Origin of the sequence: Flavobacterium buctense (assembly GCF_014486695.1) — a bacterium.
Classification (GTDB): domain Bacteria; phylum Bacteroidota; class Bacteroidia; order Flavobacteriales; family Flavobacteriaceae; genus Flavobacterium; species Flavobacterium buctense.
The window spans coordinates 1-57,671 of record NZ_JACTAB010000003.1 but is presented as its reverse complement, the minus strand read 5'-3'; the positions used below and the strand labels follow the sequence as shown (position 1 = coordinate 57,671).

Sequence of the window (57,671 nt, the reverse complement as noted above, 5' to 3'; positions counted from 1 at the left end):
CACCTATTAATTTTAATGGTATGCGTCTCAGAAACAATAAAATCGCGGTAGTTACCAGTAGTCCAAACCCAAATGTTGCTCCTGTTTTTGTTTGGGATACCTCAGGTACCTTGCTGTGGACGGCTAATGCTGTTGGGCTGATTGCCGCTGACGTAGAAATGGATGAAAATGAAAATGTATACGTATTGTGCAGCATTTATTATCAAGTAAACCCAATCACTTGGGATTATGATGCCAGATTGGTAAAGTATAGCCCAACCGGGAGTTTGTTATGGAGTTACAACTACGACTTCGGAGGGTATAATTTTGTAACGCGGATGACTTATGCAAACAATCGAATTAGTGCTATAGGTTATGGCAATTCAGCCGGACTAAAATGGCAGACATTTCAAACCGACACTAACGGAACATTGCTTTGGTCTTCCCCCTATATAGAGTCGGCTCCGGTAACCGTAAGCGATTCCTATCCGAAGTATGTTATAGCAAAACCTACAGGAGAAGTAATCGTTACCGGTGTAGGCGGACCAACGCCTAATCCGAGCTTTCCTTCTACGAATCAAATGCCGATTGTGCAATACAGTAATACCGGTGTTCAAAATTGGGTAAGCACCCCTAATATATATGCAGGAACCGGTTTGGCAACCGCTTTTGCCAGTGATGGAAGTTTGTATGCTATTGGTTCCAGAAACATGTACGTTTTTCATTATGATTCAACCCAACTTTCTACTAATGACACTAGTGTTTTTACTAAAACAATAGTGTCGCCAAACCCCTTTAACGACAAAATAACCATAACCGCCAACGAGATGAATTTGCCATCAAAGGCAACAATATTTGATATGACCGGAAAAGAATTGCTTTCGGTTACCTTGCTCACTTCAAGCAATGAAGTTGAATTGTCCTCGTTAAAAAGCGGTATTTATTTTTGCCAACTTATTTCAAACAAAGGGATTGAAACGGTAAAAATGGTAAAGCGATAATGTTTTGATTATAGTTTTATTGAGGTAAAATCCAATTATTTGCAGAGTTGTCACCCTGATTTTTCCTGCCCTGAGCCTGCCTAAGGGTCGAAGGGCTTCTTTACAATACAATTTGTCCTAAAACCCAAAAGTATCCTACATTTCGTGCTACATTTTTTTCACTACTGAAAAGTATGCTACATTTTTGTGATCATGTTTTTCAAAACCGAAAAGTATGCACAATGGTTAAAAATAGGTGCTAAGGCGCTAAGGGACTAAGGTTCTAAGGTTTGAAACTCTTTGGTTATGAAGACTTAACAGCAAAGAACACAAAGTATTTCGGTTTAAACGAAACCAACTGAACACTGACCACTGAACACTGATCACTGCCAACTGTCCACTGCAAACAAATTTGCCTCGCTTAAAAAAAAACGCTACTTTTACCACCCAAACAACACTACCATGAGTCAAAAAGTATTGCTCACTTCCAAAGAAGTCAATATCATACTCCATCGTTTGGCTTGTCAGTTAATCGAAAACCACCTCGATTTTTCCCATACCGTTTTAATAGGCATACAACCGCGAGGCACTTATTTGGCCAATCGTGTTAAGGCTATTTTGGAAAACGATTACCAAATCAAAGACGTGCAGTTAGGGTTTTTAGACATTACGTTTTTCCGCGATGATTTCCGTCGGGGCGAAAAGCAATTGGAAGCCAACAAGACGCAGATTGATTTTTTAGTCGAAGACAAAAAAGTGGTTTTTATTGACGATGTGCTATTCACCGGAAGAAGTATCAACGCGGCTTTAACCGCTGTGCAGTCCTTTGGAAGACCGTCAGAAGTAGAACTTTTGGTCTTAATCGACCGAAGATTCAGCCGCCATTTACCGATACAACCCGATTACCGCGGGCGTCAGGTGGATGCGATTAATGATGAGAAAGTAATCGTGTCGTGGAAGGAGAAGGATGGGGAAGATGCGGTTTACTTGGTTTAGCCTAAAGGGATAAGGGATAAGGGAAAAGGGATAAGGGATAAGAAAAACAAACAACATACAACATACAAATTAAAATGTCCGAACTGTCAGTCAACCATTTACTAGGGATTAAATACCTGCAAAAGCAAGACATCGACTTGATTTTTGAGACGGCCGATCATTTCAAAGAAGTGATTAACCGCCCGATTAAGAAAGTGCCTTCGCTGCGCGACATTACTATTGCCAACATCTTTTTTGAGAACAGTACGCGTACGAAACTCTCTTTTGAATTGGCGCAAAAGCGATTGTCTGCCGATGTGATTAGTTTCTCGGCAGCACAATCTTCGGTTAAAAAAGGCGAAACGCTGATTGATACCGTCAACAATATCTTATCAATGAAAGTGGATATGGTGGTGATGCGTCACGCCAATCCGGGTGCGGCTTACTTCTTATCGCAAAATGTTAAAGCCAGCATCATCAACGCCGGAGACGGTGCCCACGAACACCCAACGCAAGGGTTACTGGATAGTTATTCTATCAGAGAAAGACTGGGTGAAGTAGGAGGCAAGAAGGTGGTCATTGTAGGCGATATTTTGCACTCAAGAGTAGCCTTGTCTAACATCTACGCTTTGCAAATGCAAGGGGCTGAAGTGAAAGTTTGCGGCCCAAAAACACTGATTCCGAAATACATTGAAAGTCTTGGGGTAACGGTTGAGCCTAACTTGCGTAAAGCGTTGGAATGGTGTGATGTAGCCAATATGCTTCGCGTGCAAAACGAACGCATGGATGTGAATTATTTTCCATCGACCAGAGAATATGCCCAACAATATGGAGTAGACAAAGCCTTACTGGATTCGCTCCACAAAGAAATCATCATCATGCATCCCGGACCAATTAATCGCGGGGTCGAAATCACTTCAGATGTCGCCGATTCACAGCAGTCGGTTATCTTAGACCAAGTCGAGAACGGAGTAGCCATCCGAATGGCGGTGATTTATCTCTTAGCTTCTAAAATACAGCAATAAAAAAAGCCTCGATAAATTCGAGGCTTTTTTGTTATTCCGTTTTCAAATTTCGAAGTTGTTTCAGCTTGTCTTTCAGCGTGGCCAACTCTTCTTTTTTGAAGTCGATGTTTTTCATTACTTCTTTCACCATTGGGTTATCGGCTTTCGCATTGGCAAAGAACTGGATGTTGTTTTCCAATTGGAAAATTTCCCCTTGTACTTCGTCAATTTTACGCATGATGAATACTTTTTCATTGTCCAACTTACGAGTATCTGAGCTGGCCAAATGGTCTAACTTATTGGCATAACGCGCCATTTCGTTGTCTTTTTTGCTCAAGCTCAATTTCTCGAATAAGGCATCCAGGATTTTATTGAATTTCCCTTCAATGTGACGGCGCGGGAAGGGTACTTTCCCAAAGCCTTTCCAGGTTTCGATGTGCGCTTTGATAGCGTCTAAGTCGGTTTTGTGATCGCCCACCAGTTCAAAAGCTCTTAAGGTTTCTAAGTAGGCTTTCTTCTTTTCAAAAGCTTCTACTTCTTCTTCATTCACCTCAGATTTTTGCTCTTTCAATTTCTCGAAATACTCGTTACAAGCCGCTCTGAATTCGGCCCAAAGTTTGTCCGAGAATTTTCTTGGCACATGACCAATGGTTTTCCACTCTTCCTGAATTTGCTTCATTAATGGCGTCGTGGCAGCATAATCGGTACTTTCTTTTAACTCATTGGCTTTAACCACCAACGCTTGTTTTTTAGAAAGGTTATCGTTTTGGTCTTTTTTAATGTCTTTGTAGAAAGCGTTTTTCAACACGTTAAAGTTTCTCACGGCATTTTTAAAGGCAGTCCAAGTATCTTCATTCACTTCAGAAGGTACTTTTCCGGCGGCGAAGAATTGATTTCTCAAGGCTTCTACTTTTTCAATTTGGCCTAACCAAGCCGCATGAGAGTTTACTTTTTCTTGTGCCAACACTTCAATCTGTGCGATGATGTCTTTCTTCTTTTCTAAATTGGCAGTTTCCACTTCGCGCAATTGTTCGTATAGACTTTCGCGTTTGTCGTGCATTTGTTTGGTCAATTCGCTGAAGCGGTTCCAAATTTCCTCACGTTGGTCGCGTGAAACCGGTCCGATATCTTCTTTCCAAAGACGGTGCAAGTCTTGCAATTCACGGAAAGCTTTGTTGATGTCTTCTTCGTGAACCAATTCTTCTACACGCGCTATGATTTTTTGTTTTTGCTCTAAATTGTGTTTGAAATCCAAATCACGCGCTTCACGGTCTAAGTGAAGAATGTCATAGAAATTCTCTAAATGGAAGTGGTAATTGTTCCAAACGTGGTTGTATTTGTCTTTCGGAATAGGTCCGGCTACTTTCCAACGATCGCGGATGTCATTAAATTTCTTCAAGGTCACCGGAATACTTTCCTGACTGTGGATTAAGTTTTTAAGTTCCTCTACAATCGCCATTCTGTTTTCTAAATTGGCTTGTAGGTTGCTTTGTAAACTTTTAAAATGCGTATTTTTCTTGTCGCGGTATTGCGAGTATAATTGGTCAAATTTTACCTTAAGTGGAAAATGATAATGGAAATCTTCTGTAGTATCCGGGTTTTCGGCGTGGAATTCGTCTTTTTTCTCTTCGATAAAATGATGGTATTTCGACAAGAAAGCTTTTTTCAATTCTTCCACATGGTCTTTTACCGACATCACTTTTTCGACTACGACTAAAGTACCTAACTCATCCACCAATTGCTCCATAGACAAGGTTTCGTAATCCAGCATAGGAATATCGTGACGCTCTTTTAACGATTCGTCTTCGCCTTCTTCAGCATTCACTTCTTGGATAGCGTCTATTACTGAATCACTGGCAGCTTCAACAACAGGTGTGTCGTCGGCTACTTCTTCGGGCGTTAATTCTATAACTGTTTCGCTAGCTTCTTCAACCGTTTCCGGAGTTTCTTCTACTGCTTCAGGTGTCGCTACTTCTTCTACAACTTCTTCTACTAAAGCTTCTTTTTCAGCGGCTACTTCAATTTCGTCTTCTGAAAGCGCTTCGGTTAAAACAGCTACTTCAACCACCGGTTCTTCGGCTACGGCTTCAGTAGTTTCATCGGCTACTTCAACCACTTCTTCAGTAGTTTCGGTGGCGATAGTAGTTTCCACTTCCAAGGCAGGACTTGCTTCCTCGGTTGTAGTTTCCTGATTTTCAGTAGCGGTCGTTTCTAAAGATTCGTTTACTACATTTCCATCTGCATCTTGCAGGTTATCATTCTTTTCTTCTAACATTTGAATAAATGTTTAAGGGTTACACATTAAGAGGGCGAAAGATAGTAAAGATGCGCTAAAGTTCAAAGAAAATCAGTGTTTTCTGTGATGCGTTACATCGATTATTTGTGCTTTCTGAAGTGAAAAACAAAAAAACGCCGTTGAATTTCAACAGCGTTTCTCGTTATAAAGGGTGCTAAGTTTAGTTGATTAACACTTTTTTAGTCACCGAATCGATATTGCTCGACAATTTTATAAAGTAAAAACCTTTAGGCAAATTATGGAAAGTATACGTGTTATTTTCTAAAGCCGGACTTTTGATTTGTTGTAAAACCTGACCGTTGATGGTGATGATTTCGATACCGTCAAGTGCAATTTCAGTTGAAATCGTTATGTTGCCATTGCTTGAAGGATTAGGATAAACCGTCACAGCATTTAAACTTTCAAAAGTAGAAGTAGCCAATGGCGTTCCCCAGATGGCGGTCACATAACTGTTGGTGTCAATAAACGGATTTCTATTGCTTTGACGGGCGTAAATAGCATTGTTTCTGTCGATCTCTCTCTGACTTACAGGATCTTGCTGGTTCCATGTTAATAATATATTTAAGAACGTTGGAGAGAAAGATTGACCGGTTGAACCGTCAAACATTACCTTAGATAATGAACTGGAACTGTTGTAAAAGCTAACCAATTGGTCTTCATAGCGCGTTACAAAGTACAAAAGCATACGAGCAATATCGCCTTTAAATTCGTTGATTGGTTCGAAAACAGTGGCGGTAAATCCGGCAGAATACCCCGAGTTTAAATTCAACCCTCTTTTAGAACCGTTAGAGTAAGTAGTTGTAGCATTGTTCACTCGTCCAAAAGGGAAATCACCTCTTTGGGCATTGACATACTTATCCGAAGGAATTACAAAGTGCGCATCAGAAAACATTGGCGTTACGCCGCTCCCGAAATAGGATTGTGGCACCAAATGCTCTCTGTTGTAACGTTCACATTCATTATTGCCTAAAGTACCGTCATCTTGTAATCCACCGCCATAAACAAATTCACATTCAGGACCGGTTGGGTTCTCCGTGTACATGTCTAACATGGTATCGTTGTTTTCGTAATACCCATCAATGTCAGAAGTCAAATAAGTGATGTATAAACCCGAATAGGTTCTGTCGTTATGATCGTTGATGATATTGAACAATTGCGTTTTTAAGGTGTATCCTGTGCCTGTAGCCGTGCTGTAATAGCCCGGAGGAATGGCAGTAACCGATTGGGTTTGTTGGGCAAAACCAACAAGAGTTAGGCTTAAAAATAAAAGGGTAAAGAGTTTCTTCATGGGTATTTTTTATTGTTCTTTTCGTTCTAATAAGGCCATATAAAAACCGTCAAATCCGGTGTCTTGTGCCAAAATTTTGGTGTCTTTTACAAAGGTAAATGATTTTCCGATTTCAGTGGTTAAAAAACGCTTAACTTGTTCCTGATTCTCAGAAGGTAAGACGGAACAAGTGGCATAAACCAGTTTGCCGCCCGGTTTTACAATTTTAGAATAATTTTCTAAAACTTCCGCTTGTACTTTTCTGATGTTGTCTATGAATTCCGGTTGGAGTTTCCACTTGGCATCGGGATTTCTTTTTAAAACCCCTAAGCCGCTACAAGGGGCGTCAATTAAAACCCTATCGGCTTTTTCATGAAGCTTTTTGATGACTTTAGTCGAGTCGATAATGCGGTATTCTATATTGAAAGCGCCGTTTCTTTTGGCTCTTAATTTTAATTGTTTGAGTTTGCTTTCATACAAATCCATGGCAATCAATTGTCCTTTGTTTTGCATTAAGGAGGCCATGTGTAATGTTTTTCCACCGGCACCTGCACAAGTATCCACTACTCGCATTCCGGGTTGTACATCAAGGAAAGCAGCAACCAATTGCGAAGAAGCGTCTTGTACTTCAAAAAAGCCTTCTTTGAAAGCATCGGTTAAAAATACATTCGCTCTTTCTTTTAAAACCAGCGCATCGGGTTGGTCTTTGAGGTATTCGGTTTCGATGTTTAAGTCCATTAAAATGGCGCGTAGTTTTTCCTTCGTCGTTTTTAGCGTATTAACTCTCAGAATCACTTGCGCTTGCTTGTTTTGGGCCGCAATTTCTTTGGTCCAAATGTCTTCGCCTAATTCTTTCACGCCCAATTCATCCATCCAATCCGGAATAGACTCTCGCATCTTTCTGATTTTAGACAACTCGTCAAAACGGCCTTTGATTTTGCGTTCCGGTGTCCCTTCCAATTGTCTCCAATCGGGAATAGGGTAACCGCGTAAAACGGCCCATACGGCAAACATTCGCCATAATTGGTCACGGTCGAAAGGTTCTTTTACATCGGCAATTTCCATGTAAAGTCTTTTCCAGCGTACGATTTCGTAGATGGTTTCGGCCACAAATTTACGGTCGGAACTTCCCCAACGTTTGTCTTTTTTTAAGGCACGAGCCACAACTTTATCAGCATATTCGCCTTCGTTAAAGATGGCGTTTAAGGAATCAATGGTGGTGTAAACTAAATTTCGATGTAATCGCATGTTGTAAAAAAATAAGCGTGCAAAGATATTCCTTTTTTGTTATCCAAACTTAAAATTAACGAGGTAAAAACAGTTGGGCATAAGAATTTCCTATATTTGATTAAATTAAAATCCTTGAAATGAAAGATGTTAAGTATTTTTATGGGGCCTTATTTCTTTTGGCTTGCGTTACATTTGGATTTGCCCAATCCTTTCAAGTGGGGCATACGACCCTAACTTTTACGGATCCCAACAGAGGGAATCGTTTAATTGCTACGGAGATTTATTATCCCGCCGATGTGGCCGGTGACAATGTAGCTTTGACGGCTACTACCGGTAGTTTTCCTGTTTTGAGTTTTGGGCATGGCTTTGTGATGACTTGGGATGCGTATCAAAATTTTTGGAGTGCTTTGGTGCCGAATGGTTATATCATGGCATTTCCCAAAACAGAAGGGTCATTTTCCCCTTCGCATTTAGATTTTGGAAAAGACTTGGCTTTTGTGATAGCGCAAATGAACCTTTTGAACGTTGATAACACGTCTATTTTTTTTAATAGAATTAGTGATATGAATTCGGTTATGGGACACAGTATGGGCGGCGGTGCTTCCTTTTTAGCGGCCCAACTGAACAGTGCAATTAAAACGATAGTCAATTTTGCGCCGGCAGAAACCAACCCGTCAGCAATTAGTGCGGCTGCTTCGCTAACCATTCCTGCGCTTGTTTTTTCCGGAGTGAATGATTGTGTAACGCCACCGAATGTGCATCAAATTCCGATGTATAATAGTTTGGGAAGTACTTGTAAAACCTTGATTAATATCATAGGCGGTAGTCATTGCCAAATGGCTAACAGCAACTTTTTTTGTAATGTAGGCGATGGATCTTGTACGCCTCAACCTACCATTACCAGAGCGTTTCAGCACAATATCATCAATACCTATCTTTTGCCTTGGTTGAATTATCAGTTGAAAGGCAATTGCAGTCAAGGGAGTTTATTTGACAGTCAAATTTTGACCGATATGGCCATAACCTATCAAAAGAATTGCATTCAGTGTGTTAATTTAGAGACGAATACCGCAGTGTTGGAGAATACAATTAAAGTTTATCCTAACCCGATGAATGATTTTGTTTCGATAAGCGGAATAGCCGGCAATACCTACCATATCGCGATCTATGACAGCAATGCCAAGCTCGTTGTTGAGCAAACATTTACCGGAGCCACAACGATAGGTACCGATAATTTGGCCCAAGGCGTTTACTTCTACACTGTTTCAACAGCAGGAAAAGTATGGTTAGAAGGGAAAATTATAAAATAGTTCGATCGCCATCAATTCTGCGCATTTCGATTTTTTCCGGTGCGTGAAGGACCAATGGGAATTGTTCAATTTTAACCGAACTACTGTCTAAACCAAATCCTTTTTCTTCAGACAAACTCAATTTTTTCATCATGAAATAAGTGTTCATAATAATTTTTTCGAAGAATGTTAAATCGCTGTCGTTGGACAAGAATTTTTCGGAAAGCACAAATTTGAAATCGCCGATGATATTGTTTTTGTTCAAGGATTCATATCTACTGGTGATATCTACTTCACCGCGATCTACCATTTCTTTGATGACTTGTTTGAACATGAGGTTGATTTTGGTCGGTTCTCTAAAGCCGAGATAGAAATCAATACGGTAAATATCGTCTTTGATAATTTCGGTCACACGGTATTCTTTTTTATAAGGTTCGCTTAGAACGTTTACGTGGATAAACCAATACAAATCGGCACGCTTAGGACGTTTTTGAAGAATAGAATACATTACTTTTTCTTCTATTTCGTCGCTGCGGTTGGAGTTGGTCATATAAACCAAATGCGTTGCATATTTTGGGATGGAAAGGTCAACACTCAATTCAGCCAACACTTTTTTGTAATCGTCAATTTTGACAATTTTGGTGTAATTTTTACTAATTTGTTTGGCCAAATACCAAGTGGCCATTACCCCAATCAGTGCCGAAGCAATGATTAATGTTACAAAACCGCCATGAATGAATTTTGGGAGAATTGCCGCCAAGAAGCTAAGCTCAATTACCATATATGCCGTGATTAAGGCACCAATGATATACCATTTTATTCTTTTCATGATTAAATAAAAATTCAATAAAATGGTGGTCATAATCATGCAAAGAACTATCGCTAAACCATAAGCATGTTCCATGGCACTTGACTTTTCGAAATACCAAACGATACCGATACAACCTAAAAGCAATAACCAGTTGATGGAAGGAATATACAATTGTCCTTTTACTTCGGTTGGGTATTTAATTTTAACTTTTGGCCAGAAATTCAAACGCATGGCTTCATTAATCAAAGTAAACGAACCGCTGATTAAGGCTTGGGAAGCTATTACTGCGGCTAGTGTAGCTATAACTACTCCGATAGGTTGGAACCAATCGGCCATAATTAAATAAAACGGATTACCGTCTTTTCCGCCTAATTGTTCTAAAGTTTGACCTTCATGGCTTATCAAATAAGCGCCTTGACCAAAGTAATTTAGCAACAACATCGCTTTTACAAATATCCAACTGATTCGGATGTTTTTGCGACCACAATGTCCCATATCCGAATATAAGGCTTCGGCTCCGGTTGTACACAGAAATACAGCTCCTAAAACAAAGAAACCTTCAGGGTGAATTTGAAGTAATTCGTAAGCATAATAAGGATTAATCGCATTAAAGACTGAAAAGTCATTCATGATTTGTAATGTTCCTAAAATCCCCAACATTGAAAACCAAATCAGCATCATAGGGGCAAAAAACTTTCCGACTAATTTGGAGCCAAATTGTTGTATGGTAAACAATACAAACAAAATACAAATTACTATTATTTGAATGGTCCTGGTTTCCATGGCGTAGAAAGTATTAATTCCTTCTACTGCTGCTGAGACCGAAATCGGAGGCGTAATAATTCCGTCAGCTAATAAGGCACTACCGCCAATTATGGCCGGAACAATGAGCCATTTTATTTTGGTTCTTTTGACCAAGGCAAATAGGGCAAAAATTCCACCTTCCCCGTGGTTATCAGCACTTAGGGTTATGATTACGTATTTGATAGTGGTTTGTAAAGTTAATGTCCAGAAGACACAAGATATTCCACCTAAGACTATATCCCTTGAAATAGCATGTCCACCAAGGATAGCTTTCATTACGTAGAGCGGCGAAGTACCAATATCTCCATAAATTATTCCTAATGTCACTAACAATCCACCTACGGATAATTTGCTATGAAGACTACTGTTGTGCGAACTCATAATAAAAAGTTAAAGACTGCAAATTTATACCTTTTTGAAATATCTGATTATGGAATAGGCAATTATTTTTAAAAAACAAAAGACACCGCCTAAGCGATGTCTTTAACCAACAATTAAACTATATTTATTAATTAACTTCTTCTGTTACCTTTTGATCCATTGTCGCCTCTTTGAGAGTTACTTCTTTGACTTGACATTTCTCTTTGTCCGCCTGAATTGCTTCTTTGATTTGACATTTCTCTCGGAGCATTATTTCTTGGTGACTCGTAACTTCTGCTATTGCCGTTTGAGGTAATTGCTCTTGGTGATTCACTTCTTTGATTCGAATTGCCTCTTGGTGAAGCTTCCTGAGTTCTAACGGTTCTTGGCGATTCATAACTTCTGGTGTTGCCATTTGAAGTTATCGTTCTAGGCGATTCACTTCTTTGGTTAGCATTGCCTCTTGGTGAAGCTTCCTGAGTTCTAACGGTTCTTGGTGATTCGCTTCTGGTATTGGTGTTTTGTCTTGGTGAAATTCCGGTATTGTTATTTCTGGTGTTATTGTTGTTCGCCAATTCTCTGTTACCAACCGTTCTGATGTTTCTGTTTTGGTCTAGTTCATGACGGTTAGCATAACCACTGTTTCTTACTTGGAAGGAACGATTCGGGTAACGAACTTCATAACCATTTCCTCTTCTACCGCCTCTGTAGTAGCCGTTATAAGCCACTTCACATCTTCTGTAATTTACATAATTGTAGTGGTGGTGCAAATTAATGTGGATACCAATATGACTTCTGTATCTAAAAATTGGAAACGGTGTCCATGCATAATAATAACTTGGGTAATATCCCCAATACCAAGAAGAGTAATAAGGTCTGTAATCATTTATCCAAAAAGAGGTATAGATTACAGGAGTATAAGAATATACCGGTTCGTAAATGTAGTTCGGGCCATACATGTAAACATCACCTACTACTTGTACTTGTACGCGATTATCTCTATCCCTTTGTACTTCAACGGTAGCAACGTCTTGAAAAGTATCGCGTCCTAAAACCGATTGGATCACAATCAAGTGGGCATTGCCTTCAATGGTTTCAATTACACGCAAATAATCGACTTGATTGTCTTCGTTTAAATCCAAATTAGAAATTTGAATTTTCGGGTCATTTAACCTTCTTTCAAAATCGGCTAAATCTCTGGAATCTCCAAAAATGGAAGCAACCGCTCTTAAATCAAGGTTATCACTGATTTCAGAATTGTAGGCTGAAACCGTAGTCCTGTCCTGGGCAAAAAGGGTAGTGATGCTCAACAAGGACAACACTGACAAGGTTATAATTTTAGTTTTCATAATATATAATTTTAAAGTGGAATAGTTTTGAAAAGCAACATCCAATTACTGTGCCACAGAAATTTTCAACTATTTTTTAACTTAATCTTAACTGCTTCAAAATTTGTATATTCGCTTTAAATCCCAGCGTTTTTAATGAGAAAGTTATTTTTTATCAGGTATGTTTTTTTTCTTTTTTTTGTAGCCAATGTAAATGCTCAGACTTTTCAATCAGTTACTATTGATACTATTTTGAAAGATAAAATTAGTATTAGAGCGATTTCAGTAGCAGAAGGGAAAATCTATTTCTCCGGAGATAAAAGTAGAGTAGGCTACGTGCTATATCCTAAAGACGAGAGTCTTATTAATGCGGAAATTGTTAGGGATACTTTGGTCTATGAATACAGAAGTTTGGCCACAAACGGTAAAGATATTTTTGCGTTGTCTATTGGCAATCCGGCCAGATTGCATAAATTTTCAAAGGACTTACTGAATAAATCTTTAGTTTACCGAGAAGATCACGATAAAGTTTTTTATGACAGCATGCAATTTTGGAATACCAAAGAAGGTATCGCTATTGGTGATCCAACCGCTAATTGTCTTTCTATCATTATCACTCGAGATGGAGGAAGCTCATGGCATAAAGTACCTTGTGAAAGTTTGCCTAATACTGTGGAAGGCGAAGCTGCTTTTGCGGCCAGTAACACAAATATAGTTTTAAAAGGCAACAAGGTTTGGATAGTTTCCGGTGGAAAAAAAGCAAGAGTTTTTTATTCTTCAGATAAAGGCAAGACATGGCAAGTGCAGGAAACACCTATAGTACAAGGTGAAACTATGACGGGAATCTTTACCGCCGATTTCTACGATGAAAACATCGGATTTATTGCCGGTGGTAATTATGAAAAGCCAACCCAAAATTTTCAAAACAAAGCCATCACAAAAGACGGTGGAAAAACATGGAATTTGATAGGCGAAAATACCGGATTTGGGTATGCTTCTTGTGTGCAGTTTGTACCAAAATCAAAAGGGAAAGGGATAGTTTCAGTAGGAGCAACCGGTTTGCATTATTCTGCGGATGGCGGTCATACTTGGAAACAATTTTTAACTGACTCCACTTTATACACGATAAGATTTTTAGACGAAGACACTGCTTTTGCAGCAGGAAAGGATAAGATTGTCAAAATAGAGTTTAAAAAATAAGAGAGCCAATTGGCTCTCTTTTCCTTTTATCTTTTAGGTCTTTTATCACGGTATTGTTGCAATAGTTTTCGATTGAACCCTTCTTCGGCTTTTTTGAGTTTCAAAATTTTGACCGATGAAATTACCCCTTTTAAACTCGCCACAAACTTTTTTCTGGCTTGGTGCAATTCCTCTTCGGTGCTTTCCATTTGGGCCAAAATAGTAGCGGCTTCTTTTTCGGATAAATTATCGAATGATTCTTCGTCAATTCGGTCCATATACCCTTTTAGTTTTTGTTTTCTGATTTCGTGTTGTTTTTCTTCAAACGCGTTGTATAAAGGCCAAAATTTAGCGGCTTCATCTGAAGTTAAAGACAATTCATTGGTAATATAAGCTACTTTCATTGCCTTGATTTGCTCTTTCTTTTCCTTCAATAAGCGACCGCCTTGGGCAAAGGAGTTTATTGAAAAAAGCATAACGATTACGAGGAGTATTGGTTTGATTTTCATATCTTTAGTCTATAATGTATTGTTCTAAATCAGTGTTGTTTAATAGAATATCTTCCACAGCTTCATCTTCCAGATTCAATTCTAATTTCATTTTTTCCAAATCTTCTTTGTCTAATAAATCGGCAATTTCATCATCAGATATCGTAGTGTGATTGTTGATGTAATCTTCTAAAGCAACCGCATCAACTTCTTCCGATGACGTTGCATAATTAGTATAAATCGGAACAGATAACAACATTACAACTACGGCTGCCGCAGCATAATACCAAGTTTTTCTTCGGCTGAATATCGAAATTACTTTTGGTTCTTCTTTATTAAGTTGGGTTAAAACTTTGTCGGTAAACGAATCGAAGTAGCCTTCAGGCATTGTAAATCCTTGGGTAATCTTTGGTTCGTTATCTAGTTTAAATGGTTTCATAATCGTTTGACAAATTTAAGGCTATAAGGTTTAATTCTTAGTTATAAAATCTTCAATTTTTTTCACTGCATGATGGTAAGAAGCTTTTAAGGCACCAACAGAGGTTCCTAAAATCTCCGATATTTCTTCGTATTTTAATTCTTCAAAATATTTCATTTTAAAAACCAACTGTTGTTTTTCGGGCAACAAAATGATGGCTTTTTGAAGCTTGATTTGAATTTCATTTCCGTCAAAATAGTCGTCAGCTTTTAAATTTTCTACTATTTTGGTTTGCATGGCTTCACTGGTTGTGCCGTTTCGTTTGGCTTTTTGATTGATAAATGTGATGGCTTCGTTCGTGGCAATTCGGTACATCCAAGAAAATAATTTACTATCGCCTTTGAAACTTTTTAGGTGTTGAAAGACTTTCACAAACGTATTTTGCAACACATCGTCGGCATCATCGTGGTTTAAAACGATATTGCGAATATGACTATATAATGGTCTTTGGTAATCCCGCAAGAGTTTTTGAAACGCCATGTTTTGCGTCGTCGGATCTAATAATTCCCTAATAAAATCCTTTTCTTCTTGCAAAGCGACAATTTAAGTGTTGGAATAAAGATTAGCGAAAAGGTTTAATATAGCCAAAAAAAAATTATGGTGTTTGACTTGGAATAGTAGTTGTTTCAGCAGGATCAGTTGTAGGAACTGTTGGCAAAACCGGGTTCGGAGTAGCAACCGGAGCTTTAGGAAATACCGGAATATGAATTTCGGTTATCCATTTTGACGGTTGTTTGATGTCGTCTATGGTTTTGATGTAAACCTCCGTATATTTTCCGGCAAAATTTTCTTTAAAACCGTTATCAGTAATATGTTTTCTGGCTTTTGCCCAAGCTTCTTGCGTATGCGAATAATCTCCGGTCAAAGTCGTTTTCAAACAAGTGAACGGAATAATTTCACCGGAAGTCACATCACTTCCTGAAGTCACAAATATTTGTTTAGTCGTTGGAACACATACCGAAAAAGTCACTATACCATTTGCCACATCATAAAGCTCGTATTGTACAAATGGTTTTCCGGCCATAGCCAATTGGTTCTTCTTAAAGAAATGAACCATTCTGGGCATCATTATTTTGATGTTTTTAGAAAGGCTTTTTATTTTGCAGGTAACGGTTTGTTTCAAACAATATCCGGAATTTCTTTGGACTATACCATTAACTTTAATGGAGTAAGTCTTCATTTCGTAATCTAAAGTTTTATCCAGATTTCTTAAGCTTTTTTCAAAAGCATCAGTTAATAGATTAGTCATTCCGCCACTTAAAAAGGTATTGATTTTGGTAAATAAATTCATTTTGCCGGTACTATAAATGGTTATTTTAGTGCCTCCGACAGTGTCTTTGAATTTAAAATTTAGGGTAGCCGTTGTACCGTTGAAATTTCCTTTTTGAACCAAACTGTCATTTTCTTTGACATAAAAAGTTTTAATGAAACCTTCATCATTGTCTTTTTGCCAAGAGAAATAGGCACCTGCGCCCATAGTTTTGGCAGGATAAGTAAAGGCAATGCCATGGTTTTTAGTCATCCATGAACCAAAGGTTTCCCAATTTTTATAATCGTTGACATAATCAAAGACGATGCTTTTCGGACTGTGAATGACCATGCTTTTAGAGACGGAAAAATCCCCTTTTTGAGTAGCAATGTAAACGGTAACGCCTATAAAAGCTAGTAATATTAGTAGGAATATATATTTTAGAATTCTCATCAGTCGATTTTTAGGTAACACAAAGTTAAGATAAAACATTTAACTTTTGATGTTTACCAATTGAGTATATTTGTTAGTATTCAAAGTATCATTTATGAAAACCAAAAGCGAACTTCGAGGGGTATTATTCAGACATTTAGACGGCATAACAACTGTTCCGGTAGCTTATTCACTATACAAGAAAGGGGTTTTGGATTATATTTTGGAAAAGCAAAAAGTAACCTTAGACGAATTGGTAGTGAGATTTAAAGCCAATGATGGTTATCTGAATGTAGCACTTCGAGTGTTGGCTTCACAAGGTTGGTTGGTTCAAAATAGTGACAATCATACTACTGAAATCACTTTTAGCATAAACGACAAAAGCAAATTGGCATTTTCATTGGTGCCGAAGTATGAAGGTGTTTTTGAACTGCTGCAATTTTCAGAGCATTTTCATCCGCGTAAATTTGAATTCGAACCATTTGAAATGCTCAACCATTTGTTTCAAAAATACAAAGCTAATTTTGGTATACAACTTTCAGACAACGAAAAAACCCGTTCAATTCAAGAACAAGTGTTATATCATATTGAAGGCAATTTAGTTGGTCCGACGATTGTAATGTTGGGAATGACCGGTATGTTTCACAAATATTTTATGGAAACTTCTTTCCGGCCGGAAGAATTTCACCAAAAACCCGAATGTTTTAAAGAGATTTTAGATTTTTTGACTCATTTGGATTGGTTTACCAAAAAAGGCGATAACTATCAATTCACGGAAACCGGTTTGTTTTATGCCAAAAGAGCAGCGGCTTATGGGGTGACGGTTTCTTACATTCCAACGTTGCGTAAAATGGACGAGTTGTTATTTGGCAACGCTTCGATTCTTCGCAATGTGGGCGAACACGAAACTGAACTGCACGTTGATAGGGAAATGAATGTTTGGGGAAGTGGTGGAGCTCATGCAGAATATTTTAAAATTGTAGACGAAATCATCATCGAATTATTCAACCGTCCGATTGCCGAGCAACCTAAAGGAATTCTCGATATGGGTTGTGGTAACGGCGCTTTTTTAGAGCATATTTTTGATGTGATAGAACGACAAACCCAACGCGGTAAAATGCTCGATGAACATCCGCTGTTTTTGGTTGGTGTAGATTATAATGAAGCTGCGTTGAAAGTCACTCGTGCCAATTTGATTAAAGCGGATATATGGGCCAAAGTAATTTGGGGTGACATAGGAAGACCACAATTATTAGCGGATACTTTAAATGAGGATTATAATATTGATTTAAAAGAATTGCTCAACGTTAGGACTTTTCTCGATCACAACCGCATTTGGACAGAACCTATTGCCAAAACTACTAATCGTATCAGCACATCAACCGGCGCTTTTGCCTATAGAGGAAAAAGAATTTTTAACAGTGAGGTAGAAGATAATTTATTGGAACACTTATTAAAATGGTCGCCGTTTGTGAATAAATTTGGTTTACTCATCATAGAATTGCATACCATTTCCCCGGAATTAACGGCTAATAATATTGGCAAAACAGCTGCAACAGCTTATGATGCAACACACGGTTTTTCGGATCAATATATTGTAGAGATTGATGTTTTACACAAAATAGCAGCGGAGGCAGGTTTGTTTTCGGATGACACCGTTTTTACCCGTTTTCCTAATTCGGACATCGCGACAGTGAGTGTGAATCTTTTTAAAGGGAAATAATTTAGTGCTTCATAAATACTTTTATCACAAATAACATGGCGATAAAAAGGATAAACGCAAGTAGGATTTTGTAACTTCCTTTGTATTCTTTATTGTGCAACGCTTTGTCTTTGCCATAAGCGTAATAAGCAGCAATTACGAAAGCAATAAAAAACAGCGCGGCGAAAATCCATTGACCAGTTGTGAACATTTGTTTCAAATTTTCAACAAAAATACTCAAATGTATTGTAAAGTGATAACTTGCAGTATCAATTAATTTAGTTAAAAATGCAAAAACAAATCAACTCCGTAAAAGAATTTCACACCGCCTTTGGATTGGGTGTAAGCTACGAAATGAAAGGCCATTTAGGTGAACAGAAAAACCTGTTGCGCTTCAATTTAATGAAAGAAGAAAACGAAGAATACCTCGAAGCAGTTCAGAATGACGATTTGGTAGAAATTGCCGATGCTTTAGGTGATATGCTTTACATTTTATGTGGAACCATTTTAGAACATGGCTTGCAACATAAAATTGAAGAAGTATTTGACGAAATTCAGAGAAGTAATATGAGTAAACTAGGAGAAGACGGCAAACCAATTTATCGCGAAGATGGCAAAGTGATGAAAGGCCCGAATTATTTTAAACCGAGTTTTGAGGCGATTTTGAAATAGTTAGTTTTTTTGCAATTTATCTTAAAAATAAAAAATAACAACCTATCCAAACAACGATAAAGAATACTCCGGGATATACTATCGTTTTCAAATTTTTTTTTAAATCTTTTTTTACAAGTGCGAGGTAAAGAACATAAACGCCAAATAGAAAAATCATAATAACGGGTATAAAAATTCTCATAGCTTAAATTTTTTATGAATTTTAGTTTTAATCGAAATTATTTAGATTAATCTTTGTTGGGTTATTTTTAAAAACCTTTTCACAAATATAAGTAAAAACAGTATAAAAAACTCCGAGTTTCCTCGGAGTATTTTTTTTGACAATGGTATTTAAACAATCCTCTTAATTATGAATGGCGTCACAGCAGTGGTGTTCCATAAAACTTTCTGTTTCTTCGTGCCATGGGAATGCAGCGTTGTATTTATTGGTTTCCCAATAAAACTTTTGGCGAGTTTTAGGCTCGTTTCCTTCTTCGTTCATTGTTTCTGAATTGTACATTCTGCCGTTGGCAATCGTATAACGGAGTGTAGTTGAGTTTTGAATATCGTCTAGAGGATTTTTATCCAACACTAAAATATCGGCTAGTTTACCGATTTCAATTGAGCCAATGTCTTTTCCGGCTCCGATATAGTTGGCCGCATTGATGGTCGCGGTTTTCAAGGTTTCGAGGTTACTCATTCCGCCTTGGTTGATGCTCCATAATTCCCAATGAGCACCTAAACCTTGCAATTGTCCGTGAGCGCCCATATTTACTTTGACACCGCTATCGGCTAGCTTTTTGGCTGTTTTTGACGTTAGAATGTGGTCGTTTTCATATTCTTCTTCCGGTGCCATCGTACGGAAACGCGAACGAGAATCGATAATACTTCTTGGGGTGAATTGTAATAGTTTTTTGTTTTCATACACATTGGTTTTTTGGTACCAATAATACTCAGCATTCAAACCACCATAGTTTACAATCAGCGTAGGAGTATAGCCTACACCACTTTTTCCCCAAAGTTCCAAAACATCTTTGTAAACCGGTGTTACCGGTATGTTGTGTTCCACTCCTGTATGACCGTCAATCACCATCGTCATGTTGTGAAAGAAATTAGAACCGCCTTCGGGCACCACATTAATTGCTTCTTCGCGAGCGGCTTGTAACACTTGTTGGCGTTGGTCACGACGCGGTTGGTTATAACTCTTTACAGATAAGGCTCCGAAAGCTTTGGTGCGTTTTATAGACGAACGCGCATCGTCAAGACTATTAACAATCGCTTTAAAATCCCCGTCGGCACCATAAAGGATAAACCCGGTTGAGTATATTCTTGGTCCAACCAAGGCACCGCTTTTTACCATTTCTGAAAGGGTAAATATGGATTCGGTATTGGAAGACGGATCATGCGAAGTGGTTACGCCAAAAGCCAAATTGGCATAAAATTGCCAGTTTTGTTGAGTCGTCAATCCGTAACGGAAAGCGCCTACATGTGCGTGTGCATCGACCATACCAGGCATTAACGTTTTTCCGGTTAAGTCATACACTCGAGCATCGGCAGGAACGGTTACTTCACTTGAATTACCCACAGCTTCAATACGATTTTGGTTGATGATAACGGTTCCTTTTTCAATCACTTTATCGCCATCCATAGTGATGATGCGAGCGTTGGTTAAAGCAATTTTACCATTAGGTTTATCGACTTTAGAAGTCAATCCGATTTTGATTCCGCTATCCGTTGGTTTCTCTACTTTCTCAGGTGAACCTGGTAAGAAAGTAAAACGGTCTTTCAGTTCGTTTTCATAATAAGTATCGCCTAAAGTCCACATTACTTTTTGACTGTTGGTAGCCCAATGCAAATTGATCCCGGCATCTTTAGTCAATTCCGAAACCGGAACGGCAGTCGATTTGTTGTCTAAATCACTTTCCTGTCCGTTCCTATTTAAAGGCGCAACATAGGCTTTGTGCAAATGCATAAAGGCAATCCATTGGTTGTCGGGACTCGGTACCAAACGGTTGGCGTACTTTGATTTGATATGGGTTCTTTCGTCTTGACCGTTCAAATCCACACTTTTAAGTTCTTTGGTTAAATTGCCGAAAAACACACCACCGGTTTGGTAGAAAATCCGATTGCCGTCTTTGGTAAACAAAGGATATTGTCCATTTTCAGTAATGAATTTGCTTTTTCCGCCATTGGCACTCATAGTATAGATTCCTGGTTTTTTTGCAAAAGCCATGCCCTGATCGAGGTTACCTTCTTCTTTTAGGTACACTATAGTTTTTCCGTCGGGCGATAGGGAAGGCGATCTAAAGATGCCTTTTTCAGTAGTTAATTTCACAGAATTTTTTCCGTCTAAACCTACTTTTCTAATGCTTCCCAACTCGGTATCATTCCAAGTTACATAGAAGATGGTTTTGCTGTCGGCGGTAAAGGTGGGTTCGGCTTCAAAGTCGGAGCCGTTGGTCAATCTTTTTGGCGTTCCGTTGGGCAAACTTTTAGTCCAAAGGTAGCCTAAAGCTCTAAAAGCTAATGTTTTTCCATCCGGAGAAGTCACCGCATCGCGTATCATTTTTACGGTAAAGTCATTGTCAGAAATGGGTGTGTTAAAATGCACTCGGTCAGCCACGTCAATCGCCACATCGGAAGTAAATGGGATAGCAGTAGTCGATAAAGTTTTGGTATTAATTTTATTAATTTTTCCACCAAACCAAATCACTATGTCTTCATTATTCGGCATCCAATTAAAATTCGGATACACACCAAAAAGTGCCCAAGCCGTTTGCTGGTCTTTGTCGAGCTTGTCAAAAACCGGCCATTCTTCACCGGTTTCTATATCGTGTAAATACAAAACAGTACTTGTCCCAATTCTTTTGATAAAAGCTAATTTTTTTCCGTCAGGTGAAATTTGCGGACGAGCGGCACCACCTGGTCCTCCGGTAATGGTTTCGAGTTTTCCGGTTTCGAATTCGTATCGTTTGATGACATAAATTTCGTTATGCGGGTCTTTGTTGTATTGGAAAAAACCACCGGGATACATATCTTCACTGAAGTACATATATTTTCCGTCTCTTGAAATAGTAGGTTCGTTTACGTCTTGTTGGTCGTTTTTTCTTTTGGTCAATTGTACACCGCTTCCGCCACTGATATGGTATTGCCACATTTCTCCCGCACCGGCCGAACGTTGTGAAGTGAAGTTTTTTCTCCCTACCAAATAATTCCCGTTTGGCATCCAAGCAGGATTGCTCATTAAACGAAAGTCTTCTTTAGATACTTGCTTGGCATTGGTACCATCGGCATTCATCACCCAAAGGTTATCGCCACCACCGGCATCGCTGGTAAAGGCAATTTTCTTACCATCCGGACTAAAGCGCGGTTGGATTTCAAAAGGAATTCCGGAGCGCAACACTTTGGCTTTTCCACCGGTAGTAGGCATGGAATAAATATCGCCTAACATATCGAATACAATGGTTGTTCCATCCGGACTCACATCGAGATTCATCCAAGTTCCTTCGGATGTGGTGAAGTTTTGTGTTTTGTATTTGAAACTGTCTCCGGGTTTGGCAACATCCCATTTTGGGGGTTCTTGGGCTGTTTTATCCTGAGCGTTTATAGTTTTTAAAGACAGTGCAAGGAATAAAAAGGATAGTTTTTTATGCATGAGTTTTTAATAATTTGTATTGTATATAAAAGTAGTCAATTTAAAGGAAATTTAAATTATTGGTAATTGAATTTAATCCTTTTTTTTGAAAGGTATTGACAGGAATGCAAATAAAAAGGCGTGAAGTATTTTCACGCCTTTTTATAGTAGAGTTTCTTTACTTATTCAATGATTAATTTTTTATAAGCTTTTGTTTTATTCACAGTTTCAATGCTTAGAAGATAAACTCCTTTTGGCAGATTTGAAACATCTATGGTTGTGAGAGTTTCGCCGTTGACCTTATTCGATTTAATCATTTTGCCTAACAGATCAAACAAGATAACATTAGTAATCCCGTCGGTTGCATCGGACACGGTAATTTGTGTTGTATGATTAGCCGGGTTAGGGAATACTGTAAATGCATTGGTTTCGAATGAAGTATTATTTAATGCAGTTACAAACTCGGTGTTGAAGGTATTGGTGATAACCGGTGGATTGGTGTCAAAATATATTGCTGCGGTATTTGGAATTACGTCACCTATAGCAAATCCGGGTCTTAAACGAACTCTGAAGGTAACAAAACCTTTTCCGATTTCTGAACCGGCTATTGAAACCGGTAATTGAATATTGTTGAATCTCCATGTTAAATTGGCACCCATTCGGTCTAAAATGTAATTGTGACTGGCACTAATCATTTCAACTGAGCTTTCATCAATTTGATTGTTTAATTCATCGGTAATGGTAACATCAATAGCACTGGCATTTCCTAAATTTTCAAAACGAATGGTATAGTATAAATAATCATTGGCGGAAAATGATGAGTATAAAATTCGTTCCCCATGAGATTCTGTTTTATCATTAGGGTCATAGGCTGCAATTACACCTTGAGTTGATGTTGCATAGTTGTTGTTTAATACCGTTTCATTAGTATCCGGAGTAATAGAAGCGGTATTTGTTAGTAATTGGTTTAAGGCTACTGCAGGAATAGGCGGTACACTTAAGGTAACTATCATGCTTCTCGTTTCAAATGGCATCAAATTGGCATAGGTATATTGGAAACCTGTTGCTGTTTGAACAGTGCCGGATTGTGATATAGTACTAATGGTGGTTGCAGCATCTGCAGTATATTGAATAATGCCAGTAGTAATAGTTTGATTTCCTAAATTAGTGTAAACAATTTTATTCTTGTATGTAGTTCCGGCTCTAGGAGCGCTTAATGGGATGATATAAACAGCCACATCATTATAAGTCTGCACTATGGTTATAGGAAAATTATAAGTAGTTAATCCTGCTCCGGTGATAACATGAACATTTGAGTAAGAACTGTTGGTTAAGGAATACATTCCGGCATAAGAAGCATTTATGGAATAATTTAAATCGTATGTATTGTTAGCATTATTGTCATAAATAGTATAAGTTCCATTCGGAGAAGTAATATTGTGTACAGTCCCATTATTTATAGTGTATGTAAAATTACCTAAAGGAAAGTTGCTTTCGTTGGCTTCTTGTGTACCGTTATTGTTAGCATCAATAAACGCATTTAATCTTATTCCACTACAATCTATGGCTCCTTGTGAAGTGGCATTCAACGAAATTTTAATAAATCCGGGTTGATTGCTATAGTTTGTGGTCATGATCAAATAATACTGACCGGCTACTGCATTAGCAATAACAGGATATTCGGTTGAGCTTCCTGAAAAACTACAGCTTACAATTTGATTGGCTGTAAACGGTGTAGTACACGGACTTACCGGATCTGTAAATGGTCCATAAACTATATAATCTACATCTAAGTTTTGTCCCGAAAAATCAATAGCTGTATTTTGTTGTACGGTTAAATTCAGAGTACCATTGCTACTCACCGGAAGGTAAAACCAACTTGGATTAGGAGTTGAGTTCAAACATCCGTAATTATTTCCGGATTCCGCTTGAATATTTTGATGGGTATTATTGAAAGGAGTTCCTAAAGCACCACATAATGAATAGGCATTGATACAAGTACTAGACACACTGCAATTGCTGTTGATATTCAGCATTATTCGGTATAAATTGTCACAACCTTCAGCCATGGTTTCTCTGATGAAAACGGTTAAAGTGACAGTAGCAATACCAACGGTGTAAGCACTTGGGTTTACGATAGGATTAGTTTGAGCAGTTGCATCTGTTGCTGAAGTATAATAGGCTAATGTATTGGTAGTGGTTACTTGATTTGTTAGATTAAATACTACCTCGCCATCGCTGTTGTCATCACAAGCACTCATTGGTGTTAAAGTTACTAACGGATTGGTGTTTTGAGCGGTAATGGTGAAAATAAAATGTTGTGATTGTTGATTGGCGATATTAGTTAATCGGGCAATAATGCTTATGGTGCCCAGATTAAAGCAATAAGGTGACGCTAATGGATTTGTTTGATTATTTGCATCGTCTACTGTTAAATAATAGGCAACGGTGTATTCAGCAGGATTTAGTCCGGCTAAGATTGGTGCATCATTGTCAGTTAAGTTAAAGCAATTTAAAGCATTTGGATTACACTGCGTCATGTTATTAGCCTGACCGTTTGATAAAGTACATTGTGCTGTAGTAAATGTTAATGAAGAATTCCACGAACCTACCGTAGTACCATTATTGCAAGAAACTCTCGTATAAACGGTATAAGCAGTGCCACAAGTTAAACCTGTAATTGTAGTACTGTTACTAACCACAACCATACCGGCTGATGTACCTGTTGGTGCCGGAACACCAGAAGGCTGAACTAATAGTTCAATAACATTATCTGAAGTTATTGTATTAAATATCGTCAAAGTAACCGATGTCTGACTTGTGTTTTGAGAAAGCGCTAATTGCAGTTGATTGCCACAACTTGAAGTTGTAAAAGTAACGTTACTCCATAGGCTACTTTCATTAGCATTACAAACACTTCGAATATAAGTTCTGTAAGTGGTTGCCGGATTTAGATTTGTAATTACAAATGGATTATTGGTTGTAAAAGTACCTATACTAGTGGCCGTAGGCGCAGGATCAGTAGCCAATTGTGTGATTATTTCCCATTGTGTCGCGCTGCTGTTATTTACCCAATTCACTGTGGCGTTAGTAAAACCTATATTAGAAGCACTTATATTGTAAACTGCCGGACAAACTGGAGCGGGTTGACAAATTACATTGGCTTCCCACCCGGCTCGGTTGACTGAATTGTCACTTCTGAATCGGAAGGTTAAACAACCGTCAGGAGCGCTAGAAGTAAATGGACCCGGGATTGCAGTTCCCCAATAACCGCCTGCTAATCCGCCTGGCACATTGGCAGCACCATTAGAACTGGCAAACAAAGGTGCTGTTATTGTATTCCCATTGAATACATACAAAGCATCCCAATTGACTTCGGTATTAAAGTTCAAAAAGGAAACGGAAACAACATCACCCAGATTTGATGGGCAAATAGTAGTGGTGGTGTCTGAATTATTATTGTAGTTTGATGTTGGTCCGCCATTGTCAAAAAATAACCCACCACAAGTAGGTGGCGCAATTGGTGCTGAAAGTGTTACTGTATTGGAAGCAGTCCAAGAACTCAGCAATCCGTTTCCACAATCATTACGAACATAAACAACATATTGACCGGATGCTAAATTAGAAATAGTAATGGTGCTCGAAGTTGTAGGAGTTCCAACTGTATTACTATTAGGACTTGTGCCTTGAGGCAACACTATATATTGTATATTTTGATTGGAACCGGTAACAGTTGCGGTTACCATACCGCTATTGGTTGCAACATTGAAATCTCCAGTGGCTATAATCGAAGTTGGAATAGCACAATTGGTTCCAGGTGTTCCGATGGTTAATGTACTTGAAGCTATCCAATTACTGTAAAGTCCGTTACCACAATTGGTTCTGACATAAAAACGATAAATATTATTAGCGGCTAATCCTGAAACAGTAAACGGATTTGTTGTAGTTGGTGTACCAACTGAGTTGGCTGTAGGCGCGGCTACTGAGGCCAGTTGAGCAATATATTCCCATTGTGTAGCTGTGCCGACACCATTCATAGTGATGGTGGCGTTAGTTCCTCCATTTGGATTGCTTCCAACCCCGGTTACAGCTATGCTGGTTGGTGGGAAACAAACGGTTGTAGAAGGAATGGTTGTACTACAAGTAATAGTAGCATTCCATCCCGCAGCATTTACTGAAGTGTCTGAAGTAAATTCAAAAAGTAAACATTGTCCCGGTTGTGTAGTTGATATGTTGGCCGGAATGGCTGTACCTGAATAGGTTTGCAATAAAACCCCGTTGAGATAAACTTTTAGAAAATCAAAATTATTTTCTAAAGCAAAACTGGTAAATGTTACCGTTATGTATTGATCTGAACTTGTTGGACAAACTTCATAAAGTTGCGAAGCATTATTGAAGTAATTACTATTAGAACCTCCCGGATCTGTAAATGGCATGTCACAAGTTAAAATGGTAGTGTTTTGTCCAAATGATGGAATACTGCTTAAAATAAGAGTAAGAACTAAAAATAGTAATGTTTTTTTCATGAAATTGGTTGGTTTTGACAAACAAATATAATTGATTTTTAATTACTTAAATAAAATTTGGTTTTATTTTTTAAGAGTTAGTTTTGTGTTTATTAATACATACTAATGAATATACAGCAGCATTGAATTTAAAAATGCAACCACTGCAGTTCATGTTATGTAAACAAAGTATCACCCACAAATAATGTAGGTGGTCTTTTAAAAAAAAAACAGGGGTTTTATTAGCTCTTTATATTAATCAAGCAAAGAGTCTTAATTTTTGTTGAGCTTACTGTTTTTGTAACCGTAAATAAAATAGAAGAATAAACCAATAACCAACCAAATGCCAAACCATTGCCAGTTAGAAACGGCCATGCCGGTTAGTAAATAACAACAGGATATCAGTCCGAGTAATGGAATCAATGATAAGTTTTTAAGATAAGCTAGTATTGCCATTACAATACAAAGTATTATAAAGACAACCATAGGTGCATTCTCTGCAAAAAAGTTATCAGAATAACTGAAAGTATTCGGGAAGAAAGTCGGTAAAAAGTATTGTACCGCTCCAAAAGCTCCCAAACAAATCAACGGGAAAATATATTTTGAATTGATGTAAGGAATACGGAATTTACCTTTCGTAGCGCGTTCGGCAAGTTCGGCTTCGCTTTGAGGAGACAACATCAATACACCTCCACAAACCAAAACGAAAGCAAACAGTGTTCCTATACTCGTAAAGTCGAGTACAAAGTTTTCATCGGTGAAAAATATCGGAATACCAACTACCAATCCGGTTACTATTGTGGCGAATCCCGGCGTTTTGTGTTTTGGGTGGATTTCGGCGAATTTCTTTGGCATTAATCCGTCACGACTCATCGTCATCCAAATACGAGGTTGTCCCATTTGGAATACCAGCATTACACTGGTCATAGCCACTACAGCCGCAATCGAAACGATGAACAACATCCATTTTACGCCTTTCAGTGCAAATATTTCTGCTAACGGATCGCTTACGCCAAGTAAGTCATATTTCACCATTCCCGTTAATACTAAGGCCAAAACGATATAGATTACGGTACAAATTACCAACGAATAAATCATCCCACGAGGCAAATCGCGTTGCGGGTTTTTGCTTTCTTCCGCTAAAGTCGATACAGCATCAAAACCAATATAAGCAAAGAACACAGCCGAAACTCCGGCCATAACACCACCAAAACCATTAGGCATAAACGGCGTCCAATTGTCAATGTCGACATACATTGCCCCTACAATAATGACTAAAATGATAATAGCCAATTTAATATAGACCATGAAATTACTAATGTTTTTAGACTCTTTCGTGCCTTTGTAAACCAAATAAGTAATCAAGACATTAATCATAACCGCCGGTAAGTCAAAGATAATTTTTAGGCCACCCAAGGTTGGTGCACTATTCCAAGCGGTTAATCCTTCCCCAACTTTATTAGAAACAAAAGCATCTTGTGCCGATTTGTAGTTGATGGTTAGCCATTCGGGGATGTGTAAGTGAAAGGTTTCCAGTAAATTGGTAAAATAACCACTCCAAGAAAACGCTATATAAATGTTTCCGATGGAATATTCCATGAGCAATGCCCAACCGATAATCCAGGCAAATAATTCCCCAAAAGAAACATAAGCATAAGTATAAGCACTACCGGAAACCGGAACTCTTGAGGCAAATTCGGCATAACACATGGCAGTAAAACCACAAGCCACCGCACAAATAATATACAAGAAAACCACACCCGGTCCGCCGGAGAAACAAGCATTTCCAATGGCACTAAAAGTACCGCCACCAATAATGGCTGCTATTCCGAAGAACGTTAAATCTTTTACTGTAAGTACTTTATTTAAGCCGGAATGTTCTCCATCACCACCTTCTTTTAAAATAGCTGAGGTCGATTTTTTTCGGAACAGATTGGATAATGACATGTTTTTTGAGTTGGTTATGTTAAGTAAAAAACAAATATAAGATAAGATAACAAAAACGTCCCGATTATCGGGACGTTTTTTTATGGAGTAAAGACTGTTTTATAATTGTTCCAATAGCGCCAAATCATAAACAAATTGCCTAGGAAGAGTAAGGCCGCTATAGGTAAGGTTTCGGGCGACATAAAATAATTGATCAATAAAATATTCAAGGTTACCGGTAAAATAACAATGTTGGCTAAGGTTACATACCTTCCAATTACATAGGATAGGCCACATAACAACTCAACAGCTTTGGCTAACGGAATCAAATAAGTAGAAGCTACTAAACCGGTATTAAAGGCTTTAAAATCTCCGGTTGTAACAGGTTCAGGTGCTAATTTTAAGAAGAAACTGATTGAGGCAAACAGTAAAAATAATCCAATAAGAACTCGAATAACAAGGGTTGCGATTTTCATAATTGTTGAAGTTTTATGGTTGGTCTATCAAAGTTAAACAAAAAAATACCAAAAGCCGAAACTAATGGTATTTATTTAAGGGTCAATTATCTAAGGGTTATTTCTTGATAAATCGCTTGTATCCGAGATAACCTAAACCTCCAATTAAAATCAACGCCCAAAGTTGCGTCACAAAAGCAAGAATGCCTTCCAACATAAACCAGCCGGTTTTTAAACTGTCCCAAATTTGCAAGCTAATATGCGGTCGATATGCATTGCTGTTTTTTTCATTGTAAACCAACTCCTTTTTCACGGTTTCTCTTTGGTACAAATACAAAGTCACGGTACTAAAGTTCACTTGGTCTTCTAACGATAAATTCTTAATGATTTGCTCATCGCTTTCAGTTTCGCGGTCGAGTACTTTGTCTTCGGCGTTGGTGATGTCGTTTATCTTTTTGCCTTTGGTATCAATGCCTTTTTCTAGGCGTTGTTGGCTTTTGGTCAACCGTTTTTGCGCTAATTTATTCGACAACAATTGCAAAGCCACATCATCCGCTTTGATCAATCGACTGTCGAGGAAATCCACTTCTTTGGCTAAGGAAGTTAATACGGTGTCCAATTGTGTATTCGGAACGCGAAGCGTAATTGTGTTGTCTACAGTGAATTTGGTCGTTTCCAAAATGCTGTCCTGACTTACCTGAGTTTCGTCGTGTTCGTTGACCGTGCTTTTTAAATCGGTAAAGGTTACAAATCCACCGTGTTTGCTAACGATGTTTTCAATAGCATAAGTCGATTTAGCGACGTTTTTGACTTTGAATTTTAAATCGGCTGTTCGAACAAACTTTCGGTTAGATTCTTTTTTTTCTACCGCAGCGTTTGAGGAAGTAGTAGTTACCGCAGTGCTGTCGGCGGCAACATTCATTTCTGTAGCGGCATTATCTTCCGCTTCCGCTTGTTTGCATGCAAAGGCAATTCCTAATAGTAGTAATGCCAAACTCAGTTTTGATAAGTGTTTCATGTTTCATTCATTTTAAAAAGTTAGTAATAGTTACAATTCCAATACGTATTATTTTTTGAGCAGGTCGGAGTAGTTTTCTATCAATAGCTTTAAATGAATTACTGGTTAAATGTTATTTTTAGTCCTACTAAAAAGCGTGCCAAATTTTCGCCATTGTTCGTTCGTTCCGAGAATTATTTTTATCGTAATTTTGAATGCCATTAAAAACAGTTTCCTTGAGAACTATTATTACCCAAAAAATTAAGCAGACAGTAACCTTTAAAAGCCAATTATTGGCTTGGTCACAACAGTTTCGAGAAGTAGTTTTTTTGGATTCCAATGACTATCAGCAAAAGTATTCAAGCTATGATTGTGTCTTAGCTGTTGATGCTTTTACTTCCATAAAAACTGACCATCACAACGCTTTTGAAGATTTAAAACAGTACCAACAGCAAACTAAAGATTGGCTGTTCGGTTATTTGGCTTATGACTTAAAAAACGACACGGAAGCCTTGCAGTCTAAGAATTTTGACGGTTTAGATTTTCCGGATTTGTTTTTCTTCCAACCCAAGAAATTATTTTTGCTAAAAGGCGATGAAGTAAGCATTCATTATTTGCGAATGTGTGATGATGAAATTGACTTTGATTTCGAAGAAATCCTGACTTACCGACAACCGACAACCGACAACCGACAACCCAAAATAGAACAACGCATCTCCAAAGAAAGCTACATCGCCAAAGTCACCGAAATGCTTTCCCACATTCACCGTGGCGATATTTACGAGGCCAATTTTTGCATGGAATTTTATGCCGAAAACGCTAAGATTGATTCGTTAGATATTTATCAAAAGCTAAACAATATCTCGCATCCGCCATTTGCCGCCTACTTTAAAAACAACCACCAATATTTACTTTGCGCCTCGCCGGAACGTTATTTGAGAAAAGAAGATAACAAAGTCATTTCCCAACCGATAAAAGGAACGGCCAAACGTTATACAGACGAAATTTTAGACCTAAAAGCAAAAACCGATTTGGCCCAAAACCCAAAAGAACGTTCGGAAAACATCATGATTGTCGATTTAGTCCGAAACGATTTATCACACACTGCCACCAAAGGTTCAGTTGAAGTGGAAGAATTATGCGGCATTTATTCTTTTGAGCAAGTCCATCAAATGATTTCAACCGTCATTTCAACCGTTGATAATGTGACTTCACCCATAGAAATTCTCCGAACGACTTTCCCTATGGGCAGCATGACCGGCGCACCAAAGATTTCCGCCATGAAAATCATTGAAGAACTCGAAGAAACCAAACGCGGTTTGTACAGCGGTGCTGTAGGTTATTTTACACCAACAAATGACTTCGATTTCAATGTCGTTATCCGAAGTATTTTATACAATGCTGAAAATGAGTATTTGTCTTTTTCTGTAGGCAGCGCTATTACTTCGCAAGCGGTTCCTGAGCTAGAGTATGAAGAATGTCTGCTGAAAGCTAAAGCAATGTTTGAAGTGTTAAAATAGAAATAATTATTACTTTTGAACATGCTGATAAAATTCCGAAATCATATTGACAATAACCTTCCTTTTTTAAATGGGAAGAAGCTTCTGTTGGCAGTTAGCGGCGGCATTGACAGTATGGTTTTGATAAACTTATGTTACCAACTAAAACTCGATTTTGCCGTAGCGCATTGTAATTTTCAATTGCGTGGAAGCGAAAGCGATGAAGATGAAACCTTCGTTAAATCTCAAACTGAAAAATTACAAGTTCCAATATTCATTCAGCGATTTGATACTAAAGCTTTTGCTGAACAAAATAAACTTTCCATTCAAGTGGTCGCGAGAAACCTTCGCTATGAGTGGTTTTATACGCTTTTGGCCAATCATAATTTCGATTATATTCTAACCGCACATCATCTTGATGACAGTTTGGAAACGTTTTTAATCAATTTTACTCGTGGTTCAGGAATTGAAGGTCTGACCGGAATTCCTAAGCAAAATGATAAGATTGTCCGACCTTTATTAGCATTTTCACGCTATGACATTGAAGCTTTTGCCAAAGAAAATCAAATCACTTGGTGCGAAGACAGCAGCAACTCTTCAGATAAATATTTGCGTAACAAATTGCGCCACGATGTGATTCCGATACTAAAAGAACTGAATCCGAGTTTACTATCGTCTTTTGAAAATACAATTAACCATTTGAAACAAACCCAATCCTTGGCACAAGATGCGACTAATAATTTGTACCAAAAAGTAGTCAGTGAAGAAGAAAATCACACGGTTATCGACTTACCAAAGTTGCTAAAATACCGAAATTACAAAGCCTATTTGTTCAATTGGTTGCAACCTTTTGGCTTTGCCGATTGGACATCGGTTTATGATTTAATCAACGCTCAATCCGGGAAGCAAGTCTTGTCAAACACGCATATTCTCTTGAAAAACAGAGACTCTTTGTTGTTGTTTCCAAAGCAGAATGTAACCGGAGATGAAGTGTTTTGGGTGCAAAAAGAACAAACCGAAGTTAAAATTCCCTTAAAACTTTCTATTTGTAACGTAAGTGACATTTCGGTTCAATCAACTAATACTATCTTTGTCGATGAAGACAAGCTGCAATTTCCGTTAACGCTTCGACGTTGGCAAGAAGGTGATATTTTTCAACCTTTTGGCATGACCGGAACAAAGAAATTGAGCAAGTATTTCAAAGATGAAAAGTTCTCTTTGCTGGATAAAGCCAATATTTGGTTACTCTGTTCCGATGATAAAATTGTTTGGATAGTAGGGAAAAGGCAAGATGAACGGTTTAAAGTTACCGAAACAACGACTAAAATTTTAAAAATAAACTACACTGAGTAATGAAGAAAGCACTATTTTTTCTTTTGAGTTTTTTGGCTTTCGCCAATGCTAATGCCCAAATGACTAATCCAGTAAAATGGACGACCAAAGTGGAGAAAATCAACGACACCGAATTTAATTTGGTGATGGAAGGAAAAATCGAAGACAATTGGCATGTCTATTCTCAATTTACTCCGGAAAATGGACCGTTGGCAGCCGAATTTAAATTCAAAGACACCAAAGGCAATTTTGAATTGATAGGTAAAGTCAAAGAAAGTCCGTATAAAAAACAATACAACGATATTTTTGAAGTCGATGAATATTACTTCGAAAAAAAGGTAACATTTACCCAAAAAGTTAAGATTATTAATCCGAAACTAACCACCATAAAAGCCACGATTGATTACCAAGTTTGTAAAGAAGTTTGTATCAATCAGGATTATGCTTTTACTTTTCCATTACCAAAGATTTCCACAGCCAATCCTGAAGTGGTTGTCTCAGTTGACACCACAAAAACGGATACCGTAAAAACGGTAAAAGAAGAAGTCAAACCAACCGCTGTGTCGAAAGATGTAACCCCAAAGAAAGAAGAAGATAGAGGTTTGTTAACGATTTTCTTTTTGGCTTTTCTTGGTGGCTTTGCGGCTTTGTTAACACCTTGTGTTTTCCCGATGATTCCAATGACGGTGAGCTTTTTTACCAAACAAAGTAAAAATCCCGGTCAAGGCAAACGCAACGCTATTTTATATGGGCTTTCCATTATTGCGATTTATGTGGTTTTAGGATTAGCGATAACGGCTATTTTTGGTGCTGATGCTTTGAATGCTTTGTCTACCAATCCTTGGTTTAACTTGTTTTTCTTCTTGTTATTACTTGTTTTTGCTGCGTCATTCTTAGGTGCTTTTGAAATCATGTTACCGAATTCTTGGGCGAATAAAGTAGATAGACAAGCCGACAGAGGTGGTATTATAGGTATTTTATTTATGGCTTTAGCCTTAGCTATTGTTTCCTTTTCGTGTACCGGACCAATTGTTGGAACGCTGTTAGTAGAATCGGCTTCTAAAGGTGGCATTGCGCCCATTGTTGGTATGCTAGGTTTTTCTTCTGCATTGGCATTGCCCTTTATGTTGTTTGCGATGTTCCCGAGTTGGTTAAATTCATTGCCAAAATCAGGCGGTTGGTTGAATACTGTTAAAGTGTCCTTAGGGTTTTTAGAATTGGCTTTAGCGTTTAAATTTTTATCCAATGCCGATTTAGTATTGCAATTGCATTTATTAGAAAGAGAAGTATTCTTAGCCATTTGGATTTCGGTCTTTGGCGTTTGGGCGCTTTATTTATTGGGCAAAATCACCACACCACATGACAGTCCGTTGTCCCATATTTCTGTCGGAAGATTATCTTTAGGATTATTGGTATTAGCTTTTACCGTTTATATGATTCCGGGGCTTTTTGGTGCACCTTTAAAATTAATTAGTGCATTCCCACCGCCACAAACATACAGTGAAAGCCCTAGAGGTTTTTTTGGAAACAGTTCGACTACAAAAGATGCTTTGCCGGATGGCGCCAAATTAGGCGAACACGACATAGTCGCTTTCACGGACTATGACAAAGGTTTGGCTTACGCCAAAGAGGTAAACAAACCAGTTATGATTGATTTCACGGGTCATGCTTGCGTTAATTGTCGTAAAATGGAAATTAATGTATGGTCTGACGAAAAGGTTTTGAGTATTTTAAAAAATGAAGTGGTTTTGATTTCCTTGTATGTGGATGAAAACATTGATTTGCCTAAAAGCGAACAATTTATCTCAAAATCTACCGGTTCAGAAATTGTAACGGTTGGTGATAAATGGACAGACTTTATGATTACGAAATACAAAACCAACACGCAACCACTTTACGTTTTAATCGATTTAGAAGAGCAAAACTTAAACAAACCGATTAGTTATACACCAAATATCAATGACTATTTGTCCTGGCTCAAAGACGGTGTGTCTAAATTTAAATAATTGGAATCCTGATGAAAATCAGGATTTTTTATGTTTTTTATTTTTCTGACGCAACCAAAAGTTCTTTTCCCTATCTTTAGTTAAACAAAACCTAACTTTATGAAAAAAATCCATTCCCTTTTGTGTATGCTGCTTTTAGTAGTTTCCTTTTCAAGTTGTGAATCTAATGACGATAACAACAATTCAGGTCCAAATGATGCTGCTTTTGCCGAAAACTTTGGTAATACGGCTTCTAAAGATTTTATCGGACAAATTGTAGATATTTACAATAATCCTATTCAAGGAGTAACCATCAAAATTGGTTCTTTATCCACACAAACTGATGTTAACGGTGTTTTCATTTTGAACGGTGCTGAAGTTTATGAACGTTATGCTCACATTACTGCAACAAAATCAGGCTATATTGATGGTTCACGTTCTATGGTGCCAACCTCGGGGAAGAATAATGTAAAAATAATGTTGTTACCCAATGATCCATTAGAAACCATTCAATCCGGAGTAACCAGTGAAGTGTCGATTTATTCGGGAACCAAAATAGTTTTTGACGGCGCTTTTGTAGATGCCAATGGAAATGATTATTCAGGAAGTGTTCAGGTAGCCATGTTTCATTTGACACCAACCGATGAAAACATCAGCAAATTAATGCCCGGAATGTTATATGCTCAAACCGAAACCAATGAGCAAGCAGTTTTAGAAACTTTTGGGATGATTAATGTCGAACTCAGAGGCAGTGCCGGACAAAAGTTAAATATAAAAGAAGGTCATACCGCTGAAATCACCATGCGTATAGACGATAGCCAATTGGCAACCGCGCCAAGTTCTATCCCATTATGGCATTTTGATGAAGAACGTGGTTATTGGAAAGAAGATGGCGTTGCTACGAAAGTTGGTAATAAATACGTAGGCGAAGTGTCTCATTTTTCTTGGTGGAATTGTGATGCACCTTTTCCGTTAGTTACCCTAACAGTTACCATAGTTGATGCTAATGGTAACGGAATTTCTAATGTTGGAGTAGGGTTAATAGCCAACGGAAATACATGGCCGGTAATGGGTTATACCAATAATCAAGGTCAAATTTCAGGATTAGTGCCTTCAAATCAAACTATAGTATTAAATGTTTATCCGGATTATTACGGTTGTAATTCGAGTAACATTATTTACACAACCTCTATCGGACCATTTAGTGCTAATACAACTTTGCCGAATATCGTTATAAACAATTCGTCTACGACTATGAGTTCAACTGTCGTAGGGAATTTAGTGAAATGTAATAATACCAATGTAACTAATGGTTATGTAATTTTAAATAGAGCCGGAGGTTATTCGGTTTCTCCCGTAACCAATGGTGCTTTTAGTTTTAATGAAATCTATTGTCCAAGTAATACACAATTTACTTTGAAAGGGTATGACATGGAGAACTTACAAACAACGGATTCTATAGCTTATAATTTTACCTCACCAATTACTACTATTGGTAATCTTCAGGCTTGTACAGCTGTGGATGAATTTATTTCTTACCAAGTTGATAATAACCCAACTGTATTTTTAATTCAAAGTGTTAACGGTGGTGCTTCCGGACAAGGAACTCCAAACACAAATGGATTCTATTTAAGTGGTTTTAATAATAATGATCAAAGCAGTATATATATTTGGGGAAGCACTAATGTTCCCGGAGTTTACACAACAGATGAATTTTCTATAGAAGGAGGCATTGGATATATATATTCTGGAACTACTAATACCCTTCAGTTTAATTTAAATCAGGTTGGTGCTGTTGGTCAATATATTGATATGACTTTCAGCGGTACTTATACCGATAGTAACGGTGTTCATACTTTAACCGGTGTAGCTCACGTTATTAGAGATAATTAGCCTAAAAAAAATTATAAAAAAAGCCTTCTACATTAGAAGGCTTTTTTGTTATCCTAAAACTTCACTGACTTCACTTTTCATAAATGCTAACGCCACATTCGTGGCGACTTCGTCCTGAAGCAAGTTACTCAGTATTTTTTCTCTTAATTTATCAGCATTAACAACCGTTGTGTCTGCAGTAGTTTTTCTAATGTTTTGAATGATGGTGTTTTTCGCCGTCATAATCATAGTCCAACATTCATCGGTAATATAGATTTGTTGAGTCAAGTTGTGCTCAAATTCTTGTTCGATATGGTGAATCAATAAATTTTGATAGGCTACTTTATCGTCGTTCAAAGGCGCGACTCTAATCAACAATTTTGCCGGATTGATGCGTTCCAAAAACAAAGCCATTCGTTCATAAGCTTGCAAGCGCAAGGGCAAAGCCTGTTTCTGATTCTCTTTCTGCGCTAACCAACGACGAGTATGCTGTTGGTCTTTAAAATAACTGTCAAATAAATAATAAGCCACACCGCCCGTAATCAAAGCCGGTAAGGTGTAAAAAGCTAACTCAAGGATTTTATCTGTACTCATGGTATAATCGACTAAAAATTGTTGACAAATATAAAGAAATACCCTTAAATCTGTATTGCAATTCAAGTTTAGTAATGCTAAATTTGTCCATTACAATATATAGCCTTAGAGCCTCAGAACCTTAGCCACTTAGTACCTAAAAATGCAACAATACATTTCCCAACTCAACGAAGCCCAACAAGCGCCCGTTTTCCAAAAGGATGGCCCAATGATTATCATTGCCGGCGCAGGTTCGGGAAAAACGCGTGTGTTGACGGTTCGTATTTCGTATCTGATGAGTTTGGGTGTCGATGCGTTTAATATTTTGGCCTTAACGTTTACCAACAAAGCCGCACGCGAAATGAAAAAGCGTATTTCGGATATAGTGGGAACCAACGAGGCTAAAAACCTTTGGATGGGAACTTTCCATTCGGTGTTTGCAAAGATTTTAAGAATAGAAGCAGAGAAGTTAGGTTATCCGTCGAACTTTACCATTTATGATACGCAAGATAGCGTTCGATTGATTTCGGCAATTATCAAAGAAATGCAATTGGACAAAGACATCTACAAACCCAAGCAGGTTTACAGTAGAATCTCTTCGTATAAAAACTCGTTGATTACCGTAAAAGCCTATTTCAACAATCCCGAATTGATGGAAGCTGATGCCATGAGCAAAAAGCCTCGTATGGGTGAAATTTATCAAAATTATGTCGAGCGTTGTTTCAAAAGCGGCGCGATGGATTTTGATGATTTGTTGTTGAAAACGAATGAATTATTAAATCGCTTTCCGGATGTGTTGGCCAAATACCAAGATAGATTTCGTTACATCTTAGTCGATGAGTACCAAGATACCAACCATTCGCAGTATTTGATTGTTCGTGCATTGTCGGATAGATTTCAGAATATTTGTGTCGTAGGCGATGATGCGCAGAGTATTTACGCATTTCGTGGTGCCAATATCAATAACATTCTCAACTTCCAGAAGGATTATGACAATGTCAAGACCTATCGACTGGAGCAGAATTATCGTTCGACGAAAAACATCGTTGAAGCCGCTAATTCGATTATCGATAAGAATAAAACCAAGTTGGATAAAATCGTTTGGACCGCGAATGACTTTGGTCCCAAAATTAAAGTCCATAGAAGTGTCACCGACGGCGAAGAAGGTCGTTTTGTAGCCGGAGAAATCTTCGAGCAAAAGATGCGCAACCAAATGATGAATGGTCAGTTTGCCATTTTGTATCGAACCAACGCGCAATCCCGTGCGATGGAAGATGCGTTGCGCAAGCGTGACATTCCGTACCGAATTTATGGAGGTTTGTCTTTCTACCAAAGAAAAGAAATCAAAGACGTCTTGTGCTATCTAAGATTAGTAATTAATCCGAAAGACGAAGAAGCATTGGTACGTGTCATCAATTATCCCGCGAGAGGAATAGGAGATACGACTGTCGAGAAATTAACCGTTGCCGCCAATCATTACAAGCGTTCCATCTTTGAAGTCATGGAGCATATAGATAAGATTGATTTGAAACTCAATTCGGGTACCAAACAAAAAATAGAAGACTTTGTCACGATGATTAAAAGTTTTCAGGTGATTAACGAACAGCAAGATGCTTTTGTCTTGACGGAACATGTGTGCAAGAAAACCGGATTAATTCAGGAACTCAAAAAAGACGCCACACCGGAAGGAATTGCTCGTATTGAAAACATCGAAACCTTAATGGGCGGTATTAAAGACTTTATCGAAGGACAAAGAGAAATTGACGGTGCGCGCGGTGCTTTATCTGAATTTTTAGAAGATGTCGCTTTGGCCACCGATTTAGACAATGATACCGGCGATGACGACAGAGTAGCATTGATGACGATTCACTTGGCGAAAGGTTTGGAGTTTCCGTATGTATTTGTCGTTGGGATGGAAGAAGATTTGTTTCCGAGCGCGATGAGTATGAACACGCGTAGCGAATTGGAAGAAGAAAGAAGATTATTCTATGTCGCTTTAACTCGTGCCGAACACCAAGCTTACCTGACTTATGCGCAATCCCGTTACCGTTGGGGCAAATTGACCGATGCGGAACCTTCGCGTTTTATTGAAGAAATCAAAGATGAATATTTAGAATATATTAATCCAATGGATCGTGGCGGTTATCAATATAAACCAAGCATTGATTTGGATATTTTTGGCGATATCGATAAGTCGAAATTGCGTTTGGCCAAACCGGTAACCGGAACGCCACCAAAAACTTACGGTGAGGAACCATTATCTTCATTAAATATTCGTAAATTGAAACCTGTATCAAGTCAGGCACCCGGAAATACTAACTTATTCGATAGTAAATTAACCGTTGGCAATACAGTAATGCACGAACGCTTTGGCAAAGGAGAAATTGTAAACCTAGAAGGTATTGGTGCCGATAGAAAAGCGGAAATCAAGTTTGAAGTCGGAGGCATTAAGAAGTTGTTGTTGCGATTTGCTAAGCTTGACGTTATAGGATAATTATTTTAAATTTTAAATTCTAAATTTTGAATGATTACAAAGATTAATTTATAATTCAAAATTTATAATTAAATTTTATGGCCGAATTCCTCAAAATATACGAAGACAAACCCAGCGAAGCTGCTATCAAAAAAGTGGTCGATGTGTTGCGCAATGGTGGTTTGGTGATTTATCCGACGGATACCGTTTATGGTTTGGGTTGTGATATTACTAATTCCAAGGCTTTGGAACGCATTGCCCGAATCAAAGACATCAAGTTAGAGAAAGCCAATTTTTCTTTCGTATGCAGCGATTTAAGCAATTTGTCTGATTATGTGAAACAGATTGACACTTCGACCTTTAAAATCCTTAAAAGAGCGCTTCCCGGACCGTATACGTTCATTCTTCCGGGGAATAATGATTTGCCAAAAGAATTTAGAAAAAAGAAAACCGTAGGTATTCGTGTGCCTGATAATAATATCGCTTTGGAAATTGTGCGAATGCTAGGCAATCCAATCGTTTCGACTTCCATCCATGATGATGACGAAGTATTGGAATATTCCACCGATCCGGAATTGATTTTCGAAAAATGGCAGAATAAAGTTGATATGGTAATAGATGGCGGTTACGGAGATAACGTTGGTTCTACCATAATTGATTTGTCAGGTCATGAACCGGTTGTTTTGAGAGAAGGAAAAGGCGATCCTGATATTTTTTAGTTTACAGTCGCAGTCGCAGTTTTCAGAAAATAGTACAAAAAAAACGTCTCGATTTCTCGGGACGTTTTTTTTGTGACTGTACACTGTGACTGCTACTATTTCTTCTGGTTTTTCATTTCTTTCTCAATCATATCGTAGAACTCATCAATCTTAGGAAGCACTACAATACGTGTTCTTCTGTTCTTAGAACGATTGTCAGCCGAAGTGTTTTCTACTAACGGAATATATTCTCCACGACCGGCAGCGATTAACTGTGATGGTTTTACGCCTAATTCTTTAGTCAATACTCTGATAATTGCGGTTGAACGTTTAACGCTCAAATCCCAGTTGTCAAGCAAAACCGCATTTCCGGTGAAAGGAACGTTATCGGTATGACCTTCGACCATACATTCAAAGGTTGGTTTGTCATTGACCACTTTGGCGACTTTAGCTAATACTTCTTTGGCTTTATCACTTACCACATAGCTTCCGCTTTTGAACAGTAATTTATCAGCAATAGAAATAAAAACAACGCCTTTTTCAACATTTACTTCAATATCAGGATCAGAAATGCCTACTGAGCTTTTTAAGCTGGTAACTAAGGCTAAAGTCACACTGTCTTTTCTGGTCAATGCGTCTTGTAAACGGGTGATTTTAAGGTCTTTTTCACGTAAACTTTCAAGTGATTTTTCTAGGTTTTGGGCACCTTTAGAAGTCAACATGGTCAACTCTTTTTGGTTATTAATTAAATCTGAATTGTTTTGTTTCAGATAATCATTTTGTTTTGAAAGTGCTTCTTTTTCTGTAAGACACATATTCAATTTAACGGTTGTTGAATTTAATAAGTCTTGACATTCCTTGTTTTGTGCTTCTAAGGCAGCAATTTTTTTCTTAGTTCCACACGATGTCAACGTTAGGGCAGCTAATGAAAGGGCAAAAATTACTTTTTTCATAGGTGTTTGATTAAAATTTTAACAAAAATACGATTATTTTAGATGTGACGAGTTTTGGCGAATGATAAACTCTTGTTAAAATCATTTCTCAAAAACGGTGCCGCTCTTGATAAAGTATTTGTAAACAATACTCTTTGTCTGATAGTAGTTTTCGGAGTTAGTCTGGTTGCGTTTTTTTAAGTTTCTGTTTATCAAATGATAAAATTCAAAATGGGCTTTGATGATGGCCCAACAATGACTAAACTTTCCTTTCAAAATAAATTGTATTCCGGCCAAACCATCTAAACAAAGGCGAGCGAAAATGATTAAGAATAGCTTGCCTTCGGGTAAGTTTTTGGTCAACATCAATAAGGAATTCCTGAAGTTCAGGAATGTTTTTCTCGGATTGCTTTCATTTAAAGTGGCACCGCCAACATGATACACTACAGATTTCGGAGTGAATTTGGCTTTATAGCCCAAATTAAATGCGCGCCAACACAAATCAATTTCTTCCTGATGCGCAAAGAAATCGCCGTCAAAACCGTTTAACGTTCGGTAAATGTCTTTGCGAATAAACAAACAAGCACCGCTGGCCCAAAAGATTTCTGTTTCATCGTCGTATTGACCGTTATCTTTTTCTATGGTTTCAAATATTCGGCCACGACAATAAGGATAACCAAATTGGTCTATAAAACCGCCGGCAGCACCGGCATATTCAAAACAGGCTTTATTTTTATAATCTAAAATTTTAGGCTGAATAATACCAATATTGGATTCCTTATCAAAGATAGAAAGGATAGGCGCAAGCCAGTTTTCGGTGACTTCAACATCTGAATTGACTAAAGCGTAATAGTCTTCTTCAACTTGTTGTAAAGCCACATTATACCCATTAGCAAAGCCAAAATTACCGTCGTTTTGTAGGATGGTTACTTGTGGGAATTTGGTTTTAATCACTTCAATAGAGTTGTCTGTCGAGGCATTGTCGGCGACATATATTTTGGCTTCCTCAGAATAAGCAACTACAGATGGCAAGAATTGCTCCAGTAACTTGGCTCCATTCCAATTGAGTATGACTACGGCTATTTTTTTCACTATGATTTGGTATTAGGGTTCATTCGGAATGATGACCGGTTTGATGTTTAGTTCTTTTTTTACCCATTTGTCGAGTTCTTCATAATCCGGATTGGCCTCTACTTGTGTTAAAAAAGCTTTGATGATTTTTGTAGTTCGTGAATTGGGATTTTTACTTATAAAGCGTTTGTATTCTTTTTTGTTTTCAGACTCTAAGCTTCCCTCGGAATAATCAACAGTTCTGGTATTTTCCATGCCCATCAAGTAATCATAACAATACTCCTGATACAATTTAGTAGCTTGGTCTAATAACGGACTTTTCGGATATTGAATAATAAATTTTTCCCAAGTCAGTACCCTTTCGCCAATATCTTTAGGACTGATTAATATTCCGGCATCTGCGCTGTAAAGAACGGTATTTTCTTTGGCTTCATTTTTTAAAAAGTACTCGTAGTCATCCGTCACTTTTCCTTTAAAAATATTGTAATAATGATAGGGTTTATATCGAATTTCAACAAAACCTTCTCCTATTTCCCAAAACTCCAGTTCTGTGTTTTTAAACAAATCCACATTTTGTTGTAAAGAATCGGGAAAAATATATTGGTCTTTTTCGTGTTCGTAGTAGTTGGTATAAATCGCTAAGAAGTCGGCTTCGAGTTCGTTAAAATTTTCAATGCGATTTCCCATATTTTCAAGGTATTCCTCGTAAATTTCGTTGCCTTGGGTTTTGCTGGTAGCTTTTGACAATTTGTTTAGAAAATATTCCTCAAGATTTCCCATAGACCAAATAGCGTAGTCTACTTTTTGTAACAGGGTTTCTTTGGTGCCTGATGTTGTTGTATCGACAGTGGCTTCAGAATAAATAGTATCTGATTTAGACGTTTCATTCGTTTTTTTATCCATAGATTTTAAATCTATTTCCTTTTTGCAAGAAACTGTTGATACTAGTATAAAAAGGGACAATATGATAAACGAGTTTTTTTTGAACATAGCTAATAATGCTAGAGATTTTAAATAAATGCGGGCAACTCCTTTAAGAAAATATATTGCTCCTTCTCAAAGTCCATTTGACAAAAATAGTGATTTAGTCCATTGGTTACCATCAAGTATTTTGCATTGAGTTTAAGGTTGTATCGAGCAATTTGGTCAAATGTATTTTGGGTGATACTTACTTCAGGTGCTTTGCATTCAATTAGTAAAAATATTTCTCCATTGGGTTGAAAAACAACTATATCGTAACGTTTACTTATATCGTTAATCTTAATTAATTTTTCAACGTTGAGGTATGATTTCGGATAATTTTTTTCTTGTAATAAAAACTGAACGGTATGTTGGCGTACCCATTCTTCAGGCGTGAGAATGATAAATTTTTTCCTGATTTCATCAAAAATTGACACTTTATTTTCACTATTTTTGAGGCGAAACGAATAGGAAGGAAAATTTAGTTTTTGCATAAAGCAAATGTAATTTAAAATTCAAAAATTAAAATTCAAAATGCCATAAAAATGGATGAGGTTGTAAAAATCATCAACGACATAAAAGCCGGAAAAGTTAAACCTATCTATTTTTTAATGGGTGAAGAACCCTATTATATTGATAGAATTACAGAATATTTGGAGCACAATCTTTTGACAGAAGAAGAAAAAGGCTTCAACCAAATGGTACTTTACGGACGTGATACTACCATTGAAGATATTGTCTCTAATGCTAAACGTTATCCCATGATGGCGGAGCGTCAAGTGGTAATTGTGAAAGAAGCCCAAGATCTATCAAGAACCATTGAAAATTTGGAATCGTATGCTTTAAATCCGCAGCCTACAACGGTTTTGGTAATGGCTTATAAATACAAAACGCTTGATAAACGTAAAAAATTAGTCAAAACTATTGATAAAATGGGTTTGGTTTACGAAAGTAAAAAGCTCTACGAAAACCAAGTCGGACAATGGATAACCCGTGTTTTGCAGGGCAGAGGTTATAGTATTGAACCTAAAGCGAATGCTATGTTGGTGGCGTTTTTAGGTAATGATTTGAGTCGGATTGCCAATGAATTAACCAAGCTTGAAATCATTTTGCCCAAAGGCAGCGCCATTACACCACATCATATTGAGGAAAATATTGGTTTTAGTAAAGATTTTAACGTGTTTGAATTCCGAAAAGCTATTGGTGAAGGCAATCAGTTTAAAGCTTATCAGATAGCCAATTATTTTTCCCAAAACCAAAAAGATAATCCAATGGTTGTAGTTAATGCCCAAGTGTTTTCTTTTTTCTCAGCATTATTGCTGTATCATGGTTTAAAAGATAAATCCCCAACTAATGTAGCTAGAGTTTTAAAGGTAAATCCCTATTTTGTTAATGATTATATCGGTGCCGCTAGAAACTATCCTATGAAAAAAATAAGCAGCATTGTAGCAACATTACGTAATGTTGATGTCAAAGGGAAAGGTGTTGGTGCGGCCAATCTTGAGGAAGCTGATTTATACAAAGAAATGCTGACAAGCATATTTAGATAGATTATACCTTTTAAATTATTATCTTTATCAGTCTAATATTATTCTGATGAAAAAACTATTTCTCTACGCTTCGCTATTAATTAGTTCAGTGCTATTTGCCCAAGAGACTTATATCCATTGCGGTAAACTTATCGACACCAAAAATGGCAAAGTACTATCTAATAAAACCATCATTGTTTCGGGTAAAACCATTTCAAGTGTTGAAGACGGATTTCTCAATCCAACTACGGTCAGCTCTAAAGTAATCGATTTAAAAACCAAAACTGTAATGCCGGGCTGGATTGACATGCACGTGCATTTGGAAGGGGAAACCAGTCCGACCGCTTATTTGGAAGAGTTCACGTTAAATGAAGCCGATGTGGCTTATAATGCGGAAGGTTTGGCCAAAACGACTTTAATGGCCGGATTTACGACCGTCAGAGATTTGGGTGGAAGCGGTGTTAATGTTTCCTTGCGAAATGCAATCAATAGAGGCAAAATTATTGGCCCAAGAATATTCACTGCCGAAAAAGCTTTGGCTTCAACAGGTGGTCATGCTGATCCAACCAGCGGTTACCGCAAAGATTTAATGGGTAATCCCGGTCCAAATGAAGGAGTCGTAAACGGTGTTGAGGATGCTAAGCAAGCTGTACGCCAACGCTATAAAAATGGAGCCGATTGGATTAAAATTACAGCGACTGGTGGTGTTTTAAGTATGGCTAAAAGTGGATCCAATCCACAATTTACAGAAGAAGAGATAGCTGCGATAGTAAGTACAGCGAAAGATTACGGAATGAAAGTTGCTGCTCATGCTCATGGCGATGAAGGTATGCAACGTGCCGTAAAATCGGGTGTAAAAACCATTGAACACGGAACTGAAATGAGCGAAGCTACTATGGATTTAATGATAAAAAACAATGCTTATTTGGTGCCAACCATAACTGCAGGAAAAGAAGTGGAAAACAATGCCAAAAAAGAAAACTACTATCCGGCTATTGTCGTTCCTAAAGCTTTGGCTATTGGACCAAGAATTCAAGCAACTTTTGGTAAAGCATACAAAAGAGGTGTTCCTATCGCTTTTGGCACCGATGCCGGAGTTTTTGAACACGGTCAAAATGCCAAAGAGTTTATCTATATGGTCGAAGCAGGAATGCCAATCATGAAAGCCATCCAATCAGCAACAGTAACCAATGCAATGCTATTAGATATGGAAAAACAAATCGGAGTTATTGAACCTGGATTTTTAGCGGATATTATTGCGACAGAACTTGACCCAACTCAAGATATTAATACAGTACTCAAAGTAGTTTTTGTAATGAAAGAAGGAGTAATCTATAAAAGTAATTAGAGAAAGGGATAAGTCCATTTTGTTCTTCTTAGGCCTTTTCTCTAATCTCGGATCTTTTTTTTAACTCACTTTTTTTACCTAAATTTGCTCTCCAAAAATTAAATACCACACTATATGGCAATGAATAAAAATACAGTCTTAGGCTGGGCTACTTTTATAATGATAATTATGGGATTGTTGTTAATAGCTTTAGGTGCTTTTCGTTATGATGAAACAGCCGGTTGGGGATTTGGCGCCGTAGGAGTTGGCTTCTTAGCCAATGCTTGGGTGTTCAGTTCACTCAAAGGAAGAGTGTAAAACAGTGTTCAGTCAGCAGTTAGCAGATTGAACTATAGAAATTTAAAATCTAATATTTAAAATCTAAAATAAATTATGTCAGAGGATAAGAAAGTGATTTTCTCCATGCAACGCCTGAGCAAATCATATCAAGGAAGTGATAAACAAGTATTGAAAAATATCTATTTGAGTTTCTTTTATGGAGCTAAAATTGGGATACTCGGTCTAAACGGTTCCGGGAAATCTTCGTTGTTAAAAATTATAGCCGGAGTAGATAAAAATTACCAAGGCGATGTGGTTTTTCAACCGGGTTATACCGTTGGTTATTTAGAGCAAGAACCAATTTTAGATGATTCCAAAACCGTTATTGAAGTGGTTCGCGAAGGCGTAGCCGAAACCATGGCAATTCTTGACGAGTTCAACAAAATCAACGATATGTTTGGTTTGCCAGAAGTATATGAAGATGCTGATAAGATGCAAAAATTAATGGACCGACAAGCGGATCTTCAAGACAAAATTGATGCAGCAGGTGCTTGGGAAATTGACAACAAACTAGAAGTAGCGATGGATGCTTTGCGCACTCCGGAATCTGATACGCCAATCAAGCATTTATCCGGTGGAGAAAAACGCCGTGTAGCTTTATGTCGTTTGTTATTGCAGCAACCGGACGTGTTATTATTGGATGAGCCAACCAACCACTTGGACGCAGAAAGTGTACTTTGGTTAGAGCAACATTTAGCACAATATGCCGGGACGGTAATCGCGGTAACGCACGATAGATACTTTTTGGATAATGTTGCCGGATGGATTTTGGAATTGGATAGAGGTGAAGGTATTCCGTGGAAAGGAAACTATTCTTCTTGGTTAGACCAAAAATCAAAACGTATGGAACAAGAGGAAAAAGTGGCTTCCAAACGTAGAAAAACATTAGAGCGTGAGTTGGATTGGGTTCGTCAAGGTGCTAAAGGCCGTCAGACCAAACAAAAAGCGCGTTTACAGAACTACGACAAATTGTTAAACGAAGACCAAAAAGAACTCGACGAAAAATTGGAAATCTACATTCCGAATGGTCCGAGGTTAGGAACCAATGTAATTGAAGCCAAAGGTGTTGCCAAAGCTTTTGGAGACAAATTATTATACGATAACTTAAACTTCACTTTACCACAAGCCGGAATCGTTGGAATTATTGGTCCAAATGGTGCCGGTAAATCGACCATTTTCAAAATGATTATGGGTGAAGAAAAACCGGATGCCGGTGAGTTTACTATTGGTGACACAGTAAAAATTGCTTATGTAGACCAAGCGCATTCAAATATTGATCCTAATAAATCCATATGGGAAAATTTCTGTGACGGACAAGAGTTAATTATGATGGGCGGAAGACAAGTGAATTCGAGAGCTTATTTGTCTCGTTTTAACTTTGGCGGAAGTGATCAAAATAAAAAAGTAGCTGCCTTATCCGGAGGAGAACGCAACCGTTTGCATTTAGCTATGACATTAAAAGAGGAAGGAAACGTATTGTTATTGGACGAGCCAACGAATGACTTGGACATCAACACGCTTCGTGCCTTGGAAGAAGGTTTGGAAAACTTTGCCGGTTGTGCCGTAGTCATCAGTCACGACAGATGGTTTTTAGACAGAATTTGTACCCATATTTTAGCTTTTGAAGGCAATTCTGAAGTTTATTATTTCGAAGGTGGTTTCTCTGAATACGAAGAAAATAAAAAGAAACGCTTGGGTATTGATGTCACTCCAAAACGAATCAAATATAGAAAGTTGATTAGAAATTAACGAATACCATTGAAAATCCTGAGCAATCAGGATTTTTTTTTGAATAAAAACTTTATATTTGAATTCTCTAACTAACCCAATGAATAAGATTAAACTCAATAGTTTACTTTTATTTTTACTGTTCTTTTGTTCCGCAGTTTATTCGCGAGAGAATAATGAGGAGAAAGAAGTAATAAAAAAACACCTCAATCAAGCGGTTGTTGATTTTAGTGATGCTAACTATGACAAAGCATTGGAATCTTCAAAACAGGCTCTGGTTAAGGCTTTTGCTATTAATGATGATTTGTTAATAGCACAATCTTACAATACCATCGGCGCTATTTTCAATGAATGTTCGGAAACGGCAAAAGCAATAGAATTCTACAATAAAGCACTAGTCTACGCTAAAAAACTGAATAATGATAAGCTGTACAATTGGATATACAGTAATTTAGGAAGTGTCTATTATTTCAATGATATTGATGTTCTGAAAGGGATTAATTACTACAAAAAAGCACTATTTTTTGCCGTTAAAATTAAAGATACAGCACAAATTGAATACACCAAATTGAATTTGGCCAGCGCGTATTTCGCTATCAAAAAATATGATTTAGGAAATGAACAAATCAATGGCATTAAAGCACAAATACTTAGCAAAGATAATGATGAAGCAAAGATGTCATTGCACTTGTTGTTAGGTATTTATGCCAGTAATAACAATAAAAAAGCTGAAGGAGAGAAACATTTTTTTACAGCCAAAAGTATTGCGGAAAAGAATGAATTTGACGCTTTTCTTATTAATATTTATGAGAATTTCGTCCGACATTATAAACTTTATAAAGACGATACCAATGCCCGGTTGTACCAAGCAAAATTAGATTCGCTCAATAAAATAGTCTATTCAGAGGACAAATTAGACAACCTCAAAAAAGCGGCTACTCAAATTGAATTACAAGAGTATAAAATTCAATTGGGTAAAATTGAAAAGGAAAATGAGCAACAACAAAAAACCTTAAAAGACTCTAAGCTCATTGTTATTTTGTTCATCGTTATCCTGATTATTTTATTGTTGCTATTATTGACTTTATACAAGAATATAAAGTTAAGAGAACAAGCCAATCTCGAATTGACACAGGCCAATGAAGCCCTTAAAGAAGCTAAAGAAAAAGCCGAAGAAGCTTCCCAACTCAAATCACAGTTTGTTTCCACTATCACACACGAACTGAGAACACCTTTATATGGTGTAATTGGGATTACTAATATTATTACCGACGAACATAAAGAATTGTCGAATAGTCCGCATCTTAAATCGCTGAAATTTTCAGCTAAATATTTATTGTCATTGGTAAACGACATTCTTCAAATCAATAAAATTGAAGAAAAAAGAGTCGTATTAGAAAGCCTAATATTTAATTTGGCAGATGAAATAACCACAATTCAAAATTCGGTAGAATACATAGCGGATAAGAATAACAATAAGCTGAGTATTGAAATCGACACTGCCATCCCGGAATTTTTAATTGGGGACAAACTTCGACTTTCTCAGATCATCATGAATTTGTTAAGCAATGCTCTTAAATTCACCAAAAATGGAGAAGTTACCCTTATGGCCGATTTGAAAAAAGTAGTGGATAAAAAGTTTTTTATCGAGTTCAAAGTTAAAGACACCGGAGTGGGTATTGCCAAAGAGCACCAAGACAAAATTTTTGAAAAGTTTGTTCAAATTGAACGCAAAGAAGAAGATTATCAAGGCACCGGATTAGGCTTGTCAATTGTTTCAAGATTAGTCAACCTATTTGAAAGCGAAATTCATTTGGAAAGTGAAGAAAATGTCGGGACCACTTTTTTCTTTACCATTGGTTTTGAATACGACGAAGACAAATCCAGGGAGATTATCAATAATATCGAAGTTGATTTATCAGATTCGCATTTGTATAATATTTTGGTGGTGGAAGACAATAAAATCAACCAAATGGTTACCAAAAAGATTATCCAAAACAGTAATATGAGTTGTACTATAGTGGATGATGGTTATGCGGCCATTGTGGCTTTGGAACGTGAAAGATTCGACTTAATTCTGATGGATATCAATATGCCGTTAATCAACGGCTTTGAAACTACCCGAAAAATCAGGGAAAAAGGCATTACAATTCCGGTAATTGCTTTGACAGCTTTTGACAAACAAGAAGTTACAGAAGAAGCCATTTCCGCTGGTATGAATGACATTATGGTCAAACCTTTTGAGCCTTCAAAATTATTCCAAGTAATTTCCAATAACATTAAAAACAAAGAAAGCGTTAGTTAATACCAACGCTTTTTATTTTTCTTAGAAGCTTCCGATTTTCTGGAATTAGGAGTTCCTTCGGGTTTCTTTTTATTTCTTAAATCAGGTTTGGCATCCGGATTAGGTATTTCGTCTTTCCAAGGAAATGGATGGTCTTTGATGGTTTTTACATTGACCTTGATTAGTTTCTGAATGTCTTTCCAATAAGGTTCTTCGTCTTTTCCGCAGAAAGAAATCGATATCCCACCATTTCCCGCACGACCGGTTCTACCGATACGGTGAACGTAAGTTTCAGGAATGTTTGGTAAATCAAAGTTGATTACATAAGGCAAACTTTCAATATCAATCCCACGAGCGGCAATATCTGTTGCTACTAATACCGTGATTTCTTTATTTTTAAAATTGTCTAAAACCCTTTGACGAGCGGTTTGCGATTTGTCTCCGTGTATGGCTTCTGCATTGACACCATGCTTTTTTAAGGCTTTAACGACATTATCGGCACCGTGTTTGGTACGAACAAAAACCAAAACATTACTCAAGTTCTCATTGCGTATTAAGTGGTATAACAAACCACGTTTGTCTGATTTGTCTACAAAATAAATTTGCTGCTCTATAATTTCTGCCGTAGAAGAAACCGGAGTCACTGAAACATATTCGGGTTGGTTTAAAAAAGTATCGGCTAGTTCTCGAATCGCCATTGGCATCGTTGCCGAAAATAATAACGTTTGTCTATTGGTTGGCACCAATTTCACAATCTTTCTAACATCATTGATAAAACCCATATCGAGCATCAAATCGGATTCGTCTAAAACCAAATAATGCAAATGGTCGAAATCGATAAAACCTTGTTTGTGTAAATCCAATAATCTTCCCGGAGTGGCAATTAAAATGTCAACGCCTTTCTTCAATTGGTCCACTTGCGGCACTTGTGAAACACCGCCAAAAATGGTTAATTGTCTCAAGTTGGTATACTTTCCGTAAGTGTCAAAACTTTCCCCGATTTGTACGGCTAACTCACGAGTTGGCGTAACGACAAGGCAACGAATTTGTTTCGTCTTTTTAGACGAACCTACCATTCTGTGTAGGTTGTGTATAATAGGTATGGCAAAAGCTGCTGTTTTCCCTGTGCCGGTTTGGGCACAACCTACCAAGTCTTTCCCGGCTAAAATAAAGGGAATCGCCTTTTCTTGAATAGGTGTAGGGCTGGTATATCCTTCTTCAAAGACGGCTCTTTGAATACTATTGGATAATGATAAATCTTCGAATAACATAAAATTTGCTTACGATTAAGTGTAAGCCGAAGCAAAGATAAGGTTAATTAATTACGAATTATGAATTATCAATTACGAATTGTAGGATTTCAGTGAAAGGCAAATGAGCTGCAGTTTCTGGATTAAATTCGTAATTCGTAATTTCAAATTCGTAATTATATCAATTCCTTTCTCGACTTGATAAAATCGGTCACCAAATAACCAATCAATTTACCGATAAGATGGTTGTTTTTTTCTTCGCCTAAATCGGGTGCGCCTTCGCAAATGTGGATATAAGAAGCATTTTTATTTTTGCCGAAGAACGATACAAACTGACGCAATTCTTCAATCGAAAAACCGCTCATGGTCATAGCGCTGCTGGCAATGTTGGGTAAAGCGTCTAAATCAATTTCAATACCGTAAGCATCGTTTTTGATGAAATCATAAGCGGTATTCAACTCTTGCTGGAAGTTTTTTTGTTGGCGTACCTTTATTTCATCATATGTATTGTAGTTGACGCGGTCTTCCATCTTTTTCAAAATATCAATCACATTTTTGGAAGTGTAGTTTTCGTGTAAACCAAAGATGAAATACTTCTTCAAGAAGCCTTCTTCATAAGCATAAGAAAAGCCATTACCACTGTGTCTTCCTTCAAGAATTCTGAAATCGGAGTGCGCATCAAAATTGACTGCATTGATGGGTTTGCCCAATCCTAAAGCCGTTCCTTTGATATTTCCGTAAGCATTGTTGTGGCCGCCACCAATGATGATAGGGGTTTTGCCGCATTTGATTATAGTGGTAACAATGTGAACCACTTCTTTGTCTATTTTTTCAACCAGTGTGCTTAATAGTTTTCGGTCGGCGGTTTTATGAAAGTCAAGGTCTTTGGCTTCTTCCATTTCTGCCGAAGCATCAAGTTTCCCCAATACTACAATTTGACTGCCTTTGCAAAAACGATTGTGCTGAATATTGGCAATACTACTGATAGCGCTTTGCCAAGCCGAAGCGGCTCCGGGACGACCAAAATTGGCACGAACACCTACGTCTTCGGGAATTCCGACTAGGACATATTTGGCCTCGCATCTTTTCAAAAAATCGACATAATTTTCACCTTTGGGAATGGTTAACATTTTTTCGCCAAATTTTATTTCGCCACTACGGTGGTTGGTAACCTTTGCCAAATCATTTACAGAGAAAGGAATTAGTCTTTCCATTAGAAGAATATTTGCTCAAAAATATAATTTAATTGTTTATTTAACGTTACTATAATAAATATTATTACTTATATTGTTACTTTTGTTAAAATAAAATTTATAATTTATGGAAAATCAAAATGGTAATTCGAAACTTAAGGCAATCATAGCAATCTTAGCTATTTTATTAGTAGGAAGTTTGGTTTATATTTTCAAATTAACTTCGGATGCGAAGGCTTTGGAAACTACAATCGTTGAAACAAAATCTGAGAAAGAAGATGTTTTAAAAGACTTGGCTGAACTAAAAGCTACATATGATGCGGCTATTGCTGAAAATACTTCAATGTCTGACGAGTTAATCGCTGAAAGAGACAAAGTGGTTAAGCTGATGACAGAATTGAAGTCGGCCAAAGGTGATAATGCTTCTTTGAGAAAGTATAGAGACCAATTCAAACAAATGGAGCAAAAAATGAAAAACCTTATGCAAGAAGTAGAGGTTTTGAAAGCCCAAAATCAAGAATTGACCACAGATTTAGACAGTACCAATGTGGTTTTAGAAGATTCTAAAAAATACAATCAAGTATTGGTAGGTCAAAATGAAGAGTTGGCTAAAACGGTTGAAAAAGGGCAAAAATTATCAGTAACCAATTTGAAAACTGCGGCTTACAAACTAAGAAGTTCAGGAAAACAAGTGGAAACAGACAAAGCCAGCAGAGCAGATGTATTGCAAATTGGGTTTACCATTGCAGAGAACAAAATTGCAAAATCAGGAGACAAAGTTTACTATGTTCAGGTGATTGATGCAAAGAATAACGTGTTGGGTGATAAAGCCACAATTTCTTTTGGCGATACTTCCTTAACTTACAGTTTCACCACTACAGTGAAATATGAAAACAAAACGGTAGATGTAAAAGAGCAATTACCTGGGAAAGATTTTGCTAAAGGAACTTACTTTGTGAATGTATTTGACAAAGGCGAATTGGTTTCTAAAAGTAGTTTCTCTTTAAGATAAACCATAATTAATTAATAGAAAAGAAAAAGTCCTGAGCAATCAGGACTTTTTTTTATGCAATCACTTTTCCGTTGAGCAGTACTTGTTCGATTAAATTACTACCAAAAGCATACGGCAATTCATAAAAAGAATTGAGTGGTTTAGTAATAATCAGATTGGCTTTTTTACCGATAGTGATACTTCCGTGTGTTTTTGACAATCCCATGGCGTAGGCACCATTGATAGTCGCCGCATTGATAGCTTCTTCAGGGGTCATTTTCATTTTGATACAAGCCGTCGCTACCACAAAATTCATATTGCCTGAAGGCGTCGTTCCCGGATTAAAATCGGAAGCTAAGGCCAATGGCAAACCTGCATTCAACATTTTTCTCGCCGGAGTATAAGGAATACTGATAAAATAAGAACAACTCGGCAAAGCAACGGCAATCGTTTCGCTGTCTTTTAAAGCCTCAATATCTTCGTCGGTTACAATTTCGAGATGGTCTACCGAAAGTGCGTTATGCTTTACGCAAGCCGCAATGCCGTTGATGGCTGTGAATTGGTTCACATGTATTTTAGAACGCAAACCGAATTGTTTTCCGGCTTCCATGATGCGTTCGGTTTCATCGACAGAGAAATAACCGGTTTCTAAAAAAGCATCTATATAATCGGCTAGTTTTTCTTCGGCAATTTTCGGCAACATTTCATTGATAATTAAATCGATATAAGCAGCATGGTTTTCTTTGAACTCTATAGGAAAAGCGTGCGCACCAAGGAAAGTTGATTTGATGGCAATCGGATAATTTTGTGCCAATTTTTTAATGACACGCAACATTTTCAATTCGCCTTCCACCGTCAAACCGTAACCCGATTTGATTTCGACTGCGCCGGTGCCTTGTTGAATAACTTCTTCTAAACGTTTTTTGGATTGGTTATAAATTTCTTCTTCGGAAGTTTCGTTGAGTTTTTTGGCCGAATTTAAAATACCGCCGCCGCGATTGGCAATTTCTTCATAAGTCAGGCCATTAATTCTATCGACAAATTCTTGTTCGCGATTACCGGCATAAACAATATGAGTATGACTGTCGCACCAACTTGGTAACACTATTTTTCCTATGGCATCAATCGTTTTTTCGGGATTGATTTTGGGACAATCAGTCATAGATCCAAAAGCTGCAATTGCATCATCTTCAATCAAAAGAAAGGCATTTTTTATCGAAGGCAATATCGCCATTTCGCTGCCTGAAACTTTGTCAACGTTAGTTTCTCTGACTTGTAATAATTCTTTTATGTTGATGATTAACGTTTGCATACAATGATTTTTGGTAAAAATAGTTTGAAAAAAATAAATATTCTTAATTTTAAACAAATTTAGAATTCGTGAGAAAAATAAAATATAAAAAAGGAAAAAAAGTTCAGCCTACTTTTTTGGATTATACCGGTGTTCATAAGCAAATTAAAACGGAGATGCAGTTGTTTGTTTATGACACGGATGACTTAACAGAGTATAAAGAATTTGATAAATCTCAATTAGACAAATGCTTTGAATCATCAAAAGTGAATTGGCTCAATATTCACGGATTGAATGATACTGAAGTGATTAAATCAGTTGGAGATTTTCTTAATGTAGACAATTTCATGTTAGGTGATATTTTAAATACTACCAAAAGAACCAAGTTGGATGAATATCACGATGTTTTATTTTTTAATATTAAGTCGTTATTGCCGGTAGAGAATAGCGATAATATCAATGTTGAGCAAGTCAGTTTCCTATTGAAGAACGGCATATTGGTTTCTTTTCAAGAAAAACGAAGTGATTATTTTACTCATATTCGCGAGCGAATCAGAACCCATTCGGGTATAATAAGAGATAAAAAAGCGGATTATCTGTTGTATTTGTTGTTGGATGCCATCATGGAGAATTTTTACATCACCATTGAAAACGAAGAAGACAGAGTTGAGAAGTTGATAGATATTTCAAAGACGAGTACCAATCCAGAAATTCTGGAGCAAATTGAAAAGCATCGCGATAATTTCAACTTTTTAAAACGATCGATCATTCCGTTACGAGATTCCTTATATTCCATTAAAAGCATGAAAGACGATAATGTTTTCAATGCTATTGAGTCTGATAATTACAGTTTCTTTTCGCGTTTGCATCAAAAGTGTTTGGAACTTTTGGAACAAATTGAATACGATTTAACTTCTTTAGACAGCGCTTCGAGTTTTTACTTTTCGACCCAAAATCAAAAGCTGAATCAAGTCATGAAAACTTTGACGGTAGTTTCGGTATTTTTTATGCCGCTTACATTCATTGTGGGCGTATACGGAATGAACTTTGACAACATGCCCGAACTGCATTGGAAATATGGCTATTTTATAATAATGGGATTCATGTTTCTTTTATTGCTCGGCATGATTTATTATTTCAAAAAGAAAAAGTGGTATTAATAGAATTGCGATTTACGATTTACGATTTTTTTAAACTAGCTTTCAGATAAAGTAGTCCAAAGATTGCGGCAATTGAGGACGAAATCAGAATCATGATTTTAGCATTGTTGATATGTTCAACATCGGAAAAGGCGAGGAGTGTGATAAAAATGGACATCGTAAATCCGATACCGCCTAAAAAACTTACGCCAAAAATAGATTGCCAATTTAAGTCATCCGGTAGTTGGCTTATTTTGAGTTTTACGGCTAAAAAGCTGAACAGCCAAATACCAATAGGTTTTCCAATAATTAATCCGGCTGCGATCCCCAAGGTATAGTTGTGGCTTAAAGCTTGATGCCAATCAGAATTTAAAATGATAGCGGTATTGGCCAAAGCAAAAAGTGGTAGGATTATGAAGGCGACGGGTTTGTGCAAAAAGTGTTGTAAGATATAAGAAGTTGATTTTTTGTTACCGTTTCCAAATGGTATAGCAAAGGCCAATAAAACTCCGGTAATAGTAGCATGAACACCCGAATTCAGCATGAAATACCACATGACAACACCCAAGAGCAAATAGGGAATAAGGTTGCGAACTTTGAGTCGGTTCAACACCAATAAGAACGCAAAAATTCCCAAAGCGATTAGTAGATTACTCCAGATTAAATTTTTAGTATAAAAAATAGCGATAATCAAAATGGCGCCTAAATCGTCGATTACAGCTAAAGCAGTTAGAAATATTTTAAGCGAAATAGGTACTCTGTTTCCCAATAATGACAAAATTCCCAATGCAAATGCAATATCTGTAGCCATTGGAATTCCTGCGCCCGATTGGGTTTCCGTTCCGTAATTTAAGAACATATATAATCCTGCAGGAACCAACATTCCGCCTACAGCGGCAAAGATAGGCAACAAAGCATTTTTAACATTGGACAATTCACCGGCATAGATTTCTCTTTCCAGTTCTAATCCAATCAGTAAAAAAAAGATAGTCATTAAACCGTCATTTATCCAATGCTCAAAGGAATGATGTCCGATTTGGAAATGCCAAAGGGCTAGATATTCTTCGCTCCAATAAGAGTTGGTTAATAAAAGTGAAAGTACAGTACACGCTATCAGCACAAATCCACCGGCTTTTTCACTGTCAAAAAAGTCATTGAATAATTTGGTAATTCTCATATTTCAAAG

44 protein-coding genes (1 of these 44 running past the window's edge) are annotated in these 57,671 nt (G+C 37.4%); 20 read left to right on the top strand and 24 right to left on the bottom strand.

What is annotated here, in order from left to right:
• The 3 genes from ICG50_RS06075 to ICG50_RS06065 all read left to right on the top strand — a co-directional run.
• Positions 1-980, top strand: the 3' portion of a protein-coding gene (locus ICG50_RS06075) for a T9SS type A sorting domain-containing protein (protein ID WP_187660021.1). 577 nt of this gene lie to the left of the window's left edge; 980 of the gene's 1,557 nt are visible here — the last part of the coding sequence; the start codon falls outside the window, past its left edge; its stop codon occupies positions 978-980.
• Positions 981-1,421: 441 nt separating this feature from the next.
• Entirely contained in the window at positions 1,422-1,955 is a 534-nt protein-coding gene (gene pyrR / locus ICG50_RS06070) for a bifunctional pyr operon transcriptional regulator/uracil phosphoribosyltransferase PyrR (protein WP_187660020.1), read from the top strand.
• Positions 1,956-2,029: 74 nt separating this feature from the next.
• Positions 2,030-2,959 carry an aspartate carbamoyltransferase catalytic subunit gene (locus ICG50_RS06065; protein WP_187660019.1) on the top strand — a complete coding sequence of 310 codons (930 nt, stop codon included), beginning with the start codon at positions 2,030-2,032 and terminating at the stop codon, positions 2,957-2,959.
• 31 nt (positions 2,960-2,990) lie between these two features.
• Here ICG50_RS06065 and ICG50_RS06060 read toward each other — a convergent pair whose 3' ends face one another.
• The 3 genes from ICG50_RS06060 to ICG50_RS06050 all read right to left on the bottom strand — a co-directional run bounded on the left by ICG50_RS06060 (position 2,991) and on the right by ICG50_RS06050 (position 7,749).
• Positions 2,991-5,213: a DUF349 domain-containing protein gene (locus tag ICG50_RS06060; RefSeq protein ID WP_187660018.1), complete on the bottom strand. Its 2,223-nt coding sequence runs from the start codon at positions 5,211-5,213 to the stop codon at positions 2,991-2,993.
• 181 nt (positions 5,214-5,394) lie between these two features.
• Positions 5,395-6,522 carry an endonuclease gene (locus tag ICG50_RS06055; RefSeq protein WP_187660017.1) on the bottom strand — a complete coding sequence of 376 codons (1,128 nt, stop codon included), beginning with the start codon at positions 6,520-6,522 and terminating at the stop codon, positions 5,395-5,397.
• Between the two features lie 9 nt (positions 6,523-6,531).
• A complete protein-coding gene (locus ICG50_RS06050) occupies positions 6,532-7,749 on the bottom strand; it encodes an RsmB/NOP family class I SAM-dependent RNA methyltransferase (RefSeq protein ID WP_187660016.1) in 1,218 nt (405 codons plus the stop codon).
• A 119-nt stretch (positions 7,750-7,868) separates the two neighbouring features.
• On the opposite strand from ICG50_RS06050, the gene ICG50_RS06045 reads away from it, so the two are divergent.
• Positions 7,869-9,041, top strand: coding sequence for a poly(ethylene terephthalate) hydrolase family protein (locus tag ICG50_RS06045; RefSeq protein WP_187660015.1), 1,173 nt, complete (start codon positions 7,869-7,871; stop codon positions 9,039-9,041).
• Here the strand turns inward: ICG50_RS06045 and ICG50_RS06040 are convergent.
• Both ICG50_RS06040 and ICG50_RS06035 read right to left on the bottom strand, forming a co-directional pair.
• On the bottom strand, positions 9,031-11,016 hold the full coding sequence (locus ICG50_RS06040; RefSeq protein WP_187660014.1) for a KUP/HAK/KT family potassium transporter: 1,986 nt from the start codon (positions 11,014-11,016) through the stop codon (positions 9,031-9,033). The two genes, ICG50_RS06045 and ICG50_RS06040, sit on opposite strands and share 11 nt — an antisense overlap.
• Before the next feature lie 131 nt (positions 11,017-11,147).
• Positions 11,148-12,344 (bottom strand): hypothetical protein, encoded by a 1,197-nt coding sequence (locus tag ICG50_RS06035; protein ID WP_187660013.1) that lies wholly within the window; start codon positions 12,342-12,344, stop codon positions 11,148-11,150.
• Positions 12,345-12,479: 135 nt separating this feature from the next.
• Here ICG50_RS06035 and ICG50_RS06030 point away from each other — a divergent pair, with 135 nt between their 5' ends.
• Entirely contained in the window at positions 12,480-13,523 is a 1,044-nt protein-coding gene (locus ICG50_RS06030) for a sialidase family protein (RefSeq protein ID WP_246448726.1), read from the top strand.
• Positions 13,524-13,549: 26 nt separating this feature from the next.
• Here ICG50_RS06030 and ICG50_RS06025 read toward each other — a convergent pair whose 3' ends face one another.
• The 4 genes from ICG50_RS06025 to ICG50_RS06010 form a co-directional block, all read right to left on the bottom strand.
• Positions 13,550-14,011 carry a sensor of ECF-type sigma factor gene (locus ICG50_RS06025; RefSeq protein WP_187660012.1) on the bottom strand — a complete coding sequence of 154 codons (462 nt, stop codon included), beginning with the start codon at positions 14,009-14,011 and terminating at the stop codon, positions 13,550-13,552.
• Between the two features lie 4 nt (positions 14,012-14,015).
• The gene (locus ICG50_RS06020; RefSeq protein ID WP_187660011.1) at positions 14,016-14,429 is read right to left on the bottom strand and encodes a hypothetical protein; all 414 of its coding nucleotides are present in this window, start codon (positions 14,427-14,429) and stop codon (positions 14,016-14,018) included.
• Positions 14,430-14,459: 30 nt separating this feature from the next.
• Complete coding sequence (locus ICG50_RS06015) at positions 14,460-15,002, bottom strand: RNA polymerase sigma factor (RefSeq protein WP_187660010.1); 543 nt, start codon at positions 15,000-15,002, stop codon at positions 14,460-14,462.
• A 61-nt stretch (positions 15,003-15,063) separates the two neighbouring features.
• Positions 15,064-16,170, bottom strand: a complete 1,107-nt coding sequence (locus ICG50_RS06010) for a transcriptional regulator (protein ID WP_187660009.1) — start codon at positions 16,168-16,170, stop codon at positions 15,064-15,066.
• A gap of 94 nt (positions 16,171-16,264) precedes the next feature.
• Between ICG50_RS06010 and ICG50_RS06005 the strand changes: the two genes are divergently transcribed.
• Positions 16,265-17,872, top strand: a complete 1,608-nt coding sequence (locus tag ICG50_RS06005; protein WP_187660008.1) for a class I SAM-dependent methyltransferase — start codon at positions 16,265-16,267, stop codon at positions 17,870-17,872.
• Between the two features lies 1 nt (position 17,873).
• Here the strand turns inward: ICG50_RS06005 and ICG50_RS06000 are convergent, their stop codons facing one another.
• Complete coding sequence (locus tag ICG50_RS06000) at positions 17,874-18,062, bottom strand: hypothetical protein (protein ID WP_187660007.1); 189 nt, start codon at positions 18,060-18,062, stop codon at positions 17,874-17,876.
• 77 nt (positions 18,063-18,139) lie between these two features.
• On the opposite strand from ICG50_RS06000, the gene ICG50_RS05995 reads away from it, so the two are divergent.
• Positions 18,140-18,523 carry a pyrophosphohydrolase domain-containing protein gene (locus ICG50_RS05995; RefSeq protein ID WP_187660006.1) on the top strand — a complete coding sequence of 128 codons (384 nt, stop codon included), beginning with the start codon at positions 18,140-18,142 and terminating at the stop codon, positions 18,521-18,523.
• Positions 18,524-18,866: 343 nt separating this feature from the next.
• Here the strand turns inward: ICG50_RS05995 and ICG50_RS05990 are convergent, their stop codons facing one another.
• The 5 genes from ICG50_RS05990 to ICG50_RS05970 form a co-directional block, all read right to left on the bottom strand.
• A complete protein-coding gene (locus tag ICG50_RS05990; protein WP_187660005.1) occupies positions 18,867-22,157 on the bottom strand; it encodes an amidohydrolase family protein in 3,291 nt (1,096 codons plus the stop codon).
• 161 nt (positions 22,158-22,318) lie between these two features.
• Positions 22,319-26,662, bottom strand: coding sequence for a DUF7619 domain-containing protein (locus tag ICG50_RS05985; RefSeq protein ID WP_187660004.1), 4,344 nt, complete (start codon positions 26,660-26,662; stop codon positions 22,319-22,321).
• A gap of 252 nt (positions 26,663-26,914) precedes the next feature.
• Entirely contained in the window at positions 26,915-28,588 is a 1,674-nt protein-coding gene (locus ICG50_RS05980; RefSeq protein WP_187660003.1) for an amino acid permease, read from the bottom strand.
• Positions 28,589-28,668: 80 nt separating this feature from the next.
• Positions 28,669-29,043 (bottom strand): DoxX family protein, encoded by a 375-nt coding sequence (locus tag ICG50_RS05975; RefSeq protein WP_187660002.1) that lies wholly within the window; start codon positions 29,041-29,043, stop codon positions 28,669-28,671.
• 97 nt (positions 29,044-29,140) lie between these two features.
• Positions 29,141-30,040 (bottom strand): DUF4349 domain-containing protein, encoded by a 900-nt coding sequence (locus ICG50_RS05970; protein ID WP_187660001.1) that lies wholly within the window; start codon positions 30,038-30,040, stop codon positions 29,141-29,143.
• Positions 30,041-30,255: 215 nt separating this feature from the next.
• On the opposite strand from ICG50_RS05970, the gene ICG50_RS05965 reads away from it, so the two are divergent.
• From ICG50_RS05965 to ICG50_RS05950, 4 genes are all read left to right on the top strand, one after another.
• Complete coding sequence (locus ICG50_RS05965) at positions 30,256-31,539, top strand: anthranilate synthase component I family protein (RefSeq protein ID WP_246448725.1); 1,284 nt, start codon at positions 30,256-30,258, stop codon at positions 31,537-31,539.
• 21 nt (positions 31,540-31,560) lie between these two features.
• Positions 31,561-32,871 carry a tRNA lysidine(34) synthetase TilS gene (gene tilS, locus ICG50_RS05960; RefSeq protein WP_187659999.1) on the top strand — a complete coding sequence of 437 codons (1,311 nt, stop codon included), beginning with the start codon at positions 31,561-31,563 and terminating at the stop codon, positions 32,869-32,871.
• On the top strand, positions 32,871-34,856 hold the full coding sequence (locus tag ICG50_RS05955; RefSeq protein WP_187659998.1) for a protein-disulfide reductase DsbD family protein: 1,986 nt from the start codon (positions 32,871-32,873) through the stop codon (positions 34,854-34,856). Before tilS ends, ICG50_RS05955 begins: the two co-directional genes overlap by 1 nt.
• Before the next feature lie 99 nt (positions 34,857-34,955).
• Complete coding sequence (locus tag ICG50_RS05950; RefSeq protein ID WP_187659997.1) at positions 34,956-36,728, top strand: Ig-like domain-containing protein; 1,773 nt, start codon at positions 34,956-34,958, stop codon at positions 36,726-36,728.
• Positions 36,729-36,776: 48 nt separating this feature from the next.
• Here ICG50_RS05950 and ICG50_RS05945 read toward each other — a convergent pair whose 3' ends face one another.
• The gene (locus tag ICG50_RS05945; protein ID WP_187659996.1) at positions 36,777-37,301 is read right to left on the bottom strand and encodes a DUF7935 family protein; all 525 of its coding nucleotides are present in this window, start codon (positions 37,299-37,301) and stop codon (positions 36,777-36,779) included.
• A gap of 142 nt (positions 37,302-37,443) precedes the next feature.
• On the opposite strand from ICG50_RS05945, the gene ICG50_RS05940 reads away from it, so the two are divergent.
• A complete protein-coding gene (locus ICG50_RS05940) occupies positions 37,444-39,774 on the top strand; it encodes an ATP-dependent helicase (RefSeq protein WP_187659995.1) in 2,331 nt (776 codons plus the stop codon).
• 77 nt (positions 39,775-39,851) lie between these two features.
• Positions 39,852-40,472 carry an L-threonylcarbamoyladenylate synthase gene (locus ICG50_RS05935; protein ID WP_187659994.1) on the top strand — a complete coding sequence of 207 codons (621 nt, stop codon included), beginning with the start codon at positions 39,852-39,854 and terminating at the stop codon, positions 40,470-40,472.
• 95 nt (positions 40,473-40,567) lie between these two features.
• Here ICG50_RS05935 and ICG50_RS05930 read toward each other — a convergent pair whose 3' ends face one another.
• The 4 genes from ICG50_RS05930 to ICG50_RS05915 form a co-directional block, all read right to left on the bottom strand.
• The gene (locus ICG50_RS05930) at positions 40,568-41,404 is read right to left on the bottom strand and encodes an OmpA/MotB family protein (protein ID WP_187659993.1); all 837 of its coding nucleotides are present in this window, start codon (positions 41,402-41,404) and stop codon (positions 40,568-40,570) included.
• 81 nt (positions 41,405-41,485) lie between these two features.
• Complete coding sequence (locus ICG50_RS05925; RefSeq protein ID WP_187659992.1) at positions 41,486-42,475, bottom strand: glycosyltransferase; 990 nt, start codon at positions 42,473-42,475, stop codon at positions 41,486-41,488.
• 12 nt (positions 42,476-42,487) lie between these two features.
• Positions 42,488-43,357 (bottom strand): iron-sulfur cluster assembly accessory protein, encoded by an 870-nt coding sequence (locus ICG50_RS05920; RefSeq protein WP_187659991.1) that lies wholly within the window; start codon positions 43,355-43,357, stop codon positions 42,488-42,490.
• Positions 43,358-43,464: 107 nt separating this feature from the next.
• The gene (locus ICG50_RS05915) at positions 43,465-43,908 is read right to left on the bottom strand and encodes a type I restriction enzyme HsdR N-terminal domain-containing protein (RefSeq protein WP_187659990.1); all 444 of its coding nucleotides are present in this window, start codon (positions 43,906-43,908) and stop codon (positions 43,465-43,467) included.
• Positions 43,909-43,959: 51 nt separating this feature from the next.
• Between ICG50_RS05915 and holA the strand changes: the two genes are divergently transcribed.
• From holA to ICG50_RS05890, 5 genes are all read left to right on the top strand, one after another.
• On the top strand, positions 43,960-44,964 hold the full coding sequence (gene holA, locus ICG50_RS05910) for a DNA polymerase III subunit delta (RefSeq protein WP_187659989.1): 1,005 nt from the start codon (positions 43,960-43,962) through the stop codon (positions 44,962-44,964).
• 46 nt (positions 44,965-45,010) lie between these two features.
• A complete protein-coding gene (locus ICG50_RS05905) occupies positions 45,011-46,291 on the top strand; it encodes a metal-dependent hydrolase family protein (RefSeq protein WP_187659988.1) in 1,281 nt (426 codons plus the stop codon).
• 114 nt (positions 46,292-46,405) lie between these two features.
• A complete protein-coding gene (locus ICG50_RS05900) occupies positions 46,406-46,588 on the top strand; it encodes a CAL67264 family membrane protein (RefSeq protein ID WP_171222567.1) in 183 nt (60 codons plus the stop codon).
• A 75-nt stretch (positions 46,589-46,663) separates the two neighbouring features.
• Complete coding sequence (gene ettA, locus ICG50_RS05895; protein ID WP_187659987.1) at positions 46,664-48,358, top strand: energy-dependent translational throttle protein EttA; 1,695 nt, start codon at positions 46,664-46,666, stop codon at positions 48,356-48,358.
• A gap of 79 nt (positions 48,359-48,437) precedes the next feature.
• On the top strand, positions 48,438-50,642 hold the full coding sequence (locus ICG50_RS05890) for an ATP-binding response regulator (RefSeq protein ID WP_187659986.1): 2,205 nt from the start codon (positions 48,438-48,440) through the stop codon (positions 50,640-50,642).
• Here the strand turns inward: ICG50_RS05890 and ICG50_RS05885 are convergent.
• Both ICG50_RS05885 and ICG50_RS05880 read right to left on the bottom strand, forming a co-directional pair.
• Positions 50,639-51,892 carry a DEAD/DEAH box helicase gene (locus ICG50_RS05885; protein ID WP_187659985.1) on the bottom strand — a complete coding sequence of 418 codons (1,254 nt, stop codon included), beginning with the start codon at positions 51,890-51,892 and terminating at the stop codon, positions 50,639-50,641. The genes ICG50_RS05890 and ICG50_RS05885 overlap by 4 nt on opposite strands.
• 155 nt (positions 51,893-52,047) lie before the next feature.
• Positions 52,048-53,085 carry a formimidoylglutamase gene (locus ICG50_RS05880; RefSeq protein WP_187659984.1) on the bottom strand — a complete coding sequence of 346 codons (1,038 nt, stop codon included), beginning with the start codon at positions 53,083-53,085 and terminating at the stop codon, positions 52,048-52,050.
• Between the two features lie 106 nt (positions 53,086-53,191).
• On the opposite strand from ICG50_RS05880, the gene ICG50_RS05875 reads away from it, so the two are divergent.
• Entirely contained in the window at positions 53,192-54,076 is an 885-nt protein-coding gene (locus ICG50_RS05875) for a GAS domain-containing protein (protein ID WP_187659983.1), read from the top strand.
• A 52-nt stretch (positions 54,077-54,128) separates the two neighbouring features.
• Here the strand turns inward: ICG50_RS05875 and hutI are convergent, their stop codons facing one another.
• The gene (gene hutI, locus ICG50_RS05870; protein WP_187659982.1) at positions 54,129-55,367 is read right to left on the bottom strand and encodes an imidazolonepropionase; all 1,239 of its coding nucleotides are present in this window, start codon (positions 55,365-55,367) and stop codon (positions 54,129-54,131) included.
• A gap of 68 nt (positions 55,368-55,435) precedes the next feature.
• Here hutI and corA point away from each other — a divergent pair, with 68 nt between their 5' ends.
• Positions 55,436-56,506, top strand: a complete 1,071-nt coding sequence (gene corA / locus ICG50_RS05865) for a magnesium/cobalt transporter CorA (protein ID WP_187659981.1) — start codon at positions 55,436-55,438, stop codon at positions 56,504-56,506.
• Between the two features lie 19 nt (positions 56,507-56,525).
• Here corA and nhaA read toward each other — a convergent pair whose 3' ends face one another.
• Entirely contained in the window at positions 56,526-57,662 is a 1,137-nt protein-coding gene (nhaA, locus tag ICG50_RS05860; RefSeq protein WP_187659980.1) for a Na+/H+ antiporter NhaA, read from the bottom strand.
• Positions 57,663-57,671: the final 9 nt, after the last annotated feature.

Excerpts from the sequence above, each read along its gene's own strand:
- ICG50_RS06000 (WP_187660007.1), bottom strand. The coding sequence starts at position 18,062 with ATGTTCACAACTGGTCAATGGATTTTCGCCGCGCTGTTTTTTATTGCT.
- ICG50_RS05930 (WP_187659993.1), bottom strand. The coding sequence starts at position 41,404 with ATGAAAAAAGTAATTTTTGCCCTTTCATTAGCTGCCCTAACGTTGACA.
- ICG50_RS06030 (WP_246448726.1), top strand. The coding sequence starts at position 12,480 with ATGAGAAAGTTATTTTTTATCAGGTATGTTTTTTTTCTTTTTTTTGTA.
- ICG50_RS06060 (WP_187660018.1), bottom strand. The coding sequence starts at position 5,213 with ATGTTAGAAGAAAAGAATGATAACCTGCAAGATGCAGATGGAAATGTA.
- ICG50_RS06045 (WP_187660015.1), top strand. The coding sequence starts at position 7,869 with ATGAAAGATGTTAAGTATTTTTATGGGGCCTTATTTCTTTTGGCTTGC.
- ICG50_RS06010 (WP_187660009.1), bottom strand. The coding sequence starts at position 16,170 with ATGAGAATTCTAAAATATATATTCCTACTAATATTACTAGCTTTTATA.
- ettA (WP_187659987.1), top strand. The coding sequence starts at position 46,664 with ATGTCAGAGGATAAGAAAGTGATTTTCTCCATGCAACGCCTGAGCAAA.
- ICG50_RS05975 (WP_187660002.1), bottom strand. The coding sequence starts at position 29,043 with ATGAAAATCGCAACCCTTGTTATTCGAGTTCTTATTGGATTATTTTTA.
- ICG50_RS06005 (WP_187660008.1), top strand. The coding sequence starts at position 16,265 with ATGAAAACCAAAAGCGAACTTCGAGGGGTATTATTCAGACATTTAGAC.
- ICG50_RS05995 (WP_187660006.1), top strand. The coding sequence starts at position 18,140 with ATGCAAAAACAAATCAACTCCGTAAAAGAATTTCACACCGCCTTTGGA.
- ICG50_RS05900 (WP_171222567.1), top strand. The coding sequence starts at position 46,406 with ATGGCAATGAATAAAAATACAGTCTTAGGCTGGGCTACTTTTATAATG.
- pyrR (WP_187660020.1), top strand. The coding sequence starts at position 1,422 with ATGAGTCAAAAAGTATTGCTCACTTCCAAAGAAGTCAATATCATACTC.
- ICG50_RS05905 (WP_187659988.1), top strand. The coding sequence starts at position 45,011 with ATGAAAAAACTATTTCTCTACGCTTCGCTATTAATTAGTTCAGTGCTA.
- ICG50_RS06040 (WP_187660014.1), bottom strand. The coding sequence starts at position 11,016 with ATGAGTTCGCACAACAGTAGTCTTCATAGCAAATTATCCGTAGGTGGA.
- ICG50_RS05875 (WP_187659983.1), top strand. The coding sequence starts at position 53,192 with ATGGAAAATCAAAATGGTAATTCGAAACTTAAGGCAATCATAGCAATC.
- holA (WP_187659989.1), top strand. The coding sequence starts at position 43,960 with ATGGATGAGGTTGTAAAAATCATCAACGACATAAAAGCCGGAAAAGTT.
- ICG50_RS05990 (WP_187660005.1), bottom strand. The coding sequence starts at position 22,157 with ATGCATAAAAAACTATCCTTTTTATTCCTTGCACTGTCTTTAAAAACT.
- ICG50_RS05950 (WP_187659997.1), top strand. The coding sequence starts at position 34,956 with ATGAAAAAAATCCATTCCCTTTTGTGTATGCTGCTTTTAGTAGTTTCC.
- ICG50_RS05955 (WP_187659998.1), top strand. The coding sequence starts at position 32,871 with ATGAAGAAAGCACTATTTTTTCTTTTGAGTTTTTTGGCTTTCGCCAAT.
- tilS (WP_187659999.1), top strand. The coding sequence starts at position 31,561 with ATGCTGATAAAATTCCGAAATCATATTGACAATAACCTTCCTTTTTTA.
- ICG50_RS05880 (WP_187659984.1), bottom strand. The coding sequence starts at position 53,085 with ATGGAAAGACTAATTCCTTTCTCTGTAAATGATTTGGCAAAGGTTACC.
- ICG50_RS05945 (WP_187659996.1), bottom strand. The coding sequence starts at position 37,301 with ATGAGTACAGATAAAATCCTTGAGTTAGCTTTTTACACCTTACCGGCT.
- ICG50_RS05970 (WP_187660001.1), bottom strand. The coding sequence starts at position 30,040 with ATGAAACACTTATCAAAACTGAGTTTGGCATTACTACTATTAGGAATT.
- ICG50_RS05890 (WP_187659986.1), top strand. The coding sequence starts at position 48,438 with ATGAATAAGATTAAACTCAATAGTTTACTTTTATTTTTACTGTTCTTT.
- ICG50_RS05915 (WP_187659990.1), bottom strand. The coding sequence starts at position 43,908 with ATGCAAAAACTAAATTTTCCTTCCTATTCGTTTCGCCTCAAAAATAGT.
- ICG50_RS06035 (WP_187660013.1), bottom strand. The coding sequence starts at position 12,344 with ATGAAAACTAAAATTATAACCTTGTCAGTGTTGTCCTTGTTGAGCATC.
- ICG50_RS05920 (WP_187659991.1), bottom strand. The coding sequence starts at position 43,357 with ATGGATAAAAAAACGAATGAAACGTCTAAATCAGATACTATTTATTCT.
- ICG50_RS06020 (WP_187660011.1), bottom strand. The coding sequence starts at position 14,429 with ATGAAACCATTTAAACTAGATAACGAACCAAAGATTACCCAAGGATTT.
- ICG50_RS05935 (WP_187659994.1), top strand. The coding sequence starts at position 39,852 with ATGGCCGAATTCCTCAAAATATACGAAGACAAACCCAGCGAAGCTGCT.
- ICG50_RS05885 (WP_187659985.1), bottom strand. The coding sequence starts at position 51,892 with ATGTTATTCGAAGATTTATCATTATCCAATAGTATTCAAAGAGCCGTC.
- hutI (WP_187659982.1), bottom strand. The coding sequence starts at position 55,367 with ATGCAAACGTTAATCATCAACATAAAAGAATTATTACAAGTCAGAGAA.
- ICG50_RS05980 (WP_187660003.1), bottom strand. The coding sequence starts at position 28,588 with ATGTCATTATCCAATCTGTTCCGAAAAAAATCGACCTCAGCTATTTTA.
- ICG50_RS06025 (WP_187660012.1), bottom strand. The coding sequence starts at position 14,011 with ATGAAAATCAAACCAATACTCCTCGTAATCGTTATGCTTTTTTCAATA.
- nhaA (WP_187659980.1), bottom strand. The coding sequence starts at position 57,662 with ATGAGAATTACCAAATTATTCAATGACTTTTTTGACAGTGAAAAAGCC.
- ICG50_RS06050 (WP_187660016.1), bottom strand. The coding sequence starts at position 7,749 with ATGCGATTACATCGAAATTTAGTTTACACCACCATTGATTCCTTAAAC.
- ICG50_RS05940 (WP_187659995.1), top strand. The coding sequence starts at position 37,444 with ATGCAACAATACATTTCCCAACTCAACGAAGCCCAACAAGCGCCCGTT.
- ICG50_RS06055 (WP_187660017.1), bottom strand. The coding sequence starts at position 6,522 with ATGAAGAAACTCTTTACCCTTTTATTTTTAAGCCTAACTCTTGTTGGT.
- ICG50_RS06065 (WP_187660019.1), top strand. The coding sequence starts at position 2,030 with ATGTCCGAACTGTCAGTCAACCATTTACTAGGGATTAAATACCTGCAA.
- ICG50_RS05985 (WP_187660004.1), bottom strand. The coding sequence starts at position 26,662 with ATGAAAAAAACATTACTATTTTTAGTTCTTACTCTTATTTTAAGCAGT.